Source organism: Vibrio sp. Vb2131 (assembly GCF_033338535.1).
Classification (GTDB): Bacteria; Pseudomonadota; Gammaproteobacteria; order Enterobacterales; family Vibrionaceae; genus Vibrio; species Vibrio alginolyticus.
This window is the reverse complement of the sequence record NZ_JAWOSW010000029.1, coordinates 1-47,445: the sequence shown is the minus strand read 5'-3', so window position 1 is coordinate 47,445 and position 47,445 is coordinate 1. Positions and strand designations below refer to the sequence as shown.

Here is a 47,445-nt window from a genome sequence, read left to right as displayed (position 1 = left end):
CCACTTATATTAAGCCCCAGTCGAAAGACTGGGGCTTTTTTCGTTTTGGTTCCCCGACTTACCTTAAACCCACTTTCATATTGAAACCTTGCATCGAGAGGCCGGCTTCCCTCTGGCGATGCTTTCTAAGCCCTGTTATGAGTGAAGTGGAACTCAGTTTTGTGTGGTTTCTACTGAACCGGGTCCTAGTATCGAGCGCTAGTTCTCAGCCCTTGTGCTTACTTACCAAAGCTTCCTTTATTATTACCTGGAAAATTTATTCACTAGGTTATGTTATTTTCGGGGGAGATTTCTCTGCTTTAGATGTTTTGATTTAGCCATAGGCGCTTATTAATATAAACTCAGCGCATTTAAAACTTTCCAAACATGGATTTTGTTTTGTCGACCTATTTAAGCCAGTGTCTTAAAGTATATTCGCTACTTCTTCCCTCTAACCCTCTCCAACCTTCAAAGCCACCACTACGTACGTATAACGTGAGCGGTATAGGTGCTTTCATAGCTGTGTTTGCTGAGTAAGCAGTTCACCTGGCACATTGACTGAGGAAAAGTCTTCTTTCTGTGGACCTTCGTGTAAGTCACGATAGTTTTAATAATTATCTGGTACTTTTTATTCTAAAGGTGTACGCTTCACATCGAATATTTTTTCAACAGTAAATCATGTTATATCTCTTGTTTAAAAGCTTTGTAAGAAGGCTGAACTCCATGCAAAAAACGCGATGAAGTGTTGCTCGGAGTCTTAAATTAATCTTCATCAGGTGTTTTATGTGTGGGTAGCTTCGCTGAAGTTATACGCAGGAGCTTGTACACCTGATAAAAGAGAAGAGATGGCCGGTGATATTTCATCATCGGCCTTTTTGTATCTGTTAAGCAGCTACAAAGCATTACCCAGTATTGAAATAAGGGCCGGTATTGATCACCGGCCCTTTTTTATTTGGTTGAAAACATGAGTATTTTACAAGTTAAAAATTTGTCTTATCAGATAGCTGATAAGACGTTATACAACAACGTGACCTTTCGTATTAACGTGGGAGAGAAAATAGGTATCACCGGAGCGAATGGTGTTGGAAAAAGCACCTTATTGAAACTGCTTTTCGGTGAATTATCTGCAGATAAGGGCTGCATTGAATGGTTACCAAACCTTGAGGTGGGGTATTTAGAACAACATTTTAAGATCGATAATGTGCTGACAGTTCATGAGTGTTTAAAGGGCTCTTTTGAGAGTTTATACGCTGCAGAGCAAAAGCTTTGGACTTTGTATCATGCGATGACCGAGTCTCACTCTACATCTCTTTTAAGCCAAGTCGCTCGGCTACAGGCATATTTAGAAGATGAAGACTTCTATGCAATTAATACCAAAATTGAACGAGTTGCTGTAGGTCTTGGTATTTATCAATTTGGCTTAGATACACCGCTTATCTCGCTAAGTGGCGGTCAAAGGCACAAAGTCCTTTTAGGCAGGTTGTTACTTCGCAACCCCGATGTGTTAATTCTTGATGAGCCGACAAACTATCTTGATGCTCCGCACATTGAATGGCTAGTCACGTTTCTCAATGATTACATTGGTACCGTTTTACTGGTTTCTCATGATGTTGATTTTCTTAATCAAGTAGCGACCAGTATTTGTGATATTGATTATCAAACGGTTCGAAAATACAGCGGTACTTATGTCAAAGCAATGCAGCAAAAGCAGCACGACGGTGCTTTATTAGAAAAGCAATATAAGGCTCAGCAAAGTGAAATTCGAAAGTTAGAGAAATTTATTGCCCAAAATGGTGCAGGAGTTAACGCGAGTCTTGCTAAAGGGCGTAAGAAGAGACTGGATAAAATCGAACGTATTCAACTGAATCATGTAGAGAAAGTATCGACGTTTGACTTTGCTTACCAGCCCATTGAGCAACCGAATGTGGTTGAGGCAAAAGCGTTGATGATCGGTTATCAGCAGCCTCTGCTTCCAGTATTTGATATCACGTTAGCGCGCGGGGAAAAGTTGGTTGTTGCTGGCTTTAACGGCGTGGGTAAGTCGACCTTACTTAAAACCCTGATGGGGAAGATCGAGCCACTCTCTGGTGAGGTGGTATTGGCAAAAGGTGCAATGATTGGTTATTTTTCTCAAGATTTGTCTTGGCGCCATCCTCAGAACACGCCTGAACAGGAGCTGTGCTCTTGTGCGCCAACAATCTCAAGCAAAGAGTCACGCAAGCTATTAGCTCGCTTTGGGATCACGGGGGATAAGACGCAGCGCCACTTAGATACATTGAGCGGTGGTGAGCAAACTCGGGTGAAACTGTGTTGTTTATCGGTTCAGAAATGCAATGTTTTGCTGTTGGACGAACCAACAACACATTTGGATAGCAGTAGTAAAAATGCGCTTAAAGAGGCTCTCCAGCGCTTTTCCGGTAGCGTGATTGTGGTATCTCATGAGAAGGCATTTTTGCAATCTTGGCCTGATAGAGTTTTAGATATTTCGTTGCTCACTTGTGCTGAATCGGAAACAGAACAGGAGGTGGAGCTATGATGCAGTCCATGATCCTATTTCTCGTTGCTTTTCTTGTTGGTGCTGATGAGTTGATGCTTGGATCTATTCTTGAACCCATCGGAAATGATTTAAGTGTTCAACCGAGTCAGGTGACCTTATTTATTACGGCATATAGTTTAGCCATAGCAATTTGCGCTCCTTACTTGGGCCGTTTATCAGACCGAGTTGGGCGTATTCGTATCATGGTGCCTGCTTGCTTTGTATTTGGGGTTGCGTCTATTACGACGGGCATAGTTCATGATTTTGAACTTGCTATTGCAACTCGAGTGATCACTGGTATTGCAAGTGCAGGCATGTTGCCAATTGCATTCGCGTTAGCGGGAGACGCGAAGGGTAATAGAGCGATGCGTCAAATTGTGATGGTTCAGGCGGGATTAACGCTAGGTATGATAACTAGCCCGGCGATCGGAGCATTGTTGACCCAGCTTTTATCATGGCGTGCCGCTTTTATTATTTTGGGCGTTGCGGCTCTTCTTGTCGGTGCTATGAGCGTAGTGTTCATGAACAACAAGCATAATGAGTCCAAGAAGTCAGATACTCTGCCACCTATCACAGACGTCATTCATGTTCCTGGCGCGTTGAGGGCGATTCTAGCGATGTGTTTAGGTTTAGGGGGAGGTATTGGTGTATTTAACCTGATAGGCCTTCATATTCGAGATACCAGCGATTTGGCGCTCGGTTGGGTGGGCGCTATTTATGCAGCTCTAGGGATCGTGAGTGTGGTTGGAAATATGTGCGTGGCGAGAGCTTCTCGCTGGCTTGGTAGCTCTCGAGCCGTTATGCGAGTGGCCTTAATGGTGTGCATACCTTGTAGTGCATGGGTGTTCTCAAATGAGATGAGTACGGTGACCGCTTATCTTCCAGCTCTAGTGCTCTGGTCTCTCGCTGGAGGGGTTGGTTCTCCGGCATTACAAGCACATATCGCAAGCTTATCTGATGAATATCGAGGTGTGTTAATGTCTTTTGGAATGAGTATGATGCACTTTGGTGTCGCGACTTGGTCTGCCTTGGCGGGCTTCGCGTATTCTGTAGGCAATGAATGGGTCGCTTTCGTGGTTTCGCTATTGTTTGGCTCAGCGGTGGTTATCTTAAAGCCAGTTGGTAATACTGCACAAAGTGAGCGTTATTCGTAGTGTTTTCGTAGATAAAGAAAAGCCGTTACCTAAAAAGGTAACGGCTTGTTCCAAATACTTTTTGAAAAACGGTCTTAGTTCATGCCGTATTTCTTAAGTTTCTTGCGAAGAGTACCGCGGTTGATACCCATCATAGTTGCTGCGCGAGTTTGGTTACCGCGAGTGTACTGCATGATAGTATCTAGTAGTGGCTGTTCAACTTCAGCTAGAACTAATTCGTATAGTTCTGTTACTTCCTGGCCGTTTAGTTGAGCAAGGTAGTTTTTAAGAGACGCTTTAACAGAGTCACGTAAAGGCTTCTGAGTAATCTGGTCTTGTGACGTTACTGTAGTTACTGTTAATGCTTCTGAAGTCAGATTTTGTTCGAACATATTCGGTCTAGCTCTTCTCTTAATTATGATGCAACGTTATCAAAATAACCTTCTAACGCCTCAATTTGCAGCGGAGCTGCGTCGATAGCGTTGAAGGTACGGCGAAACTCACTTGCCTGTTCATGCTCTTTCAGGTACCACCCAACGTGCTTGCGCGCGATACGTGGACCTAAGAACTCCCCATAAAACTCATGCAGAGCATTTACATGACCAAGCATAATGGTTTTCACTTCCTCAGTTGGAAGTTCCTCCATTGTGGTGCCGTTTTCCAAATAGTGATGGATTTCCTGGAAAATCCAAGGACGACCCTGGGCAGGGCGTCCAATCATTAAAGCGTCCGCACCGGTGTACTCCAGTACAAATTTGGCTTTCTCCGGGCTATCGATATCACCGTTCGCGATAACCGGAATTGAAATCGCCTCTTTTACCGCTTTAATGCTGTCATATTCGGCCTCACCTTTGTACATACATGCTTTCGTTCTGCCATGCAGAGCAAGAGCTTGTATGCCGCAGTTTTCGGCTAATTTAGCGATCTGGACACAGTTCTTGTTGTCTGTATCCCAGCCAGTTCGAGTCTTTAACGTTACAGGAACGTCCACTGCATTCACGACCGCTTTCAAAATCTCTTCGATAATGTTTGGGTATTGAAGCAGAGCAGAGCCCGCTAGCTTCTTATTCACTTTTTTTGCCGGGCAGCCCATGTTGATGTCGATGATTTGTGCACCGTTCTCAACACTGAATTGAGCTGCGTCCGCCATAAGCTGTGGATCGGAACCCGCAATCTGTACAGAGCGAATGCCCGATTCGCCCTCGTGTACCATGCGCTGTTTCGACTTTGACGTTCCCCATAGTTTTGGGTTAGCAGACATCATTTCACTGACGGCCATTCCCGCACCATAGCGAAGACACAACTCGCGAAACGGTCTATCCGTTACACCAGCCATAGGGGCTACGATTAGATTGTTCTTAAGTTGATAGTTTCCGATTTTCAAAACGTCATCACAGTTCTGTACCAGCAAGGGCGCGCATTTTACGCATTTTTTCACTGCGTGAAAAGACTAATATTTGAGCATTTACAAATTGTTTTTGTAAATTGTATGAATTTCAAACAATTAGCTCTGAAAACCTTGTCTAGCCTTGCTTACGACCAGAGATGCGACACCATTCACTTTGCTCAACAATCGGGTCAATGTGAAGCTCGTCACGGTAATAGTTCGCAACATCTTCAGCTTGAGTGTCTAATACGCCGGACATAGCGAGGTCGCCATTTGGCTTAACTAGTCCTTTGATGATAGGTGCAAGTTCACGTAAAGGTCCCGCAAGGATGTTGGCCACAACGACGTCAGCGACGAGACCTTCAGGTTGATTTTGCGGTAAGTAAACTTCTAGTTTGTCTGCAACGCCATTACGCTCAGCATTGTCTTTTGAAGCAAGCAGGGCTTGAGGATCAATGTCGATCCCTATCACTTTTTCAGCGCCCAGTTTGATCGCTGCGATCGCAAGAATACCTGAGCCACAACCGAAGTCGATAACGGTCTTACCGCTTAAGTCCATGCTTTCTAGCCACTCAAGACAAAGTGCTGTTGTAGGGTGAGTACCCGTACCGAATGCAAGGCCTGGATCCAACATAACATTAACAGCGTCAGGATCTGGAATGTCGCGCCAGCTTGGACAAATCCACAGACGCTGACCAAATTTCATTGGGTGGAAGTTTTCCATCCATTCGCGTTCCCAGTCTTTATCTTCAAGCTGTTCTACTTTGTAAGCAAAATTGTCAGCCAGCATATTGCTCGCTTTAATTTGGTCGATGATGAAGTTAGTGTCTGCTTCTGCATCATACAGTGCCAGAATATCAGTATCGCCCCATAAGCGAGTTTCGCCAGGTAGAGGTTCGAATACAGGTGTATCCTGCGCGTCTAAGAATGTAACAGACAGCGCGCCAGTCTCTTCCATTAGCATATCGCCGATTTGCTCAGCGTTTTCATTGGTCGCGTTGAGTTTGATTTGAATCCAAGGCATTGGTTTTTGCTCTTAAAGTGAATGAAGTGGCGCAGAGTTTACCAGAACTCTACGATTTGTTTGAGTATATACCCAAATAAGCCGATTTATATGTTGAGCCGTTCGCGTACATATAAAACAAAAATGCCCACGGGAGTGGGCATTTTTTAAGACGTTTGCTTAGGCTTATTGTAAGCCAAGCTTCTTCTCTAGGTAGTGGATGTTTGCACCACCGTGTTGGAAGTTTTCGTCATTCATAATGGAGAACTGCAGTGGCACGTTAGTTTTGATGCCTTCGATGATCATCTCACCCAGTGCGTTTTTCATACGTGCAATCGCTACATCACGGTTCTCACCGTAAGTGATCAGTTTACCAATCATTGAATCGTAATGAGGTGGAACTGTGTAGCCTGTGTAGATATGAGATTCCCAACGTACACCCATACCGCCAGGAGCGTGGAAACGCTCGATCTTACCCGGAGATGGTAGGAAGCGCTCAGGGTCTTCTGCGTTGATACGACACTCAATCGCATGGCCACGGATCTTAATATCATCTTGAGTGAATGACAGAGGCTGACCCGCTGCAACACGAAGCTGTTCTTTGATTAGGTCGATGCCAGTAACCATCTCTGTTACTGGGTGCTCTACCTGAATACGAGTGTTCATTTCGATGAAGTAGAACTCACCGTTCTCGTATAGGAATTCAAACGTACCTGCGCCGCGGTAACCGATCTCGATACATGCACGAGTACAGCGTTCACCGATGTACTTACGCATTTCTTCGGTGATACCAGGTGCTGGAGCTTCTTCCACTACTTTTTGGTGACGGCGTTGCATTGAACAGTCACGCTCACCAAGGTGGATTGCGCCGCCTTGACCGTCAGCAATAACCTGAACTTCAACGTGACGAGGGTTTTCTAGGAATTTCTCCATGTAAACCATGTCATTGTTGAACGCCGCTTTTGCTTCAGCACGTGTCATTGCAATGGCTTGGATAAGGTCTTTCTCTGCTCGAACAACACGCATACCACGACCGCCGCCGCCGCCAGATGCTTTGATGATTACTGGGTAACCAATGCGCTTAGCAAATGCTTTGTTTTTCTCTTCGTCATTGTCTAGAGGGCCGTCAGAACCCGGTACACAAGGAACGCCTGCTTTCTTCATTGCATTGATAGCAGATACTTTATCGCCCATTAGGCGGATAGTGTCTGCCTTTGGACCAACGAAGATGAAACCACTGCGCTCAACTTGCTCTGCGAAGTCTGCGTTCTCAGACAGGAAGCCGTAACCTGGGTGGATAGCAACAGCACCAGTCACTTCTGCTGCAGAAATGATGCGTGGAATGTTTAGGTAGCTGTCGATACCACGAGCAGGGCCGATACATACGGTTTCGTCTGCGAGCAGTACGTGCTTAAGATCGCGGTCAGCTGTCGAGTGAACAGCGACGGTCTTAATACCTAATTCTTTACAAGCGCGAAGAATACGAAGTGCAATTTCACCTCGGTTCGCGATGACTACTTTGTCTAGCATAAGGCAAGCCCCGCTTATTCGATTACAACAAGAGGTTGGTCGAATTCAACTGGTTGGCCGTCTTCAGCTAGGATTGCTGTAACAACGCCAGATTTGTCCGCTTCGATTTGGTTCATCATTTTCATTGCTTCAACAATACATAGAGTATCGCCAGCATTTACTTTCTGACCCACTTCTACGAATGCTTTAGAGTCTGGGCTTGGAGAGCGGTAGAAAGTACCAACCATTGGAGAAAGAACTTGGTGACCTGCAGGTGTTGCTGCTGGAGCTTCTGCTGCTGGCGCTTCCGCTACTGGTGCCGCTGCTACTGGAGCAGGTGCCGCCGCTGGAGCTGCTGCGTAGTGAATTGGTGCTTGAGGGGCTGCAGTGCCATGACGGCTGATGCGCACTGACTCTTCACCTTCAGAGATCTCTAGCTCAGCAATGCCAGACTCTTCAACTAACTCAATTAGCTTCTTGATTTTACGAATATCCATCTTTTCTTTCTCTTTTATCTTGTGATTAAGACAACCCTCGTAGGGTTGCAGAGTGTTAGGGTTACTTTGCCTGTAGCTTATTGATCGCTGCAGACAGAGCAAATTCATAACCTTGTGCGCCTAAACCGCAAATCACACCCTCTGCTTTATCTGACAGGTAAGAGTGATGACGGAATGGTTCACGTGCGTGCACATTTGATAAGTGCACCTCAATAAATGGGATGGCGACGCCAAGTAATGCATCTCGCAGCGCCACACTAGTATGAGTGAAAGCCGCTGGATTGATGATGATGAAGTCAATCTTGCCATAGGCAGCGTGAATGGCTTCAATCAGTTCGTACTCACGATTTGATTGTAGGTGTTCCAGTTCTACCCCAGCGTTATGGGCTTGCTCTGTAAGAGTATCCACAACTTGAGCTAAGGTACTGTGACCATAGTGTGTCGGTTCGCGCAGACCCAATAGATTAAGATTTGGTCCGTTTAGAACAAGAATCCGTGACTTTGCAGACATTGTGTTGCTATCTTCCCTTATCGTGAGTGGAACGTTTATATTCCCAAATATACGATAGTTCAGCACGATTTTTTTGTTAAAACCGAGCAAATTTTAAAAAATCGACCAAGATTATAGCTAATTCATAGCAATTAGCAGCAATTTACTGGTCTAATCTCCTAATAGCCACTCTCGTTTCTGTAACCAAGTTAACAAAAACAACATAATTGCCATATTTTTTGTATGGCCAATTTGTGCACTAAAGCAAAAAACCGCCATGAGTGATGGCGGTTTTTAAAGTGCTTTTAAAACAGTTGGTTGAATTTATGCCAATTCTGCTTTCTCTGCGATAAGTTTATCTACAACGCTCGGATCGGCAAGCGTTGATGTGTCTCCGAGGTTGCTGGTATCACCCGTTGCAATTTTACGCAGGATTCGACGCATGATCTTACCAGAACGAGTCTTCGGTAAGGAATCCGTCCAGTGCAGTACATCTGGTGTTGCAATTGGACCAATCTCTTTACGCACCCAATCTTTCACTTCTTTGTGTAGCTCTGCTGACGGGAATTCACCATCGTTCAAGGTAATGTAAGCGTAGATAGCTTGGCCTTTGATATCATGCGGAATGCCCACAATAGCGGCCTCAGCAATTTTATGATGTGCGACAAGAGCCGATTCTATTTCAGCGGTACCCATGCGGTGACCCGACACGTTTAGTACGTCATCAACACGGCCCGTGATCCAGTAGTAACCGTCTTCGTCACGACGAGCCCCATCACTAGTAAAGTACATTCCCTTGAAGGTTGAGAAGTAGGTCTGTTCAAAGCGTTCGTGGTCGCCATAAACAGTACGCATCTGACCTGGCCATGAATCAAGGATCACCAAGTTACCTTCTGCTGCGGTTTCTTCAATGATGTTGCCCATGTTATCAACCAGTGCAGGTTGGACTCCGAAGAATGGTCGAGTTGCTGAGCCTGGTTTTAAATCTGTTGCACCTGGTAGTGGTGCAATTAAGATACCGCCGGTCTCTGTTTGCCACCAAGTATCAACGATAGGCGAGCTCTCGTTACCAATCGTTTTGTAGTACCACTCCCACGCTTCAGGGTTGATAGGCTCACCTACTGAACCCATCACACGTAAGCTTGAACGAGATGTCCCTGCTACCGCTTCGTTACCTTTTGCCATTAGTGCACGAATAGCGGTTGGCGCAGTGTAGAGAATGTTCACTTGGTGCTTATCAACCACTTCACTCATACGAGCCGTGCTTGGGTAGTTTGGAACACCTTCAAACAGAATAGTTTTGGCCCCGTTCGCTAGTGGACCATAAATTAGGTAAGTATGGCCTGTAATCCAGCCCACATCCGCGGTACACCAGAAGGTTTCACCTGGTTGATAATCGAAGACATATTTAAAGGTCATTGCCGCGTAGACGAGGTAACCGCCTGTAGTATGTAGTACGCCTTTAGGTTTACCTGTCGAGCCAGATGTGTAGAGGATGAACAGCGGGTCTTCGGCTTTCATCTCTTCTGGTGGGCAAACGTCAGAAACGTTGGCTGTTGCTTCGTGCCACCAAACATCACGGTGTTCATGCCATTCAACATCACCACCTGTACGTTTAAGCACGACGACTTTATTGATGGTTTTTACGTCTGGGTTGGTTAGTGCTTCATCCACGTTCTTTTTCAGTGGAACAGCGCGTCCGCCACGTACGCCTTCGTCTGCGGTGATCACGACTTTAGCGTCAGAGTCGATGATACGGCCGGATAGCGCTTCTGGTGAGAAACCGCCAAATACTACGGTGTGAACCGCACCAATACGGGTACAAGCGAGCATAGCCACTGCAGCTTCTGGCACCATTGGCATGTATAGACACACCACGTCGCCCTTGCGTACGCCTTGCTCTTTCAATGCGTTGGAGAATTTACACACTTCTTTGTGTAGTTCGTTGAAAGTGAGTGTTTTGTCGTTGGCTGGATCATCGCCTTCCCAAATGATGGCGACGTCGTCCCCGTGTTCTGCGAGATGACGGTCAATACAGTTAGCCGAGACGTTCAGTGTGCCATCTTCAAACCAGCGAATATCAACATGGCCAGTGTCGAAAGAAGTGCTTTTTACTTTGGTGAAAGGTTTGATCCAATCAACGATTTTGCCGTGTTCGTTCCAGAAGCCCTCTGGATCGGTTACCGACTGCTGATACATGGCTAAGTAAGTATCATTATCCGCGTGTGTATGAGTTTTAATATTTTCTTTTACCGGATAAACGTGGGCTTCGCTCATGGCTTCTCTCCTTGTGCCTTATTTCTCGGCCTTACACCAATCTAGATAAGATTTTGAATATATTTTTGTAGGGCTGTTTTTTGGTTCTAAATAACTTGGTCGTGGTAATGACGACGTTGTGCTTATAACTGTCAGTCACCGCGCGTATTTCCACAATTAGACTTTAGGATGAGAGTGATGGAAGCGCCGGGAAATCGCTGAAACAAAAGCATTTCTGGGAGCTAGGTCAACTGATTTTTATGTATACGGCGCGGTTAGGTTGGGTAAATCGCCTTTCGTTAAGCGGACAAAGACCAAAGCGGCAGAAATCGCGTCTTGCAAGGCGTCGTGTTTGTCTTGGATAGGAAGTTCGAGGTGTTTACAAATGGCATCCAGACTTAAGTCGAAATAGGCATTCGGCAAATGTCGTTCCAACTTATCGTGATAAATCTGACTGACCTCGATAAGTGGGTTAGGAAGTGGGAAGCCAAGTTGCCGCAGACAAGCAAGGTCTAAGATCTTTTTATCGTAACGAATGTGATAGCCCACAAGTGGTCGGTTGCCGATAAAGTCGAGCAGCTCGAGCAGCGCCTCTTTTTCACTGATGCCATCGACTAAGTCTTGGTGGCGAATTCGATGGATCTTGACCGAGCCTGAGTCGAGCGATTGCGGCGCGCGTAAGCGGACTTCAAATGGTTGACTGGTGATGATGCGGTTGTCGATGATCTTGGTGGCTGCAATAGTCACCAGCTCGGCGCGATTTGGGTCAAGGCTGGTGGTTTCGCAGTCAAGAGAGACGTATTCTGTTTTATCTGGCGTGCAAAACAGCGACTGATAAGGCGAACCTTTCAGTTTGTAATGCCAGTATTTGCGTTGTAACCAGTTCATTGCTTACGCCTCTGTGATTTATGAAAATCAGGGTTAATCACGAATTTGATAATGGAAGCCTAAAAATTGCTTAAATTTCTTCACCACATGTAAGCTGTGGCGAAGCAAATCACGCTCAGTTCTATCCAGTTGTTTAATATCAATGTTATTCAACGCTTCTTGCTTTTTGAGTTGCTGATTAAGACGAAGTTTAAAGAACAATTTCAGTGCTTCGTTGAGATTATCTGCCGTTTCGGATTCTAAGATGCGCTTATTTCTCAGAGCTTCAATGCGTTCAAACGTGTTCTTCTCCTCAATGGCATACTCCAAAGACAAGGCGCGAATGCCGTGTACAATTGGGAAAATACCGCCGCGTTTAATGTCCAATCCGTCTTTAGCACTTTTTACGTTGCCAAATAGAGTTAGGGGCACCGAAAACTGCAAGGCAGGGCGAGTAAAGTCAGACAATATCAACATGCGATCTTTCATTGTGTCACGAAGATGCGCCGCAATTGGAGCCAGCAGCTCGCAATTCCCAGCAACAGCATGGGCGTCACTGAAAATGGCTAAGTCCATGATTTGTTCTGGTTCGGCTTTAGCTATCCAGTGGTTTAGGGTGCTTATCCATTCTTGCTGTGTTTTGACCCATTTCGGGTTGCTAACCATCACTTTACCAGGGCAAAGTGGATAACCGAGCTGTTGTAGGGTGTGTGTGAAGGAGCGCATCACTTGTTCGCAATGAGGCCATTCCAGACCATCTTGAATAATCAGGGCATTGTCTTGATCGGTTTTGAGAATTTGCTCTCCTCGGCCTTCAGAGCCGAGTACGATCAAGCAACAATGGTCGTGCAAGGCTGGTGGTATCACTAACTCGAACGCTTTCTCGATAATTTGTTCGTTTACGGCTGAGATAAGCTCCATGATGAAGCGAGTGCGGATGCCGTTTTTCAATAAGCTCTCGACCAATTGACGTTGGCGGTTTGAGGCCAAAGCGAGCTCTTCCACGCTGCTTGCTCGAGCAATACTGAGCGTTAACACGTGAGAGTGGGTTGAGAACGCGCTAAGAATTTGGGTCATATCCAGCATGCCGACAGCTCTGTTGCCTTCACATACCATGAGGCGTTTCATTCTATTTCTGGTCATTGTGATCATGGCGTTGAATAGAAAGTCTCCATCATCAACGTGATAAACAGGAAAGCTCGCGATCTCACCCACTGGTGTGTCGAGCGCGCAACCATCTATCATCACAGAATGCAGCATATTAGTACGAGTCACTATTGCGTACGGGTGGGCTGATGGCCATTTTTCCAATCGTGGATCATCGCCATGGAGTTGAACCAATGCAGCGTCAATCCCATTTTCTTTTAAGGAACGTGTTACCTCGTTAATTGGTGTATTTGGTTCAAGGATCATCGGTGGGTGATAAATGCTGCGGTCAACTTTAGTGAGAATAAACTCCGCTAAGTTTTGCTGTTGATGGGCCGCTTCGATGAGCTCTTGCCGTTTCGATAAATTGTTATCGAAATAGGCTGCAAACTGGCCATTTTCGTTGTAAAGGGCAAGGAAAATTTCTTTCGGCAGTAGGTAAGAGAGCGTGTCCTCAAGCGCGATGTAGTGATGACGTACCTTGTCTTCAAGTAACGAGCGTACATCGAACATATCGTCGTTGGCATAATGTGCGAACACTTCCTGTTGATCGTTGGAGCGCTCTTCTACCGCGCCTTTGATCAGAATATGTAAGTGGGGGTTCTTCTGTCCGCAGGATAAAATAACATCTCGAGCTCGATAGTAGGCGACGTCCAGAGACGATCGCAGTCGCGTTTGTTGTGCTTCAGTTAAGCGATCGAACGGTGGAGATTGCATGTTAAATTTGTCAGGCATGAGAACACCCAATAATGATGGAAGGAACACTCTCTAAGTCTGACAAATTTCTTACCGGAAGCCAGACGACTTTGGTCTAAATTACGATGTTTTCGTTTGAAGATGCCAAATGTCGCAAAGTTAGTATTCCATCGAGGAAACGATAAGTTTCTTATTCTTCCCTTTTTATAATACGCATGGCGATCCATAATTCCCGGCTCGAACGTTGGTGTTCCCGTTTTAGGATATTAGTAATGTTGAAACCTTCTCCGTATGGCTGGATTTCCCAGTACTTTCTCGGATTCTTCTTTGCGTATGGCGTGTATCTGCCATTTTGGTCACTTTGGTTTAAGGATCAGGGCGTATCTTCGACAGATATCGGTTTGCTGGTCGGGTTAGGCCTTGCGACACGTTGTGTTGCCAATATCGTGATCACCCCACGAGTACACAAAGTCGAACATCTTATGCCTGCTTTACGTTGGTTGAGTTTCGCTGCCCTCCTTTTTGTTGGATTTCACTTTTTTACGGGTGGTAGCTTTTGGTTAATGGCACTAGCGACAGTGTTGTTCAATCTTTGTTGTGGACCGATTATTCCGTTGTCGGACGCGATGGCAAATTACTACGCTCGCCTGAAAATGCTCGATTATGGCCGCACGCGGCTATGGGGTTCGATCGCCTTTATCGCAGGCTCGACGGCAGTGGGCTACCTGGTGGCTGAATTTGGCTCCGATATGATCTTGTACACTGCGATGTTCGGCGTGTTTATCTCGTTGCTGTTTGCTATGCGACCGACTAACCCAATGCCTGTAACGCACGGTGGGCAAAGCGCAGAACGTCCAAAGCTGACCGCTCTTTTGACCGACAAGCCGATACTAAAATTCTTAGTGTTGGTGTCACTAATTCAGGGCAGTCATGCGGCTTACTACGGCTTTAGTGCGATTCACTGGAAGGCCGCTGGTCACTCGGAAGATGTCATTGGCTACTTGTGGAGCTTAGGAGTAGCCGCAGAAGTGGCAGTGTTTGCATTGAGTAAGCGCTTATTCGTAGGTTGGTCAATACGCGCGCTGTTTATTGCTGCTGCCGTTGGTGTAATGATGCGTTGGGGTATTACGGCGTCGACAACATCAATTATTGCTTTGGTGATTGTTCAACTATTGCATGGTGTGACTTTCGCTACCGCACACATTGCCGCGATCCAATATATCCAAAACTCCGAAGAAAATAAGATCGTAGCGTTGCAAGCGTTGTATAACGCGATTCCGTTGGGCGCATTTATCGCGTTAATGACCGTATTGAGTGGCTGGGGTTATGAGCACTGGGGACCGCTTGTGTTCTGGGGCATGGCCGCGATGGGGTTATTGGCTCTGTTCATCAAGCTTGATTCGCAAGACCCACATCAGGTGGTTGATGTATCAGACAAGCCACTTGAAACTCAGAATTAGACTTATGTAACAAAGGTTAAAAACTAAGCTTTGTCTCCTTTATCAAAGCAGTGTTAAATAAACCTCTCCCTCATGGAGAGGTTTTTTTATTCTCTTGCTTTAAAAGTAGCAAGAAAGGCAAGAAAGGATATCGGATGCAAGGATGGCTGGTGGTTCCCGTTTCTTTAGCGTATTTGGGAGCTTTATTTATCATCGCGTGGTACGGCGACATTCAGAAAAGGTGGCTAGCGCGCTGGCGGCCTTGGATTTATAGCCTTTCCATTGCGGTGTACTGTACATCGTGGACCTTCTACGGCACGGTCGGGCAGGCCAGCAGTAATCCTTGGTCTTTCTTGCCCATCTATATCGCCCCCATTTTAGTGTTTACCATCGGATGGCGCGTTTTAGCTCGGCTTATTTTGATTGCTAAACGGGAACACATCACGTCGATTGCTGACTTTATCGGAGCACGCTACGGTAAATCCCAAGGTTTGGCCGTGGTTGTTACGCTCATAGCGGTTGCGGGAATTTTGCCGTACATCGCTTTACAGCTGCGTGGTATCACTATGGGGCTTGAAATCATTGCTCCGGAGCTGGCTACTGATTTTGGTTATCAAAACGATAGCGTGTCGTGGTTTGTTGTGGTCGCATTGGCGATTTTTACGATGCTATTCGGTACCCGCCACATTGATAACACGGAACACCATCGTGGGATGATGATGGCAATTGCCTTCGAATCCATTATCAAACTGCTGGCTTTTTTAGTGGTTGGTGTCTTCATTGTTTGGTTGGCGATGAACACCGAGAATTTGAGCTTAATTGATGTTGCCGCGCAGACGTATCAGTCACCAAATATCCCGACTATATTGATTCATACTGTACTGACCATGCTGGCGATCGTTTGCCTTCCGCGACAATTCCATACGATGGTCGTGGAAAATGAACGTGCTCAAGATTTGCATGTGGCTCGTTGGTTGTTCCCCATTTATCTGATCTTAATGGGGATTTTTGTTTTACCTATTGCGTGGGTAGGTCAAGGTCTCTTGAGTGGCGCTTCGCCTGATACTTATGTCATCAGTGTGCCGATGTCGGTAGGGGCGAGTGAAATCGCCTTACTTGCGTTTCTGGGCGGTACTTCAGCGGCAAGTGGCATGGTTATCGTATCGACGATTGCCTTAGCGATCATGGTCTCGAATGACTTGGTTATGCCATTGCTATTGCGTCGCATGCGACTGACGCAGCGTAACCATCACCATTTTTCTGAATTATTACTGCGGATCCGCCGTGGTTTGATTTTAGTTTTGTTGATTGGCGCGTGGTGTTTCTATCAAGCGTTGGACACTATTCATTCACTTTCTGCTATCGGCTTTCTCTCGTTCGCGGCTATCACGCAATTCGCTCCTGCGCTGGTTGGCGGTATGTATTGGCGTCAAGGGAATAAGAAAGGTGTGTATGTTGGCCTCGCGGTGGGTTTTGCTACCTGGTTGATTACGTTAATGAGCCAAACAGACATGCTTGCCGGAGACGCCAGTAATAACTTCCTGATCTGGTTGATTACGCCACCAGAGGTATTGGCTAGCTTTGATATCGCGATTTCAGATTGGGGGATGATCCTCAGTGTGGTCGCTAATGCAGTGTGTTTTGTTGTGGTTTCTATGGCTACCCGACCAAGCCTAAGTGAGCGCTTACAATCGGCATCATTCGTTGGTACACCGCTGCCTGAAAGCGAAAATGTGAGCCTGTACCAGAGCCGCGTTACGGTTGCGGAACTGGAAATGCTAGCGTCCAGATTTGTCGGACGAACGCGAGTTAAAGCGGCGTTTCAAGCCTACTGGAGCCAGCAACGAGAAGAGTTAATGCCGAATCAGCAAGCGCCATCTTCTCTGATTCGGCATACGGAGCGTGTGCTAGCAGGGGTATTTGGTGCATCTTCTGCTAAGTTAGTACTTACTTCCGCTCTGCAAGGAAGAAACATGCAGCTTGAAGAGGTGGCGACTATCGTCGATGAAGCCTCTGAACTGTACGATTTTAGTCGGGGTTTACTCCAAGGCGCGATTGAGCATATTGGACAAGGTATTGCGGTCGTCGATAAGCAACTACGCTTGGTAGCGTGGAACCAACGCTATTTAGAACTCTTTGAATTTCCGCCAGGCCTGATTCAAGTAGGTCGACCGATTGCGGATGTGATTCGGCACAATGCAGAGCAGGGGTTGTGTGGCCCTGGTGACCCTGATGACCACGTTCGTCGCCGTGTTTATCACCTTGAGCAAGGGACTCGGCACACCTCTTCTCGGGTTCGTCCCGATGGTCGCGTGATAGAGGTGCAAGGTAACCCAATGCCAGGTGGTGGCTTTGTGATGAGCTTTACCGACATCACCGTATTCCGTGATGCAGAGCAAGCACTGAAAGACGCCAACGAGACATTGGAAGAAAGGGTACGTCTGCGGACTCGAGAATTAGAACAACTTAACAAGCAGCTGGTGGAAGCGACGCAGCGCTCGGATTTGGAATCGAAATCCAAATCACGGTTCTTGGCGGCAGTAAGCCATGACTTGATGCAACCGCTCAACGCGGCGCGTCTATTCGCTTCTTCACTATCGGAAGTCGCCAAAGACAGCGAAGCCAAAAAGCTGTCAGCACACATTGAAAGTGCTTTAGAGGCTGCCGAAGACTTAATTGGAGATTTGCTGGATATCTCGCGTTTGGAATCGGGCAAGTTGGAAGTCAACGTGCATGGCTTTGCGTTAAATGATGTGTTATCGAATTTGAATGCTGAGTTTAGTGCGTTAGCCAAACAGCAAGGTATAGAGTTCACGATGATTCCGTCCTCACTCATGGTTAAGTCGGATCCCAAACTGCTGCGCCGTGTGGTGCAAAACTTCCTGACCAATGCGTTTCGTTATAACCCGAATGGCAAAGTCGCACTCGGTGTTCGCCGCGTGAAAGGGCGAGTGCGTATTGATGTATGGGATAATGGAGTGGGGATTGAAGAAGAGAAGCAGCAAGAGATTTTTGAAGAGTTTAATCGCGGAACTCAAGTTCGTTCCGACCAAGGCCTCGGACTTGGTTTGGCGATTTCGAAAGGAATTGCTCAGGTACTTGGGCATGAAATTTCGATGCGCTCTTGGGTTGGAAAAGGCAGTGTTTTTTCCATCACCCTAGATAAAGCTGATCATGTTCAGCCTCATCCAGTTCACGTGGCGATGAATAAGCAATCTGAACTCGGTCATCTGAGAATCCTTTGTGTCGATAATGAGCCTGACATTCTAGTCGGCATGGAAAACTTACTTTCCCGATGGGGTTGCGATACACGAGTTGCGATTGATTTAGTTGAAAGTCTACAAGCGCTTGAGGATGGTTGGATTCCGGATGTAATTTTCTCCGATTACCGACTTGATGATGGTCGTACTGGTTTAGAAGTGTTACAGCAATGCCGCCTGAGATTAGGCCACAGCTTTGAAGGCGTCATCATCAGTGCAGATCGTACCGATGATATGCTTGATGGCATCAAAGCAAATGGGTTCAGCTTTATTGCTAAGCCAGTTAAGCCGCTTAAGCTGCGTTCGGTGCTCAATCGAGTCGCTTAGGATTGGAGTGTTTGAAAAATCGCTATAAAAGAGACCTCCGAATGGAGGTCTCGATGTTTGTAATCTTAGTTGATAGGCTGAGTTTGCCGTTTATTCTGCGACGCCGCCTTGGGTCAGTTTGGCTGGATTAAGCAATCGCTCTAGTGTGGCTCTATCCAAATCAGTTTCTTCTTCCGCGACATCAATAATCGCGCGCCCCTGTTTGTAGGCTTTTTTCGCGACTTCTGCCGCTTTTAGGTAACCAATGACCGGGTTGAGAGCCGTGACCAAAATTGGGTTTTTGGCGAGTGCTACATCCAAGTTATCTTGGCGAACTTCAAACGTCGCAATGGCTTTGTCAGCTAAAGCGGTTGCGCTGTTAGAGAGTAACTCGATGCTCTCCAATACGTTATGAGCAATAACTGGCAACATGACGTTAAGCTGGAAGTTGCCCGCTTGGCCTGCGACGGTAATGGTGGTGTCATTACCAATGACTTGCGCTGATGCCATCGCTGCGGCTTCTGGGATCACAGGATTTACTTTGCCAGGCATGATGGAAGAACCCGGTTGCAAGCCTTGTAATTCTATCTCACCTAAACCAGCCAATGGGCCTGAATTCATCCAACGAAGATCGTTTGCGATCTTCATGATCGCAACTGCTGCTGTTTTGAGCTGTCCCGACAGAGCGACGATCGCATCTTGACTGCTTAAATTGAAAAAGAAGTTATCACTGGCCGTGAACTGAATACGAGTTGACTGGGTTAGGTTGCTAGCGAATAAGTCTGCAAAGCGTGGATCGGCATTGATCCCCGTTCCAACCGCCGTACCACCTTGGGCTAAGGCTTTTACAGCAGGAAGTGTTTGTTCAATCGCTTGTTTTGCATGCTCGATTTGGAACTGCCAACCGCCAAGTTCTTGAGCAAAGGTAATTGGCATCGCATCCATTAAGTGGGTGCGACCGGTTTTTACAACATCTTTCAATGCTTGTTGCTTAGACTCTAGTGTTTGGCTTAGGTGTGACAGGGCCGGGAAGAGCTGTTTTTCGATGGCTAATGCTGCGCTAACTTGAATGGCCGTTGGTACCACATCGTTGCTGCTTTGCCCCATGTTGACGTGATCATTAGGGCTGACAGTGCCGCCTAGATGCTGGGAGGCCAGTGTTGCAATTACTTCATTCGCATTCATATTTGAGCTAGTGCCTGATCCCGTTTGGAACACGTCAATTGGGAATTGCTCAATATGATTGCCTTCGATAATTGCTTGAGCTGCGTCAGCAATCGCGTTGGCAATATCTCCCTCAAGCAGCCCTAGCTGTGCGTTGGTGAGTGCCGCAGTCTGCTTGATGTGTGCTAACGCTTTGATAAAACCAGATGGCATTTTATGTTGACTGAATGAGAAGTTATCGACGGCGCGTTGAGTCTGGGCTTGGTAGAGAGCATCTGCAGGGACAGTAACTTCGCCCATACTGTCAGTTTCTATGCGGAATTCGGTGCTCATGGTAGGGATCCTTTTGGTTAATCGAGTGAGATTTGAATCAGGCGTAATTGTTGTTGTAGTGCGAGAAATTTCACGTCGCCTTGTTCAAACTGGTAGTAATAGCGTTTGAGGCAGAATAATGGCGTATGGATAGAATCGAGACAGACACGACGGAAGATACGACTGCGAGTTGAGTCTTGAATTGCGTCTAGTAAATGGAAATAAACCTGACGTAAAAACAGCTCACACAACAATAGATTTTCTTCATCGGCATCGTGTTCATAACAGGAAGACAACACCATTCCCCAATGAATATAGTCATGAATCACGTCTGGCTCAAAGCCATGTGGTGCGGCGAGAAGGAATCTATCTTGGGCTTTAAAAAATGCGTTAAAGATGTCCCGTTTGTTGTCCATAACCACCTCTCATTGAATGTAATGATAATTATTATCAATTAACTTGTGGGTTGGCAACCCTTTTTAGAGTAAGAGGTTGTTGAAGAAAGACTTACGGAAACAAAAGCCGACGCAAAGGCGTCGGCTGAGTAGGAATTCATTTATGCTGAGTGAAACTAAGTCACTGTCGTTTGAAGACCGGTGAATTAGCTTGTCAGCGTTATTCAGTAAATAAGGTTTCGTACTTCACAAATGCGGTTTGTGTTTCACCATAATATAGTGTGCCGCCTGATTGAATGACGACTCTTAACCAGCTTTCTGCAGATGCAGGCTTTGGTAAGGTGATGTACCAGCTTTGGCCTGCTTGATCGGCGGGCTTCATATCAATCGGTTGAGCGTTTTTCTCTTTGTCACTCACAATAGAAACTTTAACCCCTTCAAGTGGGTAAGCGGCGTTGAGTGACAATTCTAAGTTATTTTTAGTGAGTTTTTCAGAGCGAAATTTCACTTTAAAATCGCCATTTTCCATATCACACAGACCACTGGTGTAACGACAATTAGACTTACTCGCGAGTTTGTAAGTTTCCCCTTCTTGCGCCGCGTGGGGTTTCTCGCTGAGGGCCATATCGGTACCGAAGTAAGCGATCAAAGAGAGAACTGGCGCAATCAGTAGAGCGAGAATAAAGTGCTTGTTTTTGAACATCTTGGCTTCCTTGCAACGACATACTGCGAATATGGTAACTGAAAAGTGAGAATAAAAAAGCCCCGGACGGCTGGTTCCAAACGGGGCTTTTGTGGTTTTGATTAGTTTTTAGTGATCCACTGCACTACCAGCACCTACTGGCACGCGAACGTGTTCGACTAGGTCTTTTACTTCTTGTGGCGTTTCTGCTGTTACTTTGGATACAGCGAATGCGACGATGAAGTTAAATAGTGCGCCAATAGCACCAAACGCGTTTGGCTCAATACCCAGGAACCAGTTTGTTCCCCAGCTTTCTAGATATTTCCAATCAGCAACGAAAAGGATGCCTTTGTGTTGGAATACGTAGAACAGCGTAATACTGATACCCGCAATCATACCGGCGATTGCGCCTTCTTTGTTGATGCTCTTGCTGAAGATGCCCATCATCAATGCAGGGAAGATGGATGAAGCGGCAAGACCAAAGGCGAGTGCTACCGTACCTGCGGCAAATCCAGGCGGATTTAAACCGAGATAGCCTGCGGCTGCTATCGCTACTGCCATTGATATTCGACTAGCAAGTAGCTCTTTTTTCTCGGATATGTTCGGATTGATAACCCCTTTGATTAAGTCATGGGAAATAGCTGAAGAAATGGCGAGTAGTAAACCTGCTGCGGTAGATAGTGCAGCTGCAAGACCACCTGCTGCCACAAGTGCAATCACCCAGTTTGGTAGTTTAGCGATCTCTGGGTTAGCCAATACCATGATGTCGTTATCAACGCGCAGTTCGTTGGTGGACGCATCTGAAGTGTATTGGATATTGCCATCGCCATTTTTATCGTCAAAACCGAGTAGTCCAGTTGTTTCCCAGTTTTTGAACCACGCAGGACGCTCGTCATACGCTAGGTGCTGACCCGGAGCTGGATTTACCGTATTCATTAGGTTGAGGCGAGCCATCGCTGATACCGCTGGTGCAGTAGTGTAAAGGATTGCGATGAAGATCAGAGCCCAGCCTGCTGATGTACGTGCGTCGCGAACCTTCGGCACGGTAAAGAAACGGATAATTACGTGTGGTAGACCGGCAGTACCAATCATCAGTGACATGGTGTAGACAAACATATTAAGTGTGTCGCCACGTACTTGGGTCGTGTATTCACTGAATCCGAGTTCGGTCACCACTTGGTCAAGCCGATCGAGTAGATAGACATCGGTACCAGCCATGGTACTCCCCAGACCAATTTGTGGGATTGGGTTACCAGTGAGTTGCAGAGAGATAAAGATTGCAGGGATAGTGTAAGCAAGAATGAGTACGCAATATTGAGCAATCTGCGTGTAAGTGATGCCTTTCATGCCGCCAAGAACCGCGTACATGAAAACGATACACATACCAATTAATAGGCCGGTGGAGTAATCCACTTCTAAGAAGCGACCAAACGCAACGCCCACGCCTTTCATCTGACCGATAACATAAGTCACTGATGCGATGATAAGACAAACAACCGCTACGATACGTGCTGTGTTGGAGTAAAAGCGTTCACCAACAAACTCTGGCACCGTAAACTTACCAAATTTGCGTAGGTAAGGTGCTAGCAACAGCGCAAGCAGAACGTAGCCACCAGTCCAACCCATTAGAAATACTGAGCCGCCATAGCCCATGAAGGCAATTAAGCCTGCCATTGAGATAAACGACGCTGCGGACATCCAATCGGCTGCGGTTGCCATACCGTTTGCAATCGGGTTTACACCGCCACCAGCAACATAAAACTCTTTGGTTGAGCCGGCGCGAGCCCAAATAGCAATCCCGATGTACAGGATGAACGTGGCGCCAACGACCAGGTAGGTAATAGTTTTCAAATCCATCTGAGTGACTCCTTATTCGTCCACGCCGAATTCACGGTCAATTTGGCGCATCTTCCATGCGTAATAGAAAATAATTCCTAGGAAGGCATAGATGGAGCCTTGTTGAGCAAACCAGAAACCGAGTTTGTAACCGCCTAGTTGAAATTGATTTAGTACGTCGACAAATAAAATGCCGCAGCCGAAAGACACGACGAACCAGATGACCATTAGGCCGATCATGAGCTTCACGTTTTTGTCCCAATAGGCTTTGGCTCTTTCTTCGCTTTCAAATGCCATTGCCGTCTCCTTACGATTGGTATTGTTGTTAATGAAATGTTTCAATATGTACATTAGCAAGGTGTTGGCAATAACTCTTTTCAACTTTAGTCGGGGTGTTAAAAATGAGGAACCTCCATACTATGGGCTTTTGCAGCGAATAAAGGGGTAAAATGTTATGTTAATAAACTGTTAAGTTAGCCAAAGGTCTAAAGGTTGATTGGATAAACAAGCATGATTAAGACTGGCCATTAATCTTTTCTTCATTGAATTTGGAGATGCTGTGTAAATATTGGTGGTGATCTTGTGGCTCTCAATGAGAGAAGGCGTAGATAAGAAAGCTCACAAGTAATTTATTTACATAAAGTTTTCGCATCAAATCACCGTTTTAACTCACAATAAAGTAATATAACTGAGTCATTCTCGTACAACCTCGCATTTTGAGACGGTGTAAAGGGGAGGCGGATTAGGGCATTACCTCATTAACGAAGTAGCCTTGCTCATCACAATTATTATCGTTTTTCATTAAGGGAGGGTGAGAATGGACGCAGACACCATTAACAGTTTTTTTCTAATAGGTGCGTTGTTAATCGCACTTAGCGTTCTTTTAAGCCCAGTGTCTTCTAAGTTGGGGATCCCAATTCTTTTGGTATTTTTAGCCGTTGGAATGCTGGCGGGGGAAGACGGCTTAGGCGGCATCTTATTCGATAACTTTTCGATCGCTTATTTGGTTAGTAACCTCGCATTAGCCATCATTTTGCTTGATGGTGGGATGAGAACGCGGGTCGCCAGCTTTAGGGTTGCGTTATGGCCCTCGGTCTCTTTGGCGACATTTGGCGTTGCGATCACCACCATTTTGACCGGGCTGATGGCAACGTGGTTATTCGACTTAGATTTATTGCAAGGCATATTGGTTGGTGCGATTGTTGGTTCCACCGATGCTGCCGCGGTCTTCTCTCTACTCAAAGGTCGTAGCCTGAACGAACGTGTTGGTTCAACGCTGGAAATTGAATCCGGCACCAATGACCCAATGGCGGTGTTTCTGACCGTAACTCTGATTGCTATTTTAGCGAACCCTGGCGCAGATTTAAGTGCGGGCTTTTTGGCGTTCAGTTTTCTTAAGCAGTTTGGTATCGGCGCGTTACTTGGCTTCGCTGGTGGCTGGATCTTATGGAAAGTTATCAATCGCAATCAATTACCAGATGGGCTGTATTCTATTTTAACGGTCAGTGGTGGCTTGCTTATTTTTGCCTTATCTAACACTTTGGGTGGCAGTGGTATTTTGTCGATTTACCTTGTTGGTCTTTTATTAGGTAACCGTCCAACACGCAGCCGCCATTCTATTCTTCATGTTTTAGATGGTATGACGTGGCTAGCTCAAATTGGTATGTTCTTGGTGCTTGGTTTGTTGGTTACACCATCCAATTTACTCTCTATTGCGTTGCCAGGTCTTGCGCTTGCTTTCGGGATGATTTTGTTTGCCCGACCAATCTCAGTTTGGATTGGTTTACTGCCATTCAAAAGTTTCACGCCACGTGAAAAGTGGTTTGTCTCTTGGGTAGGATTGCGTGGCGCTGTACCTATCATCCTCGCGGTATTTCCGATGATGGCAGGGTTGCCAGATGCTCAACTGTACTTCAATTTGGCATTCTTTGTAGTAATGGTGTCTTTGATAGTACAAGGGGGCACGTTGACTAAGGCGATGTCTCTTGCAAAGGTCGAGCTACCTTCTAAGCCTGAGCCAATTTCGCGTACGGGTGTAGAGATTTACCCGACCAGTGAGTGGGAGCTGTTTATCTATAGACTTAAAGCAGATAAATGGTGCATTGGTGAGCCATTACGTAGTCTTTCGATGCCGGAAGGAACGCGTATCGCCGCTGTATTTCGCAGTAAAGAGCTATTGCACCCATCCGGCAGTACGCGTCTTGAGGAAGATGATACCTTGTGTGTATTAGCACAAGAAAAGGATTTAGATGCACTGAGCTTACTGTTTAGTGAAGCCCCAGAGAAAGCGTCGCTAGCGCGATTCTTCGGTGACTTCTTCCTCGATATTGAAGTGAAGCTTGCCGATATTGCCGTGATGTATGGTTTGAATCTGGGGGATGAACCGCTGGATAAAAGTTTGAGAAACCTTGTCGAAGAGCAATTAGGTAGCACGCCAGTATTGGGAGACCATTTCGAGTGGCAAGGTTTGCATTGGATCGTCGCTGATGTTGTTGATCAGCAGGTCACTAAAGTCGGTATCCGATTGCCAAACGAAAAAAGTAAGTCTGACGATAAGACGTCAATCTAGTCGCTCATTTCCGTCAGCATAATCACGGCTTGCGTGCGGTTCTTTACACCGAGCTTACGGAAAATCGCTGTCATGTGCGCTTTTATGGTGGCTTCTGAAACATTCAATTCGTAAGCGATTTGCTTGTTCAGCAAGCCATCGGACAACATTCCCAACACTTTATATTGCTGCGGTGTTAGCGCAGCAATCTTTTCCGCTAAGTCATTACATGCCGCGTTATTGGTGATCAACCCTTCAGGGAAGTATGGGTCGCCATTCAGCACTTGATTGAGCGCGTTCACTAATTCGCGCATGTCGCTGGACTTGGGAATAAAACCAAATGCACCATGGCTTTTCACCTGCGTCACGATCGCCGGCTCTTCACTCGCTGAAACGACGACGATAGGTAAATCTGGATGCTCTGCTCGCAAATGAATCAAGCCAGACATACCATTTGCTCCTGGCATTTTGAGATCCAATAGCACTAAATCTGGCTCTTCCTCTCGCTCCAACAAAGCCAGAAGTGCGTCGAGTGAGTCCGCTTCCAGCAAATTTGCACCACTAATAGCCATGTGGATAGATTGAAACAAGGCATTCCGGAAGAGTGGGTGATCATCTGCAATAATGATGGTGTAGGTCGAATCCATGACGTTAAACACTTTTGACTATTTCGTTAAATTTATTATTGTCCAGCTTTGAGAGAGTGGACAATATTTATTCGCTAAAAGTCTGAACCAAATCGACTTTTATTAGGAAAATTGCATATAAACGCAATGTTCTTATTCAAATCTGAGCAATAAAAACGCCAGTGGACATCACTGGCGTTTGAATATCTGGTTATCAGAACTGCTTGATATGCTCTAAGAAAGGCTCGGCTTGCATAAAGCCCGTCAAACGAGCGTTTGAAACGTGTTCACCACTGGCATCCCAAAACTCAATTGTTGGTAAACCAAGCACACTCATGTGCTTCAGTAGTTCGATGTCTTGCACTTGGTTTTTGGTCACGTCCGCTTGCAGAAGAACGAAGTCTTGCAGTTTGGCTTCGACGCTTGGGTCATGGAAGGTGTACTTTTCAAACTCTTTACATGCTACACACCAATCGGCGTAGAAATCGAGCATGACGGGTTTACCTGCCGCTTTCGCAAGTGCCAGTTGTTCTTCAAGCTCCGCCACGTTAGCAATGCGAGTAAAGCTAACAGTGGCTTGCTGAGTTTGTGTTGTGCTGTTGCCAAACCAGTAATTTAAGATAGGTTGTGCTGAGGCTAGCAAACCTAAGACGGCGATTATGCCCACGGCACTTTGTTTCCAGCCACCAAACTCTAGACTGTTTTTGATGTGGTATAGCCAACCAAAAGCAGCAATACCCAGTGCTGACCACAGAATCGTTGACCACATTTCTGGCATGATGCGTTCTAGTAAGAAGATAGGTGCGGCAAGCAGAATAAAGCCGAAGAGTGTTTTCACTCGGTCCATCCAACCACCTGCTTTTGGTAGCAGTTTGTTGCCGAAGACCGCAACAAGAATCAGCGGAATACCCATGCCCATCGCCAGCGCGTATAACGCGATACCACCGGTAAGCAAATCGCCGCTTTGTGCAACGTAAAGTAGCGCACCAGACAGAGGCGCTGTGGTACATGGTGAGCACACCAGTCCAGAAATCGCCCCCATAGCGAATACGCCTGCACTGCTGCCGCCTTGTTGTTTGTTGCTGAGGTTGTTTAACCCCGTTTGAACGTTGCTTGGTAGCTGTAATGAGTACAGACCAAACATAGACAAAGCGAGTGCGATGAACAGTACGCTCAAACCAATCAGCACATAAGGGTGTTGCATTGCCGCTTGGAACTGCATGCCAGCAGACGCGACCACAAGGCCGAGTAGGGTGTAAGTCAGCGCCATGCCTTGCACGTAGACGAATGACAAGCCTAGCGCGCGGCGTTGGCTTAGTTTGCCACTGCCAAGCACTATGCTGGTCAGAATTGGGTACATCGGTAGCACACAAGGTGTAAACGCCAAGCCCACACCAAGCGCCAAGAACAGAAGTGGTGTCCACCAGTTATCAGCAAGGTTGGCTGCAAGGCTATCTTGCTGTGTTACTGGAGCTGATGGTGTGTCGGCAGAACTAGATGATTGCACCGCTGGTGGCGTTGCTGTTGGTGCCTGTTCTGCTTTTGATGCAGTTGTCGCCGTTGTTGAATCTGAGTTCGACGAAGTAAACGCGCTGATAGGAATCACGCGAGTTTCTGGCGGGTAACAGAAGCCTGCTTTCGCACAACCTTGGTATTGTACCACCACGCGCGCACCGTCTTGCCAATCATACATTGGTACGTTAACGAAGAGAGGTTGCGTATAGATATGCACGTCACCAAAGAATTCATCTTTATGCGGTGTGCCGTCTTCCATTTGCAGTTCGCCTAGCGATACTTTCTCACCAGCTACAGACAAGCGCTCTTGATATAGGTAGTACCCGTCACGTACCTGCCAATCGAGCATCAATTTGTCATCTTGCTGGTAGAAGTTAAATGGAAACGCCTGATCAACCGGAACAAAGCTGTCGCTGCTGCTACCAAAACTGTTGTTCTGGCTACTGTTAAACTGGTCTTTGCCAAATAAAGCTAAAGACGGAGTGGAAAAGGTAATGAGCCCTAAGAGTAAAACGGAAAGTAATGCGCGCATAAAAGAGTCAATTCATCTTAGATAATTGCCGTTAGTGTAACTCAATCAGACCCGGAGGCGAGTCAATAAGTTTCATGAAAATGAAGATTTATTGAGCATAAATCAAGACAACAGGCAATAAAAAAGGGAGCCGAAGCTCCCCGAGTAAGACTCTGTTTCTACTAGATCAGTAGACCACCGAATGCGAAGCCAAGTGCTACCGCAGAAGCGATGGTTACCACACCAGGTACAAAGAATGGGTGGTTGAATACGTACTTACCGATACGAGTTGAGCCCGTGTCGTCCATCTCAACCGCTGCTAGAAGCGTTGGGTAAGTTGGCAGCACGAATAGCGCACTTACTGCTGCGAAAGATGCAACTGCGGTAAGTGGTGCAACACCGATTGCTAGTGCTGCTGGCATCAGCGCAACAGTGGTTGCACCTTGTGAGTAAAGCAGCATTGAAGCGAAGAATAGAACAAGTGCTAGCATCCATGGGTAGTCTGCTAGTAGCGCACCCGCAACTTCTTTGATGCCGTCAACGTGCGCGTTAACGAACGTAGAACCTAGCCATGCCACACCAAGAACACACACACACGCTGTCATACCAGAGCGGAATGTTGCTGCGGCTGGGATTTTGCCAGCATCGATTTTACAGCTCATTACGATAGCTGCCGCAGCTGCGAGCATTACCGTCATGATAGCTTCGTTACGGCCTAGAGCAGGGTTCTCGATAAGACCCACAGAGCCAGAAATTGCTGCTGCGTAACACACGACAAATGCGATTGCGCCTAGGAAGATGAAGGTTGCTTTCTTCGCTGTTGGTAGGATTTCGCGTTTTGCTTCTGTATTTAGCTTGATTAAGCCTTTTTCTAGACGCTCTTGGTATTCAGCATCGTCTTTTAGCTCACAGCCCATGAAGTTCGCCACGAACGCACCGATCATGCACGCGATGAACGTCGTTGGGATACAGATTGCTAGTAGTGTTAGGTAGTCAACGCCAAATGGGTGCAGCATTGCCGCGAACGCGACAACAGCCGCTGAGATTGGTGATGCGGTGATAGCGATTTGCGATGCTACGACCGCGATAGACAGTGGACGAGAAGGGCGCACGCCTTGGCCTTTCGCTACTTCTGAAATCACTGGCAAAGTAGAGAATGCCGTGTGGCCAGTACCCGCCATTAATGTCATTAGGTAAGTTACGATAGGCGCATAAAAGGTGATGCGCTCAGGATGCTTGCGCAAAAAGTTTTCAGCAACTTGCACCATCCAGTCTAAACCACCAGCTACTTGCATTGCTGCGATAGCGGTGATTACAGACATGATGATCAAAATTACGTCAACGGGAATGTAAGCTTGGCTTGTTGGTACGCCCAAGATCAAAGACAACGCAATGACCCCAGCACCACCGGCAAAACCAATGCCGATACCACCGATTCTTGCCCCCAAATAGATGAAGAGCAGAACCACGAAGAGTTCGACCATGACCATATTGATACCTCTTTAGTTTTTTATTTGATTCTGATTTTTTGAACACTCAGGAACAGGAGTAAATGCTCAGAGAATGAGAACCTAGTGGTTTAGCGGCAATAAAAGCATATAAAAAATGTGGTTAACCGTATGAGAGCCTAAAAAAGGGGCCTGAGTGGCCCCCTTCGGATTCGTTATTACTCGTAACGTTTTGCTTTGTAAGTAGGATGCATGAAGTTTTCTACTGACAAGATTTCATCAAGCTCCTCTGCTGTAAGCAGACCGCGCTCTAGCACGACTTCACGAACACTCTTACCAGTTTCTGCACAAATCTTACCTACGATGTCACCTTCGTGGTGGCCGATGTATGGGTTTAGGTAAGTGACGATACCGATAGAGTTGTAAACGTAGTTTTCGCAAACTTCTTTGTTCACAGTGATGCCGTCGATACATTTATCACGTAGGTTCACACACGCGTTGTGTAGTAGAGAGATAGACTCAAACACACTTTGTGCGATCACAGGTTCCATAACGTTTAGCTGTAGCTGACCGCCTTCTGCTGCGAAAGAAACCGTGTTGTCGTTACCGAGAACTTTGAAGCAAACTTGGTTTACTACTTCTGGGATAACTGGGTTTACTTTAGCTGGCATGATTGAAGAGCCTGCTTGCATTTCAGGTAGGTTCAATTCATTTAGACCCGCACGAGGACCAGAAGAAAGTAGACGAAGGTCGTTACAGATCTTCGATAGTTTCACTGCTAGGCGTTTTAGCGCGCCGTGAGTCATTACGTATGCACCACAGTCAGACGTTGCTTCGATAAGGTCTTCTGCTGCAACAACGTCAAGGCCTGTTACTTCCGCTAGGTGTTTTACTGCAAGCGCTTGGTAGCCAGTTGGTGTATTTAGACCAGTACCGATTGCGGTTGCGCCTAGGTTGATTTCTAGGAGGAGTTTAGATGTGTAATCTAGAGCACGAATCTCTTCGTTTAGTGTTACCGCCCACGCATGGAACTCTTGACCTACTGTCATTGGTACTGCGTCTTGAAGCTGAGTACGGCCCATTTTCAGTACATCTTTAAACTCAACGGCTTTAAGTTCGAATGCGCCTTTTAGGTACTCAATTGCTTCCATTAGCTTGTGTACGCTGTTGTATACCGCAATACGGAAACCTGTTGGGTACGCACAGTTGGTTGATTGGCTCTTGTTTACATGGTCATTTGGGTTAACAAATTCGTATTGGCCTTTCTCTTTACCCATCAACTCAAGCGCGACGTTTGCGATCACTTCGTTCGTGTTCATGTTAACTGAAGTGCCTGCACCGCCTTGGAATACGTCTGATGGGAACTGATCCATACACTTGCCAGTTTCTAGGATCAAATCACACGCTTCGATGATGTAGTTTGCAACGTCTTTTGGAATAGCGCCAAGTTCTTTGTTTGCTAACGCTGCTGCTTTTTTGGTCATTACCATGCCGCGTACAAATTCTGGTACGTCAGAAATGGTCATATTAGAGATGTTGAAGTTCTCGATCGCACGTAGCGTATGAATACCGTAGTACGCATCTGCAGGGACATGACGTTGACCTAATAGATCTTCTTCAATACGAGTGGCTGGGTTTGCTGTTTTTGGAGCATCAGATAGGGTAGCCATAGCAGGATCCTTAGATGATAATTCTGATAATAAAGTTATTTATTAGCCATTTCTGCAATCTAGAATCCATTCATCAGAATTTTTGGCTGGAAAATCCGTCCTGACTTATGTGGCACATGATACTGCACCTAGCGCATAAAAATAGTAACTAGATCACCTTTTTCGTTTTTCATGAGTCAATAATTTGCAAAGTATGAACGGGTTATTAATAACCCTTTATGGGTACTCGATTTTCCTCGACAAACATGAGTTTTTAGAGTTCGAAATTAGCACTTTAAAAGCACGAAAAAATCGGTATGCAATTGAATGAAACGCGCTCCCGCTACTTTGTCTAAAAAAGAAGGAGACCAGTATGAACACGCTTTTTTACAACGATTCGTTTGAGCTTAGTCTGCTTTTACCATTACACTGAATTAAACAAAGGAGGGCGTGTGTTTCCTATCTTATTATTAGCGTTTATTTTTGTTCCGATCATTGAAATCGGCTTATTTATTCAGGTGGGCGGCTTTTTAGGTTTATGGCCGACCATTGCACTAGTCTTAATCACTGCATTTGTTGGTGCGTCGTTGGTTCGTAGCCAAGGTATACAAACACTGATGTCAGTACAGGGGCGTCTTGAACAAGGTGAAATTCCAGCCCAGCAAATTTTTGAAGGCGTAATGCTAGCGGTGGCTGGCGTGCTACTGTTAACCCCGGGCTTTATGACCGATGCCCTTGGTATGTTGGTGTTGCTTCCTGCGCCACGCGCCGCGATAGCTAAATACTTGATGAGCAAAATGGTGGTGAAAACCATGCATGGTGGTGGCTTCCAAGGTGGTTTCTCTAACCAGGGGCCATTTGAGCAAGACCCGTTCCGTCGTGACCCATTTGATTCCCAGTCAGATAATGGCAAGACCTTCGAAGGGGAATACGAGCGTAAAGACGATGATGATCGCAACAAGCTCAACTGATTGAGTTAGACAGTAAAGAAAACAAAAGGGCGCACCAAGCGCCCTTTTCTGTATTTGGAATTCGTGCTGCTTACAATGCGCCTTCAAAGCCCATTTGACGCCATGCTTCAAAAGCAATGATCGCAACGGCATTCGAAAGGTTTAGGCTGCGCGCATCTGGCATCATTGGAATGCGAATACGCTGCTCCATTGGTAAGCTATCGATGATTTCAGCAGGCAAGCCACGAGTTTCTGGACCAAACATCAAAACATCACCCGCTTGGTATTGTGCATCAACGTGGTGACCTGTGGTTTTGGTGGTGCAGGCAAACAATCGATAGTTACCTTGCTTCTCTTTCTCTAAATACTCTAAGAACGCTTGATAGTTTTTATGGCGTGTTACGCGAGCTAAATCATGGTAATCCAAACCAGCACGGCGGACTTTTTTCTCTTCAAGATCGAAACCCAGAGGTTCAATTAAGTGAAGGTTTGCACCGCAGTTGGCGCATAGTCGAATGATGTTGCCGGTGTTCGGCGCGATTTCTGGTTCGTATAAAGCGATATCAAACATGGTATTGAAATAGAGTTGGTCAAAGAGAGGGGCAGTATATACCCAAGTCACCGAGATATGCGAGATTCAGCAAGATTGACCTGGGTATGAAAGCAGGCATTAGCGCGGATGTTAATACCGTAAGTAGTGATGCTCTTTATAAGAGAGCGTGAGCATAGTTTTCTTCAACTGCTCGCCAGTTGACGACGTTCCACCACGCATCAATATATTCTGGGCGACGGTTTTGGTAGCTGATGTAATACGCGTGCTCCCACACGTCTAATGCGAGGATTGGTTCACCGCGCACATCCACTACATCCATCAGAGGGTTGTCTTGATTACTGGTGGACGTAATGTGAATCTCACCATCTTTTACGATCAGCCATGCAAAGCCAGACCCAAAGGTATTGATGGCTGCTTGGGCAAACGCCTCTTTAAATTGCGCAAAGCTACCAAATTTATCGTTAATTGCTTGAGCAAGCGCGCCTTGAGGCTCTCCGCCACCGTTTGGTGACATGCAATTCCAATAAATGATGTGGTTGTAATAGCCGCCCCCATTATTACGTACTGCTGGACTGAGCTTAGAGATATTGTCAAAGATCTCGTCTAATGACTGAGTTTCGAGCTCGCTCCCTTCAACGGCATTTACAAACTTATCAAAGTACGTCTTGTGGTGTTTGCTGTAATGCACTTCCATGGTTTTCGCGTCGATGTACGGCTCTAGTGAATCGTACGGGTAAGGCAGAGCGGGAAATGTATGTGACATAGTAAATCCTCCTTAATTGGAAAATTCACTTTAATGCTAACGATAATTATTATCAACTTTGATCTTTGTAAGGGTATTCTACGAAGCCTCACCAATTTCTAAAGTGAGGGTGGGGCTGTTAATCACTCACTCTAGAAATATGGTGCGAATTATTGTTAGTTCATCAAATTGAGACTAACAATTGATCGGTAAGGTGATACTCATGCGCAATCCGCCTAAAGGACTTCGGCTGGCTGCGATCGTGCCACTGTGCTGGCGAATGGCACTTTCGGTAATGGTTAGGCCGAGACCTGTGCCGCCAGAGTGGCGATCGCGTGCCGTGGAAACGCGATAGAACGGGCGAAAAATCGCGGCCAGTTCCTCTTCTGGTACACCTTCTCCATTATCGTCAACCGTGATACGAAGCGTATCGTCATCGGCTTTGATGTCGATTTGTACCTCATCTTTTCCGTAGTAAATGGCGTTACGAACGATATTTTCCACCGCACTCATCAGCAGTTTAGGGTTACCGGAAATATTGCGCTTAGGTAATTCTGAATAGTGTAGCTGTTTGCCCATTTGCTCTGCTTCAAACTGCGCATCTTTAATGATCTCTTCCCATAAACTTTCTAATGGCTGTGTTTCGCGAGTCATATGACTGTTCGCCTGCATGCGAGAAAGCTCTAATAGTTCGCTGATCATCTGTTCCAAGCGCTGCGCTTCGGTATCGATACGAGTCAATTCTGGGCTTTCTCCTTGTTTACGCGTCGCTAATGCGCTTGCCATGCGTAGACGAGTTAAAGGTGAGCGCAGCTCGTGAGAGATATCGGATAGCAAACGTTGTTGTCCTGAAATCATTTGATTAACCGCTTCGACCATCTGGTTGAAGCTGCTACCTGCTTGACGAAATTCCGCCGTACCTTTTTCTAAATTTGGGTCTGTGACAAATTCACCTTTCGCCACACGTTGAGCAGCGGCTTCAAGACGACGTGCAGGCTGACTCAAAGCCCAAGCAAGCCATAACAGCAATGGTGTACTAACCAGCATGACCGCAAGCAAGAGCTGGAATGGGTGATCAAACAGACGCAGGAGTAGAGGTGGTGGCTCATTCCATTTGAAGCCCACGTACATCAAGATATCGGAACCTGCCAAAGTGATAGGAATTGGGCCCGCAATCATGTATCGACCATACAGCTTCTGCTTTGGATTATTGTAATCTTCGATACTGGTGACAAAGTTTTGCATGGCACGCAATTGAAAATTGCTGCGTTTTTCTGTCGTAAGAACATTACCGCTGTAGTCAGAAAAAAAGACTCGTGGGCGAGGGTCGTGCTTGCCGTGACGGTTGCCCTCGATACGAAAAAGTATGCGGCCTAAATCTGTTTGCTGGCTGTATTTTTGTTGGATTGAGTCACGCGTTTCTACCATACGTTTGTAGTGTTCTTCTGGAATATCGCGAGCTTTGCGTGGGTCCAAATGTGGCAGTGATAGCACGGCTATCAATACTAATAACATGGTGAACCAAAAAATGGCAAAGATGCGTCCATACAGGCTATTGATGTTTGGCAGTTTGATGCGTGATAGGCGCATTAATCCTCCTCAAGCAGCATGTAGCCACGACCACGCAGGGTTTTGATTCGCGGCTTGCCATTGCTTTGATCTGGTAATTTTTTACGTAAGTTCGAGACATGCATATCGATAGCGCGATCAAAAGCAGCGAGTCGTTTACCAAGCACATCTAAGCTCAGTGTCTCTTTGGTCAGCACTTGTCCTGGGTTTTGTACGAAGTGGGTGAGTAGCGCAAACTCGGTTGCTGTGAGATCGAGTAACTGTTGCTCACAATACGCTTCTTGCTTACCGGGATAGAGGCGGATTTCTTGATACTCAATGCAATCGCTGTTTTTGGTATTTTTTTGTGTGCTGCTAGTGCGGCGTAAAATCGCGCGGATTCGCGCTAACAGCTCTCGGTCACTAAAAGGTTTTGGTAAATAATCATCCGCGCCCAGTTCCAAGCCGATCACGCGATCAATTTCTTCCCCTTTAGCGGTCAGCATCAAGACGGGAGTTTCCCAATTTTCACGTAAGCGTTTCAGCGTTTCCATGCCATTGAGTTTTGGCATCATGACATCCAACAAAATCAAATCAATCTTATCATTGATCGCGGCTAAGCCGGCTTCACCGTCATTTGCTTCGCTGACGTCAAACCCTTCGAAACTGAGTACTTCTTTTAATAAGCTAGTTAGCTCGATATCGTCATCGATTAAAAGAATGTTTGCCATGGGGGCACCTATAGTAAGTTACCGATAACCTAATATTACATTGGAATGATGCGCAACGAAGAGGAGAAAAATCACTCTTTACGATTCTTTACGCTCCCTATACGTCGCTTTACCTAGCGGGTCGTATTCTATACTCAAGCGCTGTGAGAACAGCTCAGAAGAACCACTCACCTGTGTAAGGAATCGTATTATGAAGTCTGCAAAAAAACTTGTGTTAGCTGCTGTTGTTCTACCTCTTACTCTTGGCGCCGCAAGCGCATTCGCTTACGGTGGTAAAAACCATCATAAAGGCCCTCGTGACGAATGCGGCATGGGTATGGACCGAGGTGTCATGCGTCAACTAGACCTGACTGATGCACAAAAAGATCAGCTAAAAGAAATGCGTGAAGCAAACAAAGCAGAAATGAAAGCAAAATTCGCTGATGGCAAAGAAGCACGTATGGCTGAGCGTCAAGCGCATCACGCAAAAGTACAATCGCTTTTGCTGGCGGATAACTTTGATGAAGCTCAAGCTAGCGAATTAGCAAAAGAGATGGTTGAGCGCCAAACGGAACGTCGCGTGCAAATGCTAGAAAGAAAGCACCAAATGCTTAGCGTATTAACACCTGAGCAGAAAGCGAAATTTGTTGAGCTACAAAATGAACGTATGCAAGAGTGTGGCGACAGAATGCACAAGCGCATGGAAAAGTCGCGCAATAATTAAGTCATGAATTGATGTTATATAAAGAGGCAGCCATTGGTTGCCTCTTTTTGATCTGGTTATTTCATGGTCATTCAATATACTCAACGTATGGTTTTAGTTAACTCTTTGATTATGAAACAGCAATACGCACGTTTAGTTACGACCGCCGCTTGGACTGCAACCATTGTGGCGACGCTTCTTCTGATAGTAAAAGTCATCACGTGGTGGGTAACCGGCTCAGTGAGCTTATTGGCGTCATTGATTGACTCCATGTTAGATATCGCGGCTTCGGTTGTGAATCTTGTGGTGGTTCGTTACGCCTTACAACCGGCAGACCGCGAACATACGTTTGGACATGGTAAAGCTGAGTCCTTAGCGGCCCTAGCCCAAGCAATGTTTATTTCGGGCTCGGCAGTATTTTTGATTCTTAACGGGATTGACCGATTTTTCCGCCCACATGCTTTACATGCACCGGAGTTAGGTGTGTATGTATCGCTGTTTGCGATTGTGGTCACACTTGGCTTGGTGATGTTCCAAAAACATGTGGTTCGCGTGACGGGGAGCCAAGCAATAGCGGCGGATTCTCTGCATTATCAGACTGACTTGTATATGAATGCTGCGATCATGGTGGCTCTGGGGCTCAGTTATTTTGGAGTGACTCAAGCGGATGCTGTGTTTGCGATTGGTATTGGTGTCTTCATTCTTTATAGCGCTTTCAAAATGGTCAGCGAAGCGATTCAAACCTTACTTGATAGAAAGTTGCCCGATGAAGAACTTGAGCAAATTAACCAAGCTTGTTTGAGCGTAAAAGGGGTATTGGGCGTGCATCAGTTACGCACGCGAATGTCCGGACCGACGCGCTTTATACAGTTGCATTTAGAGCTAGACGATAACTTACGATTAATTGAGGCGCATTACATTGCTGATAAAGTGGAAGATAATTTATTGGCTCTGTTTCCTGATGCGGACGTACTGATCCATCAAGATCCATTGTCTGTCGTTTTCGGACCTGAGAAAGAGCAGAAAGCGCAAGATTGGTAGGCTTGAAAAATCCATCAGTGCCCGACGACAAACAGGTACTTATTGACTATCTTTCCATCAATACTTATTAAGATTCGTGATCCTGATATGAATCAACAAAGTTTCATAGAGAAACTGTAATACTCTTACATAAGTAGAAAAGTTACATAAAAAAGTGCGTTTTCATTGGTAATCCTGTAGAGGAAATGTAACATAACGCACAGTTCTGGATTATGCAGGTTGCTTGGTAACAAGGGGCCTAAAAGAAAATTAAATAATTGATTGCCAAAGATCGAGGGTGAGCATGATTAAGAAGATCGGTGTTTTAACAAGTGGCGGTGACGCACCTGGTATGAACGCTGCGATACGCGGCGTAGTACGTACAGCACTATCCGAAGGATTGGAAGTATTCGGTGTGTACGACGGCTACCTAGGCCTATACGAAGGCCGCATCGAGAAGCTAGATCGTTCTAGCGTTTCAGATGTGATCAACAAAGGTGGTACGTTCCTAGGTTCTGCACGTTTCCCTGAATTTAAACAAGTGGAAGTTCGTGAAAAAGCGATTGAGAACCTTAAAAAACATGGTATCGATGCACTAGTGGTAATCGGTGGTGATGGTTCGTACATGGGTGCGAAGAAACTGACTGAAATGGGTTACCCATGTATCGGTCTTCCGGGCACAATCGACAACGATATCGCAGGTACGGATTACACTGTGGGCTACCTAAGTGCACTAAACACCGTTATCGATGCAATCGATCGTCTACGTGATACTTCTTCATCTCACCAACGTATTTCAATTGTAGAAATCATGGGCCGTCACTGTGGTGATTTGACTCTGATGTCTGCAATTGCGGGCGGTTGTGAATACATCATCACTCCGGAAACTGGTTTAGACAAAGACAAGCTGATCAGCAACATCCAAGATGGTATCGCTAAAGGTAAGAAACACGCGATCATCGCGCTTACTGAGCTAATGATGGATGCTAATGAACTAGCACGTGACATCGAAGCCGCGACAGGTCGTGAAACTCGTGCAACAGTACTTGGTCACATCCAACGTGGTGGTCGTCCAACTGCATTTGACCGCGTACTAGCATCTCGTATGGGTAACTACGCTGTTCACCTATTGATCGAAGGTCATGGTGGTCGTTGTGTAGGTATCGTGAAAGAGCAACTTGTTCACCACGATATCATCGATGCAATCGAAAACATGAAGCGTCCAGTACGCAACGATCTATACAAAGTTGCTGAAGAGTTGTTCTAAGCAAGTTTGAAATAGATAAACAAAACCGCGGCTTTCCGCGGTTTTTTGTATTTGAGAATCAACAAAAAGAAACTAGCGATAGACGAGTGTTAAGACACGCTGCTCTGCTCTATGAGCGTTAATTTTCGCTCGCGCAGCGCAAACAAGTAGCCCAGTAGCCCACCCAACGTATTCCCAACCGCGATACCGATAAACAAGCCTTCAATACTGTAGATTTGGCTCCCGATCCACGCCGATGGCAAGGTAAAAATGAACAGCCGCATAAAGCTCCACTGGAATGCACGCAATGGCTTGTGCATCGCATTCAAACCACTGACTAACATCATCACTATGCCTTGGAAGCCATAACTAAATGGCACCACCAGTAAATAATGCCAAAGCAGGTTTTTCACCGCATCTTCCTGAGAAAACAGCGCAGCCAGAGGAATGCTCAGTGGCACCATCATCAAGAAGATAAACCCTTGGAATACCACTGCAAAACGCATGCTAATAAATAAACCGGAAAAGGCTCGTTGCGGTTGTTTGGCTCCTAAATTTTGTGCCATAAACGGTGTGAGGGCAGAGGTCAGCGACATCAATACTAAAATCAATATAGACTCAATACGCTGCGCTGCGCCGTAAGCAGCAACCGCCGCTGTACCATGGTTGGATAACAGCATCATCAGAATGGCACCGGACAACGGATTCATCGCGTTTGATAGCGCAGCAGGGGTACCAATTTTTAGTGTCTGTTGCCAGTCTTGTTTCAGCAAAGCCCATTGGGGTTGAGCAAGCAATTTTTCCCGTTTAATTAGCACATAGAATGAGCCACACAAAGCACCTAACCAGCTAAAGGCACTTGCTATGGCTGCGCCTTGAATGCCAAGTTCCGGAAAAGGGCCATAACCGAAAATCAACAATGGATCGAGCATGCCATTAATCAAACCAGCCAACATCATGACTTTTGCTGGTGTTTTTGTGTCGCCAGTAGCTCGGATAGCACTGTTGCCCGCCATTGGGATCACTAGCAGAGGAATGGTGAGATACCAGACCTGCATATATTGCTCAATAAGAGGGATGAGATCATCAGACGCACCAAGAAAACGAAACAATGGCGCAATGGTGGTAAAGCCAATAGAAGACGTGATAGCCACAAGTAACACGGCTAACAACAAACCGTGGGTGGTGAACCGAGCAGCTTGTGGTGCATGACCTTGCCCAAGCAAGCGACCAATATTGGTCGATAGTCCCATCCCAATCCCCATCGTAATGCAGTTAACCGCAAAGGTGACAGGGAAGGTATAGCTGATAGCCGCTAGCGCTTGAGTGCCAAGCAGCGAGATAAAAAACGTGTCCACCAAGTTAAACATCAAAATTGCGATCATGCCCACAGTCATGGGGACGGTCATTTTCCGCAGCGTTTCAGGAATGGGTGCGGTCAACAAACCATGCTTATCGGTCGCTTGGGGTTCTAGCTTGTTATTTTCCTGCATGTGTGACAACTATCTGGTGAGCAAACTGCAAGGATACAAGAAAGCGAGATGCCGAGCGAGTGAGCATTTCTAACGCAAACCGTTGCCTAGTTGTTCGTTATTTTAACTAAGTCACAAAAATTTTGTGCCACCCCCTTGGGATCGCTGCTTCGACCCCTTATATAGGGATCACGTGTCTGGGGCTACAGTCCCTAAGGACAATTATCAAATAAACATGGAAATTTTCAGGAGAGACGACCGATGAACATTCGTCCATTACATGACCGAGTTATCGTTGAACGTAAAGAAGTTGAATCTAAGTCTGCTGGTGGCATCGTTCTGACTGGTTCTGCTGCAGAAAAATCGACTCGCGGTGTTGTTCTAGCTGTGGGTAAAGGCCGCATCCTAGAAAACGGCACCGTACTGCCACTAGACGTTAAAGTCGGTGATACCGTTATCTTCGCTGAAGGTTACGGTACAAAAACTGAAAAAATCGACGGTAAAGAAGTGCTTGTCATGTCTGAAAACGACATCATGGCGATCGTTGAATAATAGCAATCATTGAGTAATTTTTTGCTCAGATTCAATTACGAAATTACACACAAAGAATTTTAGAAAGGAAATCAAAGATGGCTGCTAAAGACGTTAAATTTGGTAATGACGCACGAGTTAAAATGCTGGAAGGTGTAAACGTTCTGGCTGACGCAGTAAAAGTAACACTGGGTCCTAAAGGACGTAATGTCGTTCTAGACAAATCTTTTGGTGCACCAACTATCACTAAAGATGGTGTATCAGTAGCGCGTGAAATCGAGCTGGAAGATAAATTCCAGAACATGGGCGCACAAATGGTTAAAGAAGTTGCGTCTAAAGCAAACGACGCAGCGGGTGACGGTACAACAACAGCAACGGTACTAGCGCAATCTATCGTTAACGAAGGTCTAAAAGCAGTCGCGGCGGGCATGAACCCAATGGATCTTAAGCGTGGTATCGACAAAGCTGTTGCTGCGGCAGTTGAGCAACTAAAAGAGCTTTCTGTTGAATGTAACGACACAAAAGCGATCGCGCAGGTTGGTACTATCTCTGCAAACTCAGACGCAAGCGTAGGTAATATCATTGCAGAAGCAATGGAGCGTGTGGGTCGTGATGGCGTTATCACGGTTGAAGAAGGTCAGGCGCTACAAGACGAGTTAGACGTAGTAGAAGGTATGCAGTTCGACCGCGGTTACCTGTCTCCTTACTTCATCAACAACCAAGAATCAGGCAGTGTTGATCTAGAAAACCCATTCATTCTTCTAGTAGACAAGAAGATCTCAAACATTCGTGAGCTTCTTCCAACGCTAGAAGCTGTCGCGAAAGCATCTCGTCCACTGCTTATCATTGCAGAAGATGTAGAAGGCGAAGCGCTAGCAACATTGGTTGTGAACAACATGCGTGGCATCGTAAAAGTTGCAGCTGTGAAAGCACCTGGTTTCGGTGACCGCCGTAAAGCAATGCTACAAGACATCGCTATCCTAACTGGCGGTACTGTGATTTCTGAAGAGATCGGTCTAGAGCTAGAAAAAGTTGCACTAGAAGATCTAGGTCAAGCGAAGCGTGTTTCTATCACGAAAGAAAACACGACTATCATCGATGGTATCGGTGAAGAAGAGATGATCTCTGGCCGTGTTGCTCAGATTCGTCAACAAATCGAAGACGCAACTTCAGACTACGACAAAGAGAAACTACAAGAGCGCGTAGCTAAACTGGCTGGCGGTGTTGCAGTAATCAAAGTTGGTGCTGCGACTGAAGTTGAAATGAAAGAGAAGAAAGACCGTGTAGAAGATGCGCTAGCCGCAACTCGCGCAGCGGTTGAAGAAGGTGTTGTTGCTGGTGGTGGTGTTGCACTTATCCGCGCGGCATCTAAGATTGCTCACCTAACGGGTGACAACGAAGAACAAAACGTTGGTATCCGCGTTGCACTACGTGCAATGGAAGCGCCAATCCGTCAAATCACGAAGAACGCAGGTGAGGAAGACTCAGTTGTTGCGAACAACGTGAAAGCGGGTGAAGGTAGCTACGGCTACAACGCGGCAACAGGCGAATACGGCGACATGCTAGAAATGGGTATCCTAGATCCAACTAAAGTTACTCGTTCTGCACTACAATTCGCAGCATCGGTTGCAGGTCTGATGATCACAACTGAAGCGATGGTTACTGACCTACCGCAAAAAGACGCGCCAGCGATGCCTGACATGGGCGGCATGGGTGGCATGGGCGGTATGGGCGGCATGATGTAAGCCAGCTTATCTCATCGCTCTAGGGAAACCTTATAGCGGAAAGATAACCGACCAAACCCTTAAAAGTCGAGGCAGATGCCTCGACTTTTTTATGCGTGTCACCTGAGAAACATGACGTTCTGGTGTGGCTTATCATGAAATTTTTGAGCGTAAAAAGCGCCATTTCAGAAGCAAAAAATCGAAGAGAAATATTTTTTCTTTTGAGTCAGATGGTTAAATCTGACCTATTGCTAACACTTTTTGAACGGGGACAGAGCAAAATCTGAACATTACACTATGTTGTAAATTGTTGCTTCCCATCATGGAGATGAAAATGAAAAAGCTTATGACGTCATTGGCGGTTGCAGCCGCTATCGCATCACCTGTTGCTTTTGCCGACAGTACACCTGTGATGTTCTCTACTATCGATAACACAAACGCACCCTCTAATTCTTCAGTAGGTGGCGTTCGTTTAGCTGTGTTGCATGGGCAGGTAAATGAGGTTAAAGGTGTCGACTTTTCACTGCTTGGTATGTCAGAAACGGATCGTACGACAGGTGTGAACTTCGGTCTGTTTTTTGGCGCAGCAAAAGTAAATCAAGAAATGAAAGGCGCGTCTTTAGGCTTAGTTAACTGGAACCAAGGTCAGACGACGGGTGTTAACTTGGGTGCTGTTAACATTACGAACAACGTAAAAGGCTTGAACTGGAGCGCGGTTAACTATTCTGAAGGCTACACCATGGCGGATGTGGGCTTAGCGAGTATCTCTAAGAAGTCTAATTTCCAGTTTGGTTTCTTCAACATGACCGATCAAATCGATGGTGTGCAAATTGGTCTTTTGAACTGTGCGGATAACGGTTTCTTCAAGTGTTTCCCACTCATCAACTTTGCTAAGTAATCCCTGAGAAAGTCAGAATCTTTATATACAGAAAGCCCTCGATGTTCGTCGAGGGCTCTTTAATTACTGATGAGATGAAGTGAGTTTCTCGGAGCGTTAACTATTTAATTAATCGTGATGAAGTTTTGCGTTGTTGAATTCTTTGATGAACACCGCGGCGTAATGCTTTGATGTGGTTTTCTGCTTTATCCACACCTAACAACACGGTTAATGTCAGGAGAGTAATAACCACCGACTGCGTTAAATAACCCAAACCTATCATCAAACCTAAACCTGCTAGCACCCATATTACAGCCGCGGATGTTACGCCATGGATTTTTCCATCAAGTGTCATCATAACGCCAGCGCCTAAGAAGCCGACGCCAGTAATGATCTGACCAAGCACTCGTGCTTGATCAAGTGTATTTGGCGATAACGACACTGCCATCGACATAAACAGGTAGGTGCCTGAAATAATTAATATTGCTGTGCGAATGCCAACCGGTTTACCACGAGTTTGACGCTCTATACCGATCATGAGCCCATTAATGGCGCAGCATAGTAGGGCAGGCCAACTGAATGGGCCAAGATCGAAAATTTGTTCGAATGCTGTATGCATCTTGACCTCCAAAAGTGCGGAGTATGCATAGACTTACCGTGCAAAGCGAACAAAAATAATCAATCTAGACGACAAATTTAATTGAGCGTCAGAGCTTACTCTAAATGCAAATCCAACGGCGTTTTACTTGGCCTGCCACCAATTTCTCGTGTGAGTTTTGGTACCAGATAACCCGATACACGCGTGATGAGTCCGCGCATAATAGCTTTCGCTTCTTCGTCCGAAATAAAGTAGTGCGCTGCGCCTTGCACCTTATCAAGAACGTGGAGGTAATAAGGCAAGATGCCCGCGTCAAATAAGGCCTCACTTAACGCCACTTGAGCTTCTACCGAATCATTCACGCCTTTCAGTAGAACGCCTTGGTTTAGAAGCGTAACGCCCGCTCTTTTGAGCTTGAACATCTGTTCAGCAAATTCGTCATTGATTTCGTTGGCATGGTTGATGTGAGTGACGAGGATGATTTGTAACCTTGATGCTTGCAGAAGTTGGCATAGTTCATCAGTGACTCGAGCTGGAATCACCACAGGTAAACGGCTATGAATACGCAGACGTTTGATGTGAGGAATATGAGCAATGTGCTCTAAAAGCCAATGAATCTCATCGTCTTTTGCCATTAATGGATCACCACCTGAGAAGATGACTTCGTTCAACTCTGGTTGTTGTGCCATGTACTCTAAGCACTTGGTCCAGGCTTGTTTCCCGCTTTTGTTCTCTTGATAAGGGAAGTGACGACGAAAACAGTAACGGCAATTTACCGCGCAGCCACCTTTGACAATCATCAGGGCGCGGTTGCGATACTTGTGTAGCAGGCCAGGGACTTCATTGTCCTGCTCTTCCAATGGATCATTGGAGTAACCCGGATGCACCTCAAATTCGTCGCTCAGTGGTAAAACCTGACGTAGAAGAGGGTCTTTAGGGTTGCCTTTCTCCATCCTATCGACAAAACTTTGCGGTACACGCTGTGCAAACAGCTTGCGCGCGGCAAACCCGTCTTGCCACGGTGAAGGATCAATTTCCAGTATTTCGAGCAATTTTGCAGGATCAGAGATCCCATTCGCCAACTGTTTGAGCCAGTTTTGCTCAACAGATTCGACTTTTCGGGTTATTATGTGCGGCATTGAATTTAGCTCTAAGAATGTAAGAGGAAAAAATGGCTACAGTTAGCACCAATGAATTTAAAGGCGGTCTTAAGTTAATGCTTGATAACGAGCCTTGTGTAATTCTGGAAAACGAATACGTTAAACCAGGTAAAGGCCAAGCGTTCAACCGTGTTAAAATTCGTAAACTTCTTTCTGGTAAAGTGCTAGAGAAAACATTCAAGTCTGGTGACACTTGTGAAGTGGCAGACGTAATGGATATCGACCTAGATTATCTATATTCAGACGGCGAATTCTACCACTTTATGAACAGTGAAACGTTTGAACAGATCGCAGCGGATGCAAAAGCGGTAGGTGAAAACGCTAAGTGGTTGGTAGAAAACAACACTTGTATGATCACTCTTTGGAACGGTAACCCAATTACTGTTACTCCACCAAACTTCGTTGAGCTAGAAGTTGTAGACACAGACCCAGGCCTGAAAGGTGATACTCAAGGTACTGGCGGTAAACCAGCGACGCTATCAACTGGCGCTGTTGTTCGTGTTCCTCTGTTCATCTCAATTGGTGAAGTGATTCGCGTAGATACTCGTACTGCTGAATACGTAGGTCGTGTGAAGTAAGCACTTTATATGATTGTTAGAAAGGTCGCTTCGGCGGCCTTTTTTATTGCCTGTGATTCTTCTCTTTTAATCCCTCTGCGTAAAACATCGATATCCTCCGCAAATTTTTGATGATTTTGTATTATTCGTAAAAATCTTATTTATTCCATGAATCTGTCGATTATTCCTTAATGTAACATTTTGATACATTAGTACTTGTCGCTGAGTTGCATAGCAATCTGATTTTTATCGATTTAACTCAGTAACAATCCAAAAAGGAGAACAAAATGGAAAGCAGAGGTTTAGGAAGGGGTTTAAAGGTGGAAGAAAGACGTCAGTTACTACATAAAGGATTAAAAGCAGCCGTATTTGGCGTACCGCTGTTGGCAATAGGCTTAACGATTAATAGCTCGGTGCTGATGACCGATGCGGGTTACAGCTACGTGCATCAGAATAATATTACTGGTGAGTTGGATGTGTTTACTGAACCTGGCATTCATTTTCGCATGCCATTTCTGTCCAAAATCACCAAGTATGACCAAGTGATCACCGTGTCATTCGGTAACAGCAAGGGCGAAGATTTTTATCAACGCCTTGATGCGATTCAGGTTCGATTTGCCGACACCTATATTGGTCAGATCCCCGTAACATTCCGCTTTAAGCTCAGTAATGATCCTGAAGCGGTGAAGAAGATGCACAAAGAGTTCCGCAATAACAGTAACTTGATCGATGCGCTGCTTGTAAAGAACGCACGTAACGTAACGGTGATTACCGCGACCCAATACACGGGTGAAGAGTTTTTCCAAGGTGGTTTGAACCAGTTCAAATCGAAACTTGGCGATCAGTTACGAGAGGGGATTTATCTGACAGAGCGACGTCAGGTTGAAGTGGAAGAGTTGGATCTTGCGCCTGTTGGGGCGAATCAAGCCAATCCGAACCAATTACAGCGCACCAATCAACTGGTATGGAAAACTGTGCCAGTCGTAGACAAAACCGGGCAACCAATTCGTCAAGACAATCCGTTACAACAATACGGTATTCAAGTGACGCAGGTGACCATTGGTGACCCGCAGCCAGAAAAGCAATTAGATCAGTTATTGGCAGATAAAAAGCGTCTAGTGGCGGATCGTATTCGCGCGATTCAGGAACAAGAAACGTCGAAAGCACAGGCAGAGACCGAGCAGTTACGCAAAGAGATTCAACGAACACGTGAGGTGCAAGACGCTCAGCGTGGTAAAGAACTCGCAATTATTGCTCAGCAAAAAGAAGTGGAAGTTGCACGTCAGATTGCAGAGCGTGAAATCGTTGAAGTGGAAAAAACCAAACGACTTGCTGAAGTCGAGAAGGAGAAAGAGCTAGCTATCGCAGAGGCTAACTTAGCGATTCAAAAAGCGAACGCACTTTCTGCTGAGTTTGAAGCGAAAGCGATATTAGCGAAAGGTCGCGCAGAATCTGAAGTCCTTAAAGGTAAGTATGCGGCGTTAGGAGCAAACCGTGAAGTTTACTTGGCAGAATTGAATCGAGACGTAGCGAACTCGCTGTACAACAATTTGCAAAACTTCCAAGTTCAGATGCCACAAAATTACATTGGTGGAAGTGACGAAACGGGCTTGAAAACAAACCTAGATGTGATTACTGGCTTTGGTGCTCTGGGTCTTATGGACCAGACAAAGAAGGTCGCACAGCAATAAGATCATGGGTGGTCAAAAGCTTAAAAAGCAAAAAGATCATAGGTAACCCAAAGCAATAAAAAAGCTGGCATTTAGCCAGCTTTTTCTTTTTTGGTCAGTGTGCCGTCCTAAATAAGGTTGACACTTTCCACCCCCAAAATTGGAGAGTGTTATGAAATCAACAACTAAAAGAA

39 protein-coding genes are annotated in these 47,445 nt (G+C 46.0%); 14 read left to right on the top strand and 25 right to left on the bottom strand.

Going from position 1 to position 47,445, the window contains the following annotated elements:
- The first annotated feature begins 943 nt into the window (after nucleotides 1-943).
- Together R7E38_RS21735 and R7E38_RS21730 are read left to right on the top strand one after the other, a co-directional pair.
- Nucleotides 944-2,515, top strand: coding sequence for an ABC-F family ATP-binding cassette domain-containing protein (locus R7E38_RS21735; protein WP_054575314.1), 1,572 nt, complete (start codon nucleotides 944-946; stop codon nucleotides 2,513-2,515).
- A complete protein-coding gene (locus R7E38_RS21730; RefSeq protein WP_054575313.1) occupies nucleotides 2,512-3,669 on the top strand; it encodes an MFS transporter in 1,158 nt (385 codons plus the stop codon). Before R7E38_RS21735 ends, R7E38_RS21730 begins: the two co-directional genes overlap by 4 nt.
- 74 nt (nucleotides 3,670-3,743) lie before the next feature.
- Here the strand turns inward: R7E38_RS21730 and fis are convergent, their stop codons facing one another.
- The 9 genes from fis to R7E38_RS21685 form a co-directional block, all read right to left on the bottom strand.
- Nucleotides 3,744-4,040 carry a DNA-binding transcriptional regulator Fis gene (gene fis, locus R7E38_RS21725; protein WP_000462885.1) on the bottom strand — a complete coding sequence of 99 codons (297 nt, stop codon included), beginning with the start codon at nucleotides 4,038-4,040 and terminating at the stop codon, nucleotides 3,744-3,746.
- A 23-nt stretch (nucleotides 4,041-4,063) separates the two neighbouring features.
- A complete protein-coding gene (dusB, locus tag R7E38_RS21720) occupies nucleotides 4,064-5,032 on the bottom strand; it encodes a tRNA dihydrouridine synthase DusB (RefSeq protein ID WP_005382505.1) in 969 nt (322 codons plus the stop codon).
- A gap of 139 nt (nucleotides 5,033-5,171) precedes the next feature.
- On the bottom strand, nucleotides 5,172-6,059 hold the full coding sequence (gene prmA / locus R7E38_RS21715) for a 50S ribosomal protein L11 methyltransferase (RefSeq protein ID WP_054701965.1): 888 nt from the start codon (nucleotides 6,057-6,059) through the stop codon (nucleotides 5,172-5,174).
- Nucleotides 6,060-6,224: 165 nt separating this feature from the next.
- A complete protein-coding gene (gene accC / locus R7E38_RS21710; protein ID WP_005382509.1) occupies nucleotides 6,225-7,568 on the bottom strand; it encodes an acetyl-CoA carboxylase biotin carboxylase subunit in 1,344 nt (447 codons plus the stop codon).
- A gap of 14 nt (nucleotides 7,569-7,582) precedes the next feature.
- Entirely contained in the window at nucleotides 7,583-8,044 is a 462-nt protein-coding gene (gene accB / locus R7E38_RS21705) for an acetyl-CoA carboxylase biotin carboxyl carrier protein (protein WP_005386355.1), read from the bottom strand.
- A 61-nt stretch (nucleotides 8,045-8,105) separates the two neighbouring features.
- Nucleotides 8,106-8,555, bottom strand: coding sequence for a type II 3-dehydroquinate dehydratase (gene aroQ, locus R7E38_RS21700; protein WP_005382360.1), 450 nt, complete (start codon nucleotides 8,553-8,555; stop codon nucleotides 8,106-8,108).
- Between the two features lie 303 nt (nucleotides 8,556-8,858).
- Nucleotides 8,859-10,811, bottom strand: a complete 1,953-nt coding sequence (gene acs / locus R7E38_RS21695) for an acetate--CoA ligase (protein ID WP_170897542.1) — start codon at nucleotides 10,809-10,811, stop codon at nucleotides 8,859-8,861.
- Between the two features lie 237 nt (nucleotides 10,812-11,048).
- The gene (locus R7E38_RS21690) at nucleotides 11,049-11,678 is read right to left on the bottom strand and encodes a 3'-5' exonuclease (RefSeq protein WP_005382363.1); all 630 of its coding nucleotides are present in this window, start codon (nucleotides 11,676-11,678) and stop codon (nucleotides 11,049-11,051) included.
- Nucleotides 11,679-11,711: 33 nt separating this feature from the next.
- Nucleotides 11,712-13,538, bottom strand: a complete 1,827-nt coding sequence (locus R7E38_RS21685; protein ID WP_226084249.1) for a DUF294 nucleotidyltransferase-like domain-containing protein — start codon at nucleotides 13,536-13,538, stop codon at nucleotides 11,712-11,714.
- Between the two features lie 233 nt (nucleotides 13,539-13,771).
- Between R7E38_RS21685 and R7E38_RS21680 the strand changes: the two genes are divergently transcribed.
- Nucleotides 13,772-14,959 (top strand): 3-phenylpropionate MFS transporter, encoded by a 1,188-nt coding sequence (locus R7E38_RS21680; RefSeq protein ID WP_005382367.1) that lies wholly within the window; start codon nucleotides 13,772-13,774, stop codon nucleotides 14,957-14,959.
- A 134-nt stretch (nucleotides 14,960-15,093) separates the two neighbouring features.
- Complete coding sequence (locus R7E38_RS21675; protein ID WP_226084247.1) at nucleotides 15,094-18,525, top strand: PAS-domain containing protein; 3,432 nt, start codon at nucleotides 15,094-15,096, stop codon at nucleotides 18,523-18,525.
- A 90-nt stretch (nucleotides 18,526-18,615) separates the two neighbouring features.
- Here R7E38_RS21675 and R7E38_RS21670 read toward each other — a convergent pair whose 3' ends face one another.
- From R7E38_RS21670 to R7E38_RS21650, 5 genes are all read right to left on the bottom strand, one after another.
- Nucleotides 18,616-20,001, bottom strand: a complete 1,386-nt coding sequence (locus tag R7E38_RS21670; RefSeq protein ID WP_005386369.1) for a class II fumarate hydratase — start codon at nucleotides 19,999-20,001, stop codon at nucleotides 18,616-18,618.
- A gap of 17 nt (nucleotides 20,002-20,018) precedes the next feature.
- Nucleotides 20,019-20,396 (bottom strand): hypothetical protein, encoded by a 378-nt coding sequence (locus R7E38_RS21665; RefSeq protein WP_005382370.1) that lies wholly within the window; start codon nucleotides 20,394-20,396, stop codon nucleotides 20,019-20,021.
- Nucleotides 20,397-20,595: 199 nt separating this feature from the next.
- Entirely contained in the window at nucleotides 20,596-21,078 is a 483-nt protein-coding gene (locus tag R7E38_RS21660; RefSeq protein WP_005382371.1) for a hypothetical protein, read from the bottom strand.
- Between the two features lie 108 nt (nucleotides 21,079-21,186).
- On the bottom strand, nucleotides 21,187-22,914 hold the full coding sequence (locus R7E38_RS21655) for a sodium:solute symporter family protein (RefSeq protein ID WP_005382372.1): 1,728 nt from the start codon (nucleotides 22,912-22,914) through the stop codon (nucleotides 21,187-21,189).
- A 12-nt stretch (nucleotides 22,915-22,926) separates the two neighbouring features.
- Nucleotides 22,927-23,190 (bottom strand): DUF4212 domain-containing protein, encoded by a 264-nt coding sequence (locus R7E38_RS21650; RefSeq protein ID WP_005382373.1) that lies wholly within the window; start codon nucleotides 23,188-23,190, stop codon nucleotides 22,927-22,929.
- A 520-nt stretch (nucleotides 23,191-23,710) separates the two neighbouring features.
- Between R7E38_RS21650 and R7E38_RS21645 the strand changes: the two genes are divergently transcribed.
- Complete coding sequence (locus R7E38_RS21645; protein ID WP_005382374.1) at nucleotides 23,711-25,462, top strand: potassium/proton antiporter; 1,752 nt, start codon at nucleotides 23,711-23,713, stop codon at nucleotides 25,460-25,462.
- On the opposite strand, the gene R7E38_RS21640 is transcribed toward R7E38_RS21645, so the two are convergent.
- The 4 genes from R7E38_RS21640 to aspA all read right to left on the bottom strand — a co-directional run bounded on the left by R7E38_RS21640 (nucleotide 25,459) and on the right by aspA (nucleotide 31,211).
- Nucleotides 25,459-26,088: a response regulator gene (locus R7E38_RS21640; protein WP_005382375.1), complete on the bottom strand. Its 630-nt coding sequence runs from the start codon at nucleotides 26,086-26,088 to the stop codon at nucleotides 25,459-25,461. The two genes, R7E38_RS21645 and R7E38_RS21640, sit on opposite strands and share 4 nt — an antisense overlap.
- A gap of 193 nt (nucleotides 26,089-26,281) precedes the next feature.
- Nucleotides 26,282-28,114, bottom strand: coding sequence for a protein-disulfide reductase DsbD (locus tag R7E38_RS21635; protein WP_226084245.1), 1,833 nt, complete (start codon nucleotides 28,112-28,114; stop codon nucleotides 26,282-26,284).
- Nucleotides 28,115-28,275: 161 nt separating this feature from the next.
- The gene (locus tag R7E38_RS21630; protein ID WP_042523706.1) at nucleotides 28,276-29,583 is read right to left on the bottom strand and encodes an anaerobic C4-dicarboxylate transporter; all 1,308 of its coding nucleotides are present in this window, start codon (nucleotides 29,581-29,583) and stop codon (nucleotides 28,276-28,278) included.
- A gap of 176 nt (nucleotides 29,584-29,759) precedes the next feature.
- The gene (aspA, locus tag R7E38_RS21625) at nucleotides 29,760-31,211 is read right to left on the bottom strand and encodes an aspartate ammonia-lyase (protein WP_005382379.1); all 1,452 of its coding nucleotides are present in this window, start codon (nucleotides 31,209-31,211) and stop codon (nucleotides 29,760-29,762) included.
- Nucleotides 31,212-31,642: 431 nt separating this feature from the next.
- Here aspA and R7E38_RS21620 point away from each other — a divergent pair, with 431 nt between their 5' ends.
- Complete coding sequence (locus R7E38_RS21620; protein ID WP_005386383.1) at nucleotides 31,643-32,161, top strand: FxsA family protein; 519 nt, start codon at nucleotides 31,643-31,645, stop codon at nucleotides 32,159-32,161.
- A 70-nt stretch (nucleotides 32,162-32,231) separates the two neighbouring features.
- On the opposite strand, the gene trmL is transcribed toward R7E38_RS21620, so the two are convergent.
- The 4 genes from trmL to R7E38_RS21600 form a co-directional block, all read right to left on the bottom strand.
- Complete coding sequence (trmL, locus tag R7E38_RS21615; RefSeq protein WP_005382381.1) at nucleotides 32,232-32,711, bottom strand: tRNA (uridine(34)/cytosine(34)/5-carboxymethylaminomethyluridine(34)-2'-O)-methyltransferase TrmL; 480 nt, start codon at nucleotides 32,709-32,711, stop codon at nucleotides 32,232-32,234.
- A gap of 136 nt (nucleotides 32,712-32,847) precedes the next feature.
- Nucleotides 32,848-33,456 (bottom strand): superoxide dismutase, encoded by a 609-nt coding sequence (locus R7E38_RS21610; RefSeq protein WP_005382382.1) that lies wholly within the window; start codon nucleotides 33,454-33,456, stop codon nucleotides 32,848-32,850.
- Between the two features lie 174 nt (nucleotides 33,457-33,630).
- Nucleotides 33,631-35,025, bottom strand: coding sequence for an envelope stress sensor histidine kinase CpxA (cpxA, locus tag R7E38_RS21605; RefSeq protein ID WP_005382383.1), 1,395 nt, complete (start codon nucleotides 35,023-35,025; stop codon nucleotides 33,631-33,633).
- Nucleotides 35,025-35,714: a response regulator gene (locus R7E38_RS21600; protein ID WP_005382384.1), complete on the bottom strand. Its 690-nt coding sequence runs from the start codon at nucleotides 35,712-35,714 to the stop codon at nucleotides 35,025-35,027. Before R7E38_RS21600 ends, cpxA begins: the two co-directional genes overlap by 1 nt.
- Nucleotides 35,715-35,904: 190 nt before the next feature.
- Between R7E38_RS21600 and R7E38_RS21595 the strand changes: the two genes are divergently transcribed.
- The 3 genes from R7E38_RS21595 to pfkA all read left to right on the top strand — a co-directional run bounded on the left by R7E38_RS21595 (nucleotide 35,905) and on the right by pfkA (nucleotide 38,683).
- A complete protein-coding gene (locus tag R7E38_RS21595; RefSeq protein WP_005386388.1) occupies nucleotides 35,905-36,417 on the top strand; it encodes a CpxP family protein in 513 nt (170 codons plus the stop codon).
- A gap of 111 nt (nucleotides 36,418-36,528) precedes the next feature.
- Nucleotides 36,529-37,437 (top strand): CDF family cation-efflux transporter FieF, encoded by a 909-nt coding sequence (gene fieF / locus R7E38_RS21590; RefSeq protein ID WP_025768809.1) that lies wholly within the window; start codon nucleotides 36,529-36,531, stop codon nucleotides 37,435-37,437.
- A gap of 283 nt (nucleotides 37,438-37,720) precedes the next feature.
- Entirely contained in the window at nucleotides 37,721-38,683 is a 963-nt protein-coding gene (gene pfkA, locus R7E38_RS21585) for a 6-phosphofructokinase (RefSeq protein WP_005381521.1), read from the top strand.
- 89 nt (nucleotides 38,684-38,772) lie between these two features.
- On the opposite strand, the gene R7E38_RS21580 is transcribed toward pfkA, so the two are convergent.
- Nucleotides 38,773-40,155 carry an MATE family efflux transporter gene (locus tag R7E38_RS21580; protein WP_226084243.1) on the bottom strand — a complete coding sequence of 461 codons (1,383 nt, stop codon included), beginning with the start codon at nucleotides 40,153-40,155 and terminating at the stop codon, nucleotides 38,773-38,775.
- Between the two features lie 240 nt (nucleotides 40,156-40,395).
- On the opposite strand from R7E38_RS21580, the gene R7E38_RS21575 reads away from it, so the two are divergent.
- The 3 genes from R7E38_RS21575 to R7E38_RS21565 all read left to right on the top strand — a co-directional run bounded on the left by R7E38_RS21575 (nucleotide 40,396) and on the right by R7E38_RS21565 (nucleotide 43,287).
- On the top strand, nucleotides 40,396-40,686 hold the full coding sequence (locus tag R7E38_RS21575; protein ID WP_005381516.1) for a co-chaperone GroES: 291 nt from the start codon (nucleotides 40,396-40,398) through the stop codon (nucleotides 40,684-40,686).
- 77 nt (nucleotides 40,687-40,763) lie between these two features.
- Nucleotides 40,764-42,410: a chaperonin GroEL gene (gene groL, locus R7E38_RS21570; protein ID WP_005381509.1), complete on the top strand. Its 1,647-nt coding sequence runs from the start codon at nucleotides 40,764-40,766 to the stop codon at nucleotides 42,408-42,410.
- Nucleotides 42,411-42,723: 313 nt separating this feature from the next.
- Complete coding sequence (locus R7E38_RS21565) at nucleotides 42,724-43,287, top strand: VC2662 family protein (protein WP_005381507.1); 564 nt, start codon at nucleotides 42,724-42,726, stop codon at nucleotides 43,285-43,287.
- Nucleotides 43,288-43,387: 100 nt separating this feature from the next.
- Here the strand turns inward: R7E38_RS21565 and R7E38_RS21560 are convergent, their stop codons facing one another.
- Together R7E38_RS21560 and epmB are read right to left on the bottom strand one after the other, a co-directional pair.
- Entirely contained in the window at nucleotides 43,388-43,885 is a 498-nt protein-coding gene (locus R7E38_RS21560) for an MgtC/SapB family protein (protein ID WP_005381504.1), read from the bottom strand.
- Nucleotides 43,886-43,980: 95 nt separating this feature from the next.
- Nucleotides 43,981-45,003: an EF-P beta-lysylation protein EpmB gene (gene epmB, locus R7E38_RS21555; protein ID WP_005381502.1), complete on the bottom strand. Its 1,023-nt coding sequence runs from the start codon at nucleotides 45,001-45,003 to the stop codon at nucleotides 43,981-43,983.
- Between the two features lie 32 nt (nucleotides 45,004-45,035).
- Here epmB and efp point away from each other — a divergent pair, with 32 nt between their 5' ends.
- Nucleotides 45,036-45,602, top strand: a complete 567-nt coding sequence (efp, locus tag R7E38_RS21550) for an elongation factor P (protein WP_005381500.1) — start codon at nucleotides 45,036-45,038, stop codon at nucleotides 45,600-45,602.
- Between the two features lie 266 nt (nucleotides 45,603-45,868).
- Nucleotides 45,869-47,272, top strand: coding sequence for an SPFH domain-containing protein (locus R7E38_RS21545; RefSeq protein WP_005386397.1), 1,404 nt, complete (start codon nucleotides 45,869-45,871; stop codon nucleotides 47,270-47,272).
- Nucleotides 47,273-47,445: the final 173 nt, after the last annotated feature.

Bases quoted from the DNA above. Each gene is read 5' to 3' on its own strand.
- R7E38_RS21610 (WP_005382382.1), bottom strand. From the start codon at position 33,456: ATGTCACATACATTTCCCGCTCTGCCTTACCCGTACGATTCACTAGAG.
- R7E38_RS21730 (WP_054575313.1), top strand. From the start codon at position 2,512: ATGATGCAGTCCATGATCCTATTTCTCGTTGCTTTTCTTGTTGGTGCT.
- accC (WP_005382509.1), bottom strand. From the start codon at position 7,568: ATGCTAGACAAAGTAGTCATCGCGAACCGAGGTGAAATTGCACTTCGT.
- aspA (WP_005382379.1), bottom strand. From the start codon at position 31,211: ATGGCTACCCTATCTGATGCTCCAAAAACAGCAAACCCAGCCACTCGT.
- epmB (WP_005381502.1), bottom strand. From the start codon at position 45,003: ATGCCGCACATAATAACCCGAAAAGTCGAATCTGTTGAGCAAAACTGG.
- R7E38_RS21595 (WP_005386388.1), top strand. From the start codon at position 35,905: ATGAAGTCTGCAAAAAAACTTGTGTTAGCTGCTGTTGTTCTACCTCTT.
- R7E38_RS21630 (WP_042523706.1), bottom strand. From the start codon at position 29,583: ATGGTCATGGTCGAACTCTTCGTGGTTCTGCTCTTCATCTATTTGGGG.
- R7E38_RS21575 (WP_005381516.1), top strand. From the start codon at position 40,396: ATGAACATTCGTCCATTACATGACCGAGTTATCGTTGAACGTAAAGAA.
- cpxA (WP_005382383.1), bottom strand. From the start codon at position 35,025: ATGCGCCTATCACGCATCAAACTGCCAAACATCAATAGCCTGTATGGA.
- R7E38_RS21560 (WP_005381504.1), bottom strand. From the start codon at position 43,885: ATGCATACAGCATTCGAACAAATTTTCGATCTTGGCCCATTCAGTTGG.
- aroQ (WP_005382360.1), bottom strand. From the start codon at position 8,555: ATGTCTGCAAAGTCACGGATTCTTGTTCTAAACGGACCAAATCTTAAT.
- groL (WP_005381509.1), top strand. From the start codon at position 40,764: ATGGCTGCTAAAGACGTTAAATTTGGTAATGACGCACGAGTTAAAATG.
- prmA (WP_054701965.1), bottom strand. From the start codon at position 6,059: ATGCCTTGGATTCAAATCAAACTCAACGCGACCAATGAAAACGCTGAG.
- R7E38_RS21600 (WP_005382384.1), bottom strand. From the start codon at position 35,714: ATGGCAAACATTCTTTTAATCGATGACGATATCGAGCTAACTAGCTTA.
- R7E38_RS21650 (WP_005382373.1), bottom strand. From the start codon at position 23,190: ATGGCATTTGAAAGCGAAGAAAGAGCCAAAGCCTATTGGGACAAAAAC.
- R7E38_RS21635 (WP_226084245.1), bottom strand. From the start codon at position 28,114: ATGCGCGCATTACTTTCCGTTTTACTCTTAGGGCTCATTACCTTTTCC.
- accB (WP_005386355.1), bottom strand. From the start codon at position 8,044: ATGGATATTCGTAAAATCAAGAAGCTAATTGAGTTAGTTGAAGAGTCT.
- R7E38_RS21670 (WP_005386369.1), bottom strand. From the start codon at position 20,001: ATGAGCACCGAATTCCGCATAGAAACTGACAGTATGGGCGAAGTTACT.
- R7E38_RS21680 (WP_005382367.1), top strand. From the start codon at position 13,772: ATGTTGAAACCTTCTCCGTATGGCTGGATTTCCCAGTACTTTCTCGGA.
- fis (WP_000462885.1), bottom strand. From the start codon at position 4,040: ATGTTCGAACAAAATCTGACTTCAGAAGCATTAACAGTAACTACAGTA.
- fieF (WP_025768809.1), top strand. From the start codon at position 36,529: ATGAAACAGCAATACGCACGTTTAGTTACGACCGCCGCTTGGACTGCA.
- R7E38_RS21665 (WP_005382370.1), bottom strand. From the start codon at position 20,396: ATGGACAACAAACGGGACATCTTTAACGCATTTTTTAAAGCCCAAGAT.
- R7E38_RS21640 (WP_005382375.1), bottom strand. From the start codon at position 26,088: ATGGATTCGACCTACACCATCATTATTGCAGATGATCACCCACTCTTC.
- efp (WP_005381500.1), top strand. From the start codon at position 45,036: ATGGCTACAGTTAGCACCAATGAATTTAAAGGCGGTCTTAAGTTAATG.
- trmL (WP_005382381.1), bottom strand. From the start codon at position 32,711: ATGTTTGATATCGCTTTATACGAACCAGAAATCGCGCCGAACACCGGC.
- acs (WP_170897542.1), bottom strand. From the start codon at position 10,811: ATGAGCGAAGCCCACGTTTATCCGGTAAAAGAAAATATTAAAACTCAT.
- R7E38_RS21660 (WP_005382371.1), bottom strand. From the start codon at position 21,078: ATGTTCAAAAACAAGCACTTTATTCTCGCTCTACTGATTGCGCCAGTT.
- R7E38_RS21735 (WP_054575314.1), top strand. From the start codon at position 944: ATGAGTATTTTACAAGTTAAAAATTTGTCTTATCAGATAGCTGATAAG.
- R7E38_RS21655 (WP_005382372.1), bottom strand. From the start codon at position 22,914: ATGGATTTGAAAACTATTACCTACCTGGTCGTTGGCGCCACGTTCATC.
- R7E38_RS21675 (WP_226084247.1), top strand. From the start codon at position 15,094: ATGCAAGGATGGCTGGTGGTTCCCGTTTCTTTAGCGTATTTGGGAGCT.
- R7E38_RS21545 (WP_005386397.1), top strand. From the start codon at position 45,869: ATGGAAAGCAGAGGTTTAGGAAGGGGTTTAAAGGTGGAAGAAAGACGT.
- pfkA (WP_005381521.1), top strand. From the start codon at position 37,721: ATGATTAAGAAGATCGGTGTTTTAACAAGTGGCGGTGACGCACCTGGT.
- R7E38_RS21645 (WP_005382374.1), top strand. From the start codon at position 23,711: ATGGACGCAGACACCATTAACAGTTTTTTTCTAATAGGTGCGTTGTTA.
- R7E38_RS21685 (WP_226084249.1), bottom strand. From the start codon at position 13,538: ATGCCTGACAAATTTAACATGCAATCTCCACCGTTCGATCGCTTAACT.
- R7E38_RS21580 (WP_226084243.1), bottom strand. From the start codon at position 40,155: ATGCAGGAAAATAACAAGCTAGAACCCCAAGCGACCGATAAGCATGGT.
- R7E38_RS21565 (WP_005381507.1), top strand. From the start codon at position 42,724: ATGAAAAAGCTTATGACGTCATTGGCGGTTGCAGCCGCTATCGCATCA.
- R7E38_RS21690 (WP_005382363.1), bottom strand. From the start codon at position 11,678: ATGAACTGGTTACAACGCAAATACTGGCATTACAAACTGAAAGGTTCG.